Raw genomic sequence first — 56,310 nt, forward strand, 5'->3', positions numbered from 1 at the left:
GGTGCCGATGAGGATGCCCCGGTGCAGCGCTTTGCTGTCCCGGTAGCCAAAGCAGCGCAGCGCCGAGTGGGGCAAGCCCACCACCCCGATGCAGACCAGCACCCAGAAGCTCAGCATGAAGGGCTGGGTCAGCATGTCGCCGGCCCCCTGGGGGCTCACCAGCTTGGGATCTATCTCCTTGAGCTGGTGGACAAGATTCGGCAACCCGTCACCGGCGATGAGGATGCCCGCCAGCAGGGCGCCAGTGCCGATGAGCATGACGATGCCCTGCAGGGCATCCGTCATCACCACGGCGCGAAAGCCGCCGATCACCGTGTAGAGCAGCACGCAACTGGCAAACAGGAAGAGCCCCTGCTGATAGCTGAGGCCGGTCGCCGTTTCCAGCAGGCGGGCGCCGCCGATGAACTGCACCACCATGGTGGCGATGAAGGCAAGGATGATGGTGACCGAGCCCAGCACGACCACCGCCCTGCTCTGGTAGCGGGCCCACAGCATGTCGTTGATGGTCACCGCGTTGACCCGGCGGGCGATGATGGCGAACTTCTTGCCAAGCACCCCCAGGGTGAGCCAGACAGTGGGCAGCTGGATCATCGCCAGCAACACCCAGCCGAGGCCGACCTTGTAGGCGGCTCCCGGCCCGCCGATGAAGGACGATGCAGAGGTATAAGTGGCCACCAGGGTCATGGCGAGCACCAGCCCCCCCATGCTGCGGTTGCCGATGAAGTACTCCTGCATGAAGTTGCCGCCGGTCCGGTGGCGACTGGCCCAGAAACCGACCCCCAGTACCAGCACCAGGTAGATGCAGAGCGGCAGCATCAGCTCAAGATTCATGGGGTGGTACCTCGCTATCCAGGGGAATATCGACGAACAGGCGATCCACCATGAGGGCGCAGAGGCCGATGAACAGCAGCGGCATCAGGATGCAACTGAGCAGGAACCAGAGGGGCAGGTCCCACAGCTCGAGATCCTCGGGGATGAAATAAGCCGAGCCATACCAGGCGACAAAGTAGAGCAGGGTCAGCAGCAGGCAGAAGGCTGCTTCCCGACGGGCGAGTGCGAAACGGTTCACTGTGGCCTCCGACGAGTGAGCGGGGCGCAAGAATAACAAAAAAGGGCCATGTCGCCATGGCCCTTTTTTACGTTGGCGATCCGGGTGGATCGCGCAATTTCCCGATGAAAGGGGTCTTTGCAGACCCGATTTCTTGTGCAGGGAGTGGCTGCTCATGCGGCCACCGTGCTCAATGGGCCGGGCCTCAAGCCATTACAGACCCAACTTCTTGTGCAGGTAGTGGCTGTTCTGTGTTGCCACCGTGCTCAATGGGTCGGGTCTCAAGCCATTACAGACCCAACTTCTTGTGCAGGTAGTGGATGTTAGTGCCACCGTGCTGGAAGTTTTCGTCCTTCATGATCTCTTTTTGCAGGGCGATGTTGGTCTTGATCCCTTCCACCACCAGCTCGTCGAGGGAGTGACGCATGCGGGCGATGGCCACGTCGCGGTTCTCCCCGTAGCAGATCAGCTTGCCGATCATGGAGTCGTAGTAGGGGGGGACCTTGTAACCCGCATAGATGTGGGATTCCCAGCGCACGCCCAGGCCGCCCGGCGCGTGGAAGCGCTGGATGAGACCGGGAGAGGGCAGGAAGGTGGCCGGATCTTCGGCATTGATCCGGCACTCGATGGCGTGGCCACGGATGCGGATGTCCTGCTGGGTGATCGACAGGGGCTGACCGGCGGCAATGCGCAGCTGCTCCTTGATGAGGTCGACGCCGGTGACCATCTCGGTGACCGGATGTTCCACCTGGATACGGGTGTTCATCTCGATGAAATAGAACTCGCCGTTCTCGTACAGGAACTCGAAGGTACCCGCACCGCGGTAGCCGATCTCGAGACAGGCGCGCACACAGCGCTCACCGATGAACTTGCGCATCTCCTCTGTGATGCCGGGGGCCGGCGCCTCTTCCACGACCTTCTGGTGACGGCGCTGCATGGAGCAGTCCCGCTCACCCAGATAGAGGGCGGTACCCTGACCGTCAGCCAGCACCTGGATCTCGATGTGGCGCGGATTCTCCAGGTACTTCTCCATGTAGACCATGTCGTTCTTGAAGAACTGGCCCGCTTCGGATTTGGTCAGCGCGATGGCGGAGGCCAGTTCGGCCTCGTTGCGCACCACGCGCATGCCGCGACCACCACCGCCACCGGCGGCCTTGATGATCACCGGATACCCGATCCGCTTGGCGATGGCGGCGTTGCGCTTGGCATCGTTGTCCACCGGGCCGTCGGAGCCGGGTACGCAGGGCACGCCCGCCTTCTTCATCGCCTCGATGGCGGAGACCTTGTCACCCATCAGGCGAATGGTCTCGGCACGCGGGCCGATGAAGATGAAGCCGGATTTCTCGACCACTTCGGCGAAGTCGGCATTCTCGGAGAGGAAGCCGTAGCCCGGGTGGATGGCGACGGCACCGGTCACCTCGGCGGCGGCGATGATGGCCGGCACATTGAGGTAGGACTCACCGCTGGCAGGTTTGCCGATGCAGATGGTTTCGTCCGCCAGGAGCACATGCTTGAGCTCCCGATCGGCAGTGGAGTGAACGGCCACTGTCTTGATCCCGAGCTCTTTGCAGGCGCGCAGGATCCGCAGGGCAATTTCACCGCGGTTGGCGATGACTACTTTGTCCAACATGGGTGGCATTTTCCCTTATTCGATGATGAACAGCGGCTCGTCAAACTCGACGGCCTGACCATTTTCAACCAGGATCGCTTTGATCACGCCGGCCTTGTCAGACTCGATTTGGTTCATCATTTTCATGGCTTCGACGATGCACAGGGTGTCGCCGACATTGACGTGCTGACCGACTTCCACGAACGGCTTGGCTTCCGGGCTGGAGGAGCGGTAGAAGGAGCCCACCATGGGGGAGCGCATCAGATGACCACTCGGGGCGGCATCGGCAGCAGGTGCAGCGGCTGCTGCCGGAGCAGCGGCAACCGGTGCGGCAACCTGAGCTGCGGCCTGGGGCATGATCATCTGCGGGGCAACGCTAACCTGGCCGGAGAAATTACGGCTGATGCGAACGGACTCTTCCCCTTCGGAGATTTCCAGCTCGGCGATGCCGGACTCTTCAACCAGTTCAATCAGCTTCTTGATTTTGCGGATATCCATTAGCATTCTCTTTCTTCTTTATCTGATCAGTGATTATCAAGCCGCGCGCAACTGATGCACGGCCGCGGTTAAAGCGAATTGGTAACCATCGGCACCCAACCCGCAGATCACCCCCTTGGCGACATCAGACAGATAGGAGTGATGACGGAAGGGCTCCCTGGCATGAACGTTTGACAGGTGAACCTCGATAAAGGGGATGGCCACACCCAGCAGGGCATCGCGCAGGGCAACGCTGGTATGGGTGAAGGCGGCGGGGTTGATGATGATGAAATCCACCTGGCCTATGGCCTGATGGATGCGGCCGATCAGCTCGTGCTCGGCATTGGATTGCAGATGTTCCAGGGTGACACCGAGTTCGCTGGCGCTGCGCGTCAGATCGGCGACGATCTCATCGAGCGTCTTGCTGCCGTAGATTCCCGGTTCCCGCTTGCCCAGCAGATTCAGATTGGGGCCGTTAAGCAGGAGGATTCGGTGATGTTGCGACATATTGAGTACATCCTCGATGATTATGCTGCTATCTATCAGCTATCTTTGGACTACCAAAAATCTAGCCAATTTTTGCACAAATCGGTGTGCCCTGACACACAGATTTCGCAATTATATTGATTTCGTGAAAATTAGCAGCATTTTACTGGTCTAATCTCTACATCTGGCTATTTATTGGCCTGGTTTGCCCGCAAGCCCTGCCTACCACCGAACTCTGCCCTGTCCGGATCCCGAAGACAACAAAGCCGGCACGTGGCCGGCTCTGTTGACGTGGGGAAGAGACTCACGCCGCTTCCGACTTCTCGCGGATCAGCTTGTCTACGACCCCCGGATCCGCCAGGGTGGAGATATCCCCCAGGCTGTCGGTTTCGCCGGTGGCGATCTTGCGCAAGATACGCCGCATGATCTTGCCGGATCGGGTCTTGGGCAGCCCTTCGGCCCAGTGGATCACGTCCGGGGTCGCGATGGCGCCAATCTCCTTGCGCACCCACTCCTTCACTTCCTTGTGCAGCTCGCGGCTCGGCTCTTCCCCGGCGATCAGGGTGACATAGGCGTAAATGCCCTGTCCCTTGATCTCGTGGGGAACACCCACCACCGCCGCTTCGGCGATCTTCGGATGGGCCACCAGAGCGGACTCGATTTCGGCGGTGCCCATGCGGTGGCCGGAGACGTTGAGTACATCATCCACCCGGCCGGTGATCCAGTAGTAGCCGTCCTCGTCGCGACGGGCACCGTCGCCGGTGAAGTAGCGACCCGGGAAGGTGGAGAAGTAGGTCTGCTCGAAGCGCTCGTGATCGCCGAACACGGTACGCATCTGGCCGGGCCAGGAGTCGGTGATCACCAGGTTGCCCTCGGTGGCGCCCTCCAGCGGCTCACCCAGGTTGTCCACCAGAGCAGGCTGTACTCCGAAGAAGGGACGGGTGGCCGAGCCGGGCTTGAGCGCGGTGACGCCGGGCAGCGGAGTGATGAGGATGCCGCCGGTCTCGGTCTGCCACCAGGTGTCGACGATGGGGCAGCGCTCGTCGCCGATGGTGCGGTAGTACCACTCCCAGGCTTCCGGGTTGATGGGTTCACCCACCGACCCCATGATGCGCAGGCTGGTGCGGGAAGTGCCTTCGACAGCCTCCTTGCCCTTGGCCATCAGTGCACGAATGGCGGTGGGGGCGGTATAGAGGATGGTGACCTGATGCTTGTCCACCACCTGGCTCATGCGGTTGGTGGCCGGGTAGTTGGGCACCCCTTCGAACATGACGGTGGTGGCGCCGTTGGCCAGCGGCCCGTAGACCAGATAGGAGTGACCGGTGACCCAACCCACGTCGGCGGTACACCAGTAGATGTCCTCTTCGTGGTAGTCGAACACGTATTTGAAGGTGAGGGCGGCATAGACCAGATAGCCGCCCGTGGTGTGCAGCACACCCTTGGGTTTGCCGGTGGAGCCGGAGGTGTAGAGCACGAACAGGGGATCTTCGGCGCCCATGGCTTCGGGCGGACAATCCGGGCTGGCGGCGTTGACCGCATCATGCCACCAGATGTCTCTGTGCTCGTGCCAGGCCACGTTGCCACCGGTGCGCTTGAGGACGATCACCTTGCTGACCTTGGTATCCGGGTGGGTAAGGGCCTCATCCACGTTCTTCTTGAGGGGGATGGGGCGACCGCCTCGCAACCCCTCATCGGCGGTGATGACGACGGAGGCGCCGGAGTCGATGATGCGGCCCGAGAGCGCCTCCGGCGAGAAGCCGCCGAAGACGATGCTGTGCACGGCCCCGATGCGGGTACAGGCCAGCATGGCGATGGCCGCCTCCGGCACCATGGGCATATAAAGGCAGACCATGTGGCCACGCTTGACCCCCTGGGCTTTGAGCACGTTGGCAAACTTGCACACTTCGGCGTGCAGTTCGCGATAGGTGATCTTGCGATCTTCAGCCGGGTTGTCCCCTTCCCAGATGATGGCGACCTTGTCGCCGCGCTCGCTCAGATGGCGATCCAGGCAGTTGGCCGAGACGTTGAGCAGGCCATCCTCATACCACTTGATGGAGACGTGGCCCGGATCGTAGGAGGTGTTCTTGACGCGGGTGTAGGGGGTCATCCAGTCGAGGATCTTGCCCTGCTCCCCCCAGAAGGCGTCCGGATCCTGCACCGACGCCTGATACATGGCTTCATAACCTTCCTTGTCCAGCAGGGCGCCGTTGCCGATGTGGGCCTTGACCGGGTAGACCTTGCTCTCGCTCATCTCTCACTCCTGTGAATACATTTTCTTAATGATTGAGTAACAACTTATACCTTTGGTTCCCGAGGGCAATTAGACTTTTGGATAGCGACGAAGATAGCGGGCGGGAAGCCATGATGATGAAGCAGAAGGGATCCATGGGCTCCCTTCTTTGCTTGCGTGGTGGCGCGGCCAAGGTTCAATGGCGGAGGGGGAGCAGGGGAGGCAGGCTGGGTTCTGGCAGGGGATGGCTGAACAGGTAGCCCTGTCCCTCTTCGCAACGCAGGGATTGCAGGAACTGGCGCTGGGGCTGGGTTTCTATCCCTTCCGCCGTGACGGCCATGCCGAGGGAGCTGGCCAGCTGGACTATGGTACGGCACAGCTCGCGGCTGTGCTTGTCGTCGGGCAACGCCTGGACGAAGGCCCTGTCTATCTTGATGCGATCGATGGGCAGGCTCCTGAGCAGGCTCAGGGAAGAGAAACCGGTGCCGAAGTCGTCGATGGCGATCTGTACCCCCAGCGCCTTGAGGCGGGTGAAGAGCCGCAGACTGTGATCCACGCTCTGGATGATGCTCTCGGTCACCTCGATCTCCAGCCGCTCGGCAGGAAAACCGGTCGCAGCCAGAATGGCTGTCACCCGCTCCACGTAGTCGTGGGAGCGCATCTCCCTGACCGACACATTGACCGAGAGCCTGGGCACGGCGCGCCCTTCGGCCAGCCACTGCTGCCCTTGCCGGCAGGCGGTGCGCATCACCCATTCTCCCAGCGGTTCGATGAGACCGCACTCCTCTGCCACCGGAATGAAACGGTCCGGGGATATCATGCCAAGGCTGGGATGCTGCCAGCGGATCAGGGCCTCCAGGCCGCTGAGATGACCATCCGCCAGATCCGTCATGGGTTGGTAGAGCAGGCGAAACTCTTGCTGCTCAATGGCCTTGAGCAGTCCCTGCTCCAGCAGCATCCGCTCCCTGGTCTGTGCCGTCATGTCGGGGGAGTGGAACAGATAGCCGTTGCGGCCACGGCGCTTGGCTTCATGCATGGCGTTGTCCGCCGCGCTGATGAGGCTGTCCGGGGTCTGGCCATGCTCCGGATAGAGGGAGATGCCGATGCTGGCGGAGAGCCTCACCCGCTCCTGGCCGATGTCGGCGGGATCGTGCAGCCTGCGTTGAAACCCCTCGATGAGACCCAGCAGATCCTGGGTCTCCCTGATGGCGGGCAGCAACACCAGAAATTCGTCTGCCCCCAGCCGGATGGCGATGTCTCCGGGGCGCAGACAGTGGCGAATGCGGTCTGCCGACAGCTTGAGCAGCAGATCGCCGGCACTGTGCCCCAGGTTGTCGTTGATGAGCTTGAAGCCGTCGAGATCGATGAACAGCAGCGCCAGGACGTGGTGGTTCACCCTGGCCGTCTCTATCTCCAGGGTGAGGCGCTCTTGCAGCAGATGGCGATTGCCGAGATCGGTGAGAGGATCGTAATAGGAGAGGTGCTGCAAGCGGGCTTCGGCCTGATAGAGACGCAGTGCATGAAGGTGGGTCATTTCCTGCAGGCCGGGGGACGCGGGTGCGTCGAGGTGGGTGCTTGTCTGTACGGACTCCCTCATCACGAGGAAGATGCCGCTGAAGGTGCCCTCCTCATCCAGCACGGAGCTGACGCTCACTTGCCAGCGTGCGGGAGAGGCCGCGCGGGAGAGACCGACCGTCTCCACCTCAAATGCGCATCGGGGGGCCCCTTGTCGCAGTTGCTGAAACAGCGGGAGCAGCTGGGGAGTCTGGGCAGGGACAATGTCGAACAGCGTCTTGCCCGGGTGCTCTGCCCGCGCGAGGCCGGTCAGTTCGGCAAAGCGTCCGTTGACGTCGCGACACCTGAATTCGTGATCGAAGACCCCAATCCCGACGGGCGCCTGGGCGAACAGCTGTTGCAACTCGTAGGGAGAGAGCGGGCCTGACAAATGCCGTGTCGGAACCGATTCGGGCAGCACTTTTTCCATGGAGGCTCCTGAATTGATTGCTTTGTCATTTGGACGACTGTGTCAGTATGGCAGGAAGTGTCAGGAGAGAAAGAAAGTGTGAGAAGGGTGTGAAATCAACGAGATGTCAGCCTTTCTGGCGGCCAAACGCCTGGATCCCGCGAACAAATACCAGCCAGCCCACCAGATGAAACGGCAACGCCATGGCGTAGAGCACCAGCCAGTGGCTCTCGGTGCCGCTGCTGTTGATGAAATCTGCCCAGGCGGCGAGCAGGGCCAGCATGCCCGCTATCTGGAAACGGCGACGCAGCACCACTTCCACCCCGAGATTGGCGAGGTAGAGGGTCAGCAGGATGCCGGCAAAGCCGGTGAGCTGGGCGGTGCCGTAGAGCGCGCGGTCCGGGTTGAACAGCAGCGTCACGAGGGGAGTGAGACCCTGATCCAGCGGGATCAGGGCCAGCAGCCAGCATGCGATAAGAAGCAGGGCTGTCTTCATGCCGGGCTCAGTCGGCGGACGGTGCCGGTTTGACCAGGGAGAGGTAGTTGGCGTCCATCTTGAGGAACACCCCCAGCAGGCGGGCACTGGCACCGTAGAAGCCAAACTTGTCGGCGGCCCGGCAGGCCTGCTCGAAGCGCTCGAACCAGCCCAGCAGGTGACCGTGCAGCAGGGACTCCTGCTCGCCGAGCCACGCCTCGCGCTGGTCGGCGGTGGTCGACTCGGCGGCGCGGATGATGAGGCTGCCCATCAGATCCAGCTCGATGGCCAGATGATCGGCAGGCTCATTGTACTTGTCGCTGACATTGATGCCGAGGCGATCGAGGCGTGCCTGCATCTCGGTCATAGGGGCCTGCATCAGCTGCTTGCCTTCGCCCCGGTAGAGGGATTCGTAGGGCAGGGCACCCTGCCCGGGAGCGCTCAGGAACAGGCCTGCAAAGTCGGCGGCCAGCGCCGTCTGGCGCTCGGGGCGCACCAGCAGGCGGGCGATGGCGTCGTTGAGCTCGGCCACGGCTTCGCGCATGGGGTCGAGAGTAGAGAGGCTCTTCAAGAAGCTGCGCACGTCATAGGTGTCGTATTCAGCGATCTGCGCATCACTGAGTTCGGCAGCAAACAGGGTGGAAAACCACCAGTAAAGCTCGGCCCGGCGTTCGCTGGTCGCCATGAATTCCTGCATTTTTCCTCCGTGGATGACAATCGGGAGCCTTGATGGCCCCCGATTCTAACGACTTTAAAAATAAAGGAAACTCATGGGGCCTTTTGGCCGGATAGCGCCAGGAGAGGGGGTCGCTATTGCGGGATCGCCGTGGGCGACGAGGAGGCCGACCTACTCCTCGACGCGATAGAGCACCTGCTTGCAACGGGGGCAGATATGCTGGCGGCGGTAATCCATCTGGTGCACCAGGCCGACCTCCCGCTGCTGATGGTGACCGCAATGGATGCAGAAAATGAGATCCCCGTCGGCGGCGCCGGGATGGGCCGCCAGGTACTGCTCCCGGGTGGGAAGTGTCTCCCAGTTGGCGGTGCAGGCACCCTTGCGGCTGGCGGTGTAGTAGACCCAGTAGAAGAGAGCGAAGACCGCGACAATCACGAACAGCATCAGATGATCCATCATGGCGTTTCCCCTTGTGTTCCGGGATGGCAGGGAGCGACACCCGCTCGTGCAGATGTCCCATGGCCTAAAGATGTTATCTGTTAGTAAATGCTATATCCATGATCTGGCTCTGGTTTCTATCGCCTTGCCCGGGAAGCGGGGACGATGGCTGGAGCCGGATTGCGGGTGTGGGGAGGCCGGGGGGATGAGCGAAGCCAGGGGGCGGGATTCGAAATTTGCGACGTATTTTACATTTTATAAACAATTTTTTGGGTGGTTGGACTGTCTCTTTGATCCAGCTCACGTTACAATGCGCGGGCCCACTTCACCTATCGCGCAAACGATTTTCAGGAGATAAACGGATGTTGAAACGTGACATGACCATCGCCGGCTATGATCCAGAGCTGTGGCAGGCCATCACAGACGAGACCCGTCGTCAGGAAGAGCACATCGAGCTGATTGCGTCCGAGAACTACACCAGCCCCCGCGTCATGGAAGCCCAGGGCTCCCAGTTGACCAACAAGTACGCCGAAGGCTACCCGGCCAAGCGTTACTACGGCGGTTGCGAGTATGTGGATGTGGTTGAAACCCTGGCCATCGAGCGCGCCAAAGAGCTGTTCGGTGCCACCTACGCCAACGTGCAGCCGCACTCCGGCTCCCAGGCCAACAGCGCCGTCTACATGGCCCTGCTGCAACCGGGCGACACCGTGCTCGGCATGAACCTGGCCCACGGCGGTCACCTGACCCACGGCTCCCCCGTCAACTTCTCCGGCAAGCTGTACAACATCATCCCCTACGGCATCGACGAGTCCGGCAAGATCGACTACGACGAGATGGAGCGCCTGGCCGTTGAGCACAAGCCGAAGATGATGATCGGCGGCTTCTCCGCCTACTCCGGCATCGTCGACTGGGCCCGCATGCGCGAAATCGCCGACAAGATCGGTGCTTACCTGTTCGTGGACATGGCCCACGTGGCCGGTCTGATTGCCGCCGGCGTCTACCCGAACCCGGTGCCCCACGCTCACGTGGTCACCTCCACCACCCACAAGACCCTGGCCGGTCCGCGCGGTGGTCTGATCCTCTCCGCCGCCGACGACGAAGATCTGTACAAGAAGCTGAACTCCGCCGTCTTCCCGGGTGGTCAGGGCGGCCCGCTGATGCACGTCATCGCCGGCAAGGCAGTGGCCTTCAAGGAAGCGCTGGAGCCCGAGTTCAAGACCTACCAGGCCCAGGTCGTGAAGAACGCCAAGGCCATGGCGGCGACCTTTATCGAGCGCGGCTACAAGATCGTCTCCGGCGGTACCGACAACCATCTGATGCTGGTTGACCTGATCGGTCGCGAGCTGACCGGCAAAGATGCCGACGCAGCCCTCGGCAAGGCCAACATCACCGTCAACAAGAACTCCGTACCGAACGACCCGCGTTCCCCGTTCGTGACCTCCGGCGTGCGTATCGGCACCCCGGCCATCACCCGCCGCGGCTTCAAGGAAGCCGAGTCCATCCAGTTGGCCAACTGGATCTGTGACGTGCTGGACAGCCACGACAACGAAGAAGTGCTGGCGACCGTGCGCGAGAAGGTGCTGGACATCTGCCGCCGTTTCCCGGTCTACGCATAATCAGCCTGACCTTCAGGTTGAAGACCAATGCCACCCTCGGGTGGCATTGTTTTTTGCAGCGCCTGGCAAGATGAGACAGAGGTGACCATGTGCGATGACATGGAAGAGGACGCGCTGGAGGCGTCACTGCGGCAGACGGTTCGCGCCCAGTACCACTTTCGCGCCAGCGAACAGGGGCTGCTGGCCTGGGATGTGCGCCGCTTGATCCGGCTGAGCCGCAACCTGCCGGTGCAGGCGGTGGCACTCGGCGAGATTGCCGAGCTTGACCGCGACCACTGGTACGGCCATGGCGACGCCACGCCCACGGTGCGCAGCGTGGTGGCGCATTGCCAGCTCATGATGGCGGCGGATCTCGCCTATCCCATCCTGCTCGACAGCGCCGGTCGGGTGATGGATGGCATGCACCGGGTGGGCAAGGCGCTGATGCTGGGCCACAGCCATGTGGCTGCTCGCCGGTTCGCGGCGGATCCTGCCCCCGATTACCAGGATTGCGACCCCGAGGCGTTGCCCTATGACGACTGAGTCCTGCCCGAAGGCCTGGCAGGTTGTCCCTTGTTTTCATGGGCTTTTACCGGCTCTGGATGGCCGTGTTACACTGGCCGGCCTAGCGCCAGCCCCCGGGGCCCGCGCCCATTTTCATCCACGCCGGAGGTCAGATGCATTGCCCCTTCTGTAGTGCCGTTGATACCAAGGTGATCGATTCCCGTCTGGTGGCCGAGGGCCATCAGGTGCGCCGCCGTCGCGAATGCCTGCTCTGTCACGAGCGTTTTACTACCTTCGAAATGGCCGAACTGGTCATGCCCCGCGTCATCAAGTCCAACGGCTCCCGCGAGCCCTTCAACGAAGACAAACTGCGGGCCGGCATTCTGCGGGCGCTGGAGAAGCGGCCGGTGAGCATGGAGGCCATCGAGAAGGCGGTCAACCACATCAAGTCCCGCCTGCGGGCCACCGGCGAGCGTGAAGTCGCCTCCCAATTAGTGGGCAATCTGGTGATGGATGAGCTCAAGAGCCTGGACAAGGTGGCCTACATCCGCTTTGCCTCCGTCTACCGCAGCTTTGAAGACATTCGCGAATTCGGGGAAGAGATCGCCAAGCTGGAGAAGTAACGCCGGCCTGTCGCTCCCTATGTGAATCAGAGAGGGGCTGCCGTTGCGGCAGCGCCAGTTGTTACATCAGTGAGACATCTAGACAGCGCATCGTTGCACTGGTGAAAAAGTATGAGGGCGTGCGGCCGCATCCTGCGATGTGTGTGCCCGTCGCCATGGCGTCAGATGCCATGGCCGATCTGCCCGAGAAGGCGTGCGGCAAGCGCGTACACCCTATTTTCTTGTCCCATCGGATGGCCGTGCCACCGGGGACAGGTTGCTGGACACAGGAGCCCGGATGTTTAGTCAAGACGATTACCAATGGATGAGCCGGGCCCTCGAACTGGCCCGGCGCGGCCGTTACACCACGGCTCCCAACCCCTGCGTCGGCGCCGTGCTGGTGAAGGCCGGCGTGGTGGTGGGGGAGGGCTGGCACAAGCGGGCCGGTGAGCCCCATGCCGAGGTCTATGCCCTGCACGCGGCAGGGGAAGAGGCCCGCGGTGCCACCGCCTATGTGACCCTGGAGCCCTGCTCCCATCATGGTCGCACGCCCCCCTGCGCCGAGGCGCTCATCAAGGCCGGGGTGACCCGGGTGGTGGCTGCCATGGTGGATCCCAATCCCCAGGTGGGCGGGCGCGGCCTGCGGATGCTCTCCGAGGCGGGGATCAAGACCGATTTCGGCCTGCTGGCCGCGGAAGCCGAGGCCCTCAATCCCGGTTTCTTCAAGCGGATGCGCACCGCGTTTCCGCTGGTGACGGTCAAGCTGGGGGCGAGCCTGGATGGTCGCACCGCCATGGCGAGTGGCGAGAGCCAGTGGATCACCTCTCCGGAGGCGCGCCGGGACGTGCAGCGGCTGCGGGCCCGTCACGATGCGGTCCTCTCCAGCGCCGAAACCGTGCTGGCGGATGGCGCCTCCCTCACCGTGCGCTGGGACGAGCTGCCCCCCTCGGTCAAGGCGGTCTATCCCAAAGAGACCCTGCGCCAGCCACTGCGGGTCATCGTGGATTCGCAAAACCGGCTCACCCCGGATCTGCCCCTGTTCCAGAGCGAGAGCCCGGTACTGCTGGCCCGCCACAAGGCATCCGGTGAGTGGCCCGCCTGGGTGCAGCAGCTGGAGGTGCCGCTGCTGGATGGCAAGCTGGATCTGGTCAGCCTCTTCATGCTGCTGGCCAAACAGAACGTCAACTCGGTACTGGTGGAGGCGGGGCCACGGCTATGCGGCGCCCTGCTGGAGAAGGGGCTGGTGGACGAGCTGGTGCTCTATCAGGCGCCCAAACTGATGGGGGATGAGGGACGTGGCCTGTTCCATCTGCCGGGGCTGACCCGGCTGTTCCAGGCCCCCAAACTCAACCTCAAGGATGTGCGCATGCTTGGCCAGGATATTCGCATCACTGCGAAAATAGCCTGATTTTTCAATGTTCACGGGGGCATCCGTCGCCCCCGTCATCAGCAAGGTGATCTGCATGTTTACCGGAATTATCGAAGCGGTGGGAACCCTGGCCGAGCTGCGTCGCCAGGGGGAGGACATGGCCCTCACCGTGCACGCGCCTACCCTGGACTTCAGTGACGTCAAGCTGGGCGACTCCATCGCCACCAACGGCGTCTGCCTCACCGTGGTGGCGCTCGGGGATCACAGCTATACCGCCGACGTCTCCCTGGAGACCCTCTCCCGCACCGGTTTTTCTGCCGCCAAGGTGGGGGATCCGGTCAACCTCGAGAAGGCGCTGATGCCCACCTCCCGCCTCGGCGGCCACCTGGTCTCTGGCCACGTGGACGGTATCGGCGAGGTGAAGAGCAAATCGTCCAGCGGCCGCGCCATCGAATACTGGATCAAGGCGCCGGGGGAGCTCTCCCGCTACATCGCCGAGAAGGGGTCGATTGCGGTGGATGGCATCAGCCTCACCGTCAATGCGGTTCAGGGGGATCTGTTCCGGCTGACCATCGTGCCCCACACCGCCCAGGAGACCACCATCGCCCGCTGGAAACCCGGCTACCGGGTCAACCTCGAGGTGGACCAGATAGCCCGCTATCTGGAGCGGCTGATGACGGGCAAGCGCGAGGAGAGCAGTGCCTCTACCCTGACCCTGGAGAAGCTGGCCCAGTCCGGATTCTTGTGAGCCGTTTTGACGGGAAAACGCGGTTCTGTGATCCCGCGCGGATTGAAACGGGGCCGCGTGCCCCCATCTAGAGCACAATACGCAGTATCAAGTCGAGCCGACTGGCTCAATCCCCAAGCATGTTGATGGAGTAGCCCATGGCGCTGAGCACGACCCAGGAAATCATTGCCGATATCAAGGCTGGCAAGATGGTGATCCTGATGGATGACGAAGACAGGGAGAACGAAGGGGACCTGATCATGGCCGCCTCCTGTGTCCGCCCGGAAGACATCAACTTCATGGCGCGCTACGGTCGTGGCCTCATCTGCCTGACCCTGACCCGGGATCGCTGCAAGCAGCTGGCGCTGCCGCTGATGGTCGATCGCAACAATGCCCAGTTCTCCACCGCTTTCACCGTCTCCATCGAGGCGGCGGAAGGGGTGACCACCGGCATCTCCGCCGCCGACCGCGCCGTCACCGTGCAGGCCGCGGTGGCGCCCCATGCCAAGGCCGCCGATCTGGTGCAGCCCGGCCACATCTTCCCGCTGATGGCGCAGGATGGCGGTGTGCTGACCCGCGCCGGCCACACCGAAGCGGGCTGCGATCTGGCCCGGCTGGCCGGCTTCGAGCCAGCCTCCGTCATCGTCGAGATCCTCAACGAAGACGGCACCATGGCCCGGCGCCCGGATCTCGAGATCTTCGCCGAGCAGCACGGCATCAAGCTCGGCACCATTGCCGACCTTATCGAATACCGCAACCAGCACGAGACCACGGTAGAGAAGGTGGCCGAGTGCAAGTTGCCCACCGAATACGGCGAGTTCGACCTCGTCACCTTCCGCGACACCATCGACAACCAGGTGCACTTCGCCCTGAAGAAAGGGGACGTGAAGGCCGACCAGCCGACCCTGGTACGGGTGCACCTGCACGACGTGCTGAGCGATCTGCTGCTCACCGACCGCCACAGCGCCCGCAGCTGGCCGCTGCCCAAATCCATGGCCCGCATCGCCGACGAGGGCGGGGTGCTGGTGATCCTGGGGGCGGAAGCCCATGGCGCCGAGCTGCTGGCCAGGGTCAAGGGTTTTGAAGCCGCCGACAAGGGGCTGGCACCGGAAGGGGCCAAGTGGCAGGGCACCTCGCGCCGGGTCGGCGTCGGCTCCCAGATCCTCAAGGCGCTGGGGGTCGGCAAGATGCGCCTGTTGAGCTCTCCCAAGAAGTACCATGCCCTCGGTGGCTTTGGTCTGGAAGTGGTGGAGTACGTCGGCGAGTAAGCGCTGCGTATGGTTGAATTCATCACCATGGCCGCCCGTTGCGGCCATGGTTTTTTGTCGCGGCTCTGTTGTGCTAGAATGCGTGCACTTTTGAGCCCGGCCCCTAATTGATTGCACAGAGACAGGATTTCCAATGAAGATTATCGAAGGAAATATCGCCGCTCCCGAGGCGCGTGTTGCTATTGTCGTTGCCCGTTTCAACAGCTTCATCAATGACAGCCTGGTGAACGGCGCGCTGGACGTGCTGAAGCGTCAAGGTCAGGTCCAGGAGAGCAATCTGACCCTGGTGCGCGTACCGGGGGCCGTCGAAATTCCCCTGGCGGCCAAGAAGCTGGCCAAGAGCGGTCAATACGACGCCATCGTCGCACTCGGCACCGTCATCCGCGGCGGTACCTACCACTTCGAACTGGTAGCGAGCGAGAACGGCAAGGGTCTGGCCCAGGTAATGATGGAATACGACATTCCCGTTGCCTTCGGCGTGCTGACCACCGAAAACATTGAACAAGCCATCGAACGCGCCGGTACCAAGGCGGGTAACAAGGGTGCAGAGGCTGCACTGAGCGCGCTCGAAATGATCAACGTCCTGAAACAACTGGACGTGTAACGAGGAGAAATGCATTGAAACCGTCCGAGCGCCGTAAGGCCCGCCATTGCGCCACCCAGGCCATCTACCAGTGGCAGATGACCCAGGCCAACGTGGGCGACATCGAAGAGCAGTTCAAGATCGATCAGGACACCAAGGGTGTGGACCTGAACTATTTCCGCGATCTGCTGTTCGGGGTTGCGGTCCACTGCAACGAGCTGGACAAGGTGTTCGCGCCTTTCCTCTCCCGTCCGCTGGAAGAAGTGGACATGGTGGACAAGGCGATCCTGCGTCTGGCGACCTACGAGCTGACCCGTCGTGAAGATGTGCCGCCGCGCGTGGTGATCAACGAAGCGATCGAGCTGGCCAAAGCCTTCGCCGCCGATGACAGCCACAAGTTTGTCAACGGCGTCCTGGACAAGGTGATCAAGACGCTGCCCAAGCGCTGATCCTGCTGTCCGTCAGCAATTAAGAGAGGAGCCAGCTTATTGCTGGCTTTTTACTGTATGGGTGAATTTGAGCTGATTGAGAAGTACTTCAAGGTCCCCCACGCCCGCAAGGACGTGGTGATGGGCCCTGGAGATGACTGTGCCCTGCTGACCCTGCCCCCCGACGCCCAGTTGGCGGTGAGCACGGACACCCTGGTGAGCGGCGTGCACTTCTTCCCCGACATGGATCCGGTTGATCTCGGCTACAAGGCGCTGGCGGTCAATCTCTCCGATCTGGCCGCCATGGGTGCCGAGCCGCGCTGGGTCTCCCTGGCCCTGACCCTGCCCGCCATCAACGAGCGCTGGGTCGCCGGTTTCGCCGAAGGGTTCCTCGAGCTCGCCGAGTACTACAACGTGGCGCTGGTGGGGGGAGACATGACCCGCGGGCCCCTCTCCATCACCGTCTCGGTGAAAGGATCGGTCCCGGCAGGTCGCGCCCTGATGCGCAGCGGCGCCAAGGCCGGTGACGGGGTCTACGTGACCGGTACCCTGGGAGATGCCGCCCTGGCGCTCTCCCACCTGCTGGGCAAGCGCACCCTCAACGAGAACCAGCTGGCGGCCGTGTTGCCGCGCCTCGACCATCCCCATCCCCGCATCCTGGCCGGTCAGGCCCTGCGCGGGCTGGCAAGCAGCGCCCTGGATCTCTCAGACGGCCTGGCGTCCGATCTCGGCCACATCCTCAAGGCGTCCGGTGTGCGGGCCCAGATCGATCTCAATCTGCTGCCCCTCTCCCCCGTGTTGCAGGATGCGGTGCCGGCCATGGATGCCTGGCAACTGGCCCTGGCCGGGGGCGACGACTACGAGCTCTGCTTCACCGTGCCCCAGGAGCATCACGGTGCCCTGGACACGGCACTGGCCAATTGTGGCGTGAAGTTCACCCGCATCGGTCGCATCCTGGCCGGGGAGCCTGGCATCGACTACCTGCAGGACGAACAACCCGTCGAACTGCACCTCAAGGGCTGGGATCACTTCGCATGATGTCTTTCAAGATAAAGCCCGAACTGACGCGGCTGAACCTTAAAAACCCGCTCCACTTCCTGGCGGTGGGCTTTGGCTCCGGCCTCTCCCCCAAGGCGCCGGGCACCATGGGGACCCTGGCAGCCATCCCGCTCTATCTCTTGGTGAGCGGGCTGCCGACCTCCTGGTTCATCGCCCTGCTGGTGGTGGGTTTCGTGGCGGGCATCCGCATCTGCCAGAGCGCCACCGACGCCATCGGGATGCCGGATCACGGGGCTATCGTCTGGGACGAGGTCATCGGATTCGGGGTCACCATGATTGCGGCCCCGGCCGGCTGGGAGTGGGTGCTGGCGGGCTTCGTGCTGTTTCGCCTGTTCGACGTGCTCAAGCCCTGGCCCATCTCCTGGTTCGATCGCCGCATTCACGGCGGGCTTGGCATCATGCTGGACGATCTCATCGCCGGCCTGTTCGCCCTGGCCTGCATGCAACTGCTTGCCCACTGGTGAGGGGAGGCGGCTCCCGAACGCCCTCTCGCTGTTTTTTCACTCCTCTCCACTTGCAAAGAGGTCGGATATACCGCACACGCAGGCCCTGAGGGGCCTGCGTTTTTTTGTATGCAATCCCTCCCGGCTTGCCGTGCCGGCGGCCTGTGGCCCAGGTTGATCCTTCTGCATTGTCCCTATTTAGCTCTGCCTATTTTTCCTTACTCCGGATATGCTGCCGTCAAAAAATCATTTCACATAAATATTCACTACTCATTCGAAGCTGGTCAGCATAATGCTGATAGTGAATAAGATGGTTTGTTGCTATTTTGTTGAAACATAATTGGTTGATGGTCTCGCATTGCCAGCGTAATCTCTGGTAATGTGACTTTTATCGACATTTTAACCCCAGGGTGTCGGCATTCTCTGGGCAAAGTATTGCGAAATTGTATAACTGGATCATTTACACCTGCGGGCAAACCGACTAACTTACTCGCGGGTTATTCCAAAAAAATGCAAAAAACCCGCCCGGATCGCTGGTTTGGCTGCCTCATGGATTGAGCGTTAATTACACAACAACGGCTCTCGAGCAGTACCAAGGCACAACCAGCATCTGCGGCTGATTTACGGACGAATTATTTGGGACGGATGTCCCCCGCAGAGGTAACCATGTCCTTGCTTGAAGTCAAAAACTTGCGGATCGAGTACCCCTCCCGCTACGGGGTGCTTGCCGCGGTCAAGGATCTCTCTTTTTCTGTTGAAAAGGGCGAGATCGTCGGCGTCGTCGGTGAGTCCGGCGCTGGCAAATCCACCATCGGCAACGCCGTCATCGATCTGTTGAGCCCGCCCGGTCGCATCGCCCGTGGTGACATCTACCTCAATGGCGAGCTCATCTCCGGCAAGAGCCAGAACGAGATGCGGGCCATTCGCGGCTCGCGCATCGGTTTCATCTTCCAGGATCCCATGACCTCCCTCAACCCGCTGTTCACCGTGGAGCAGCAGCTGGTGGAGACCATCCTCGCCAACACCGACCTGTCCCGCGAGGCGGCCTTTGCCAAGGCCCTCGAGCTGATGGGGGCGGTGGGGATCCCGAACCCGGACGTGCGCATCAAGCAGTATCCTCACCAGTTCTCCGGTGGCATGCGCCAGCGGGTAGTGATCGCCATCGCCCTCTCCGGGGATCCCGAGCTCATCATCGCCGATGAGCCGACCACTGCGCTGGACGTCTCCATCCAGGATCAGATCCTCCAGCTCATCCGCAACCTGTGCAAAGAGCGCCAGGTCGGCTGCATGCTGGTGACTCATGACATGGGGGTGGTCTCCAACGTTACCGACAAGGTGGCGGTGATGTACCGCGGCGATCTGGTGGAGTTCGGCACCACGGAACAGGTGCTGGGCCGCCCCAATCACCCCTATACCCGCAGCCTCATCTCGGCGGTTCCCCGCTCGGATGTCAAGCTGGTACGCTTCCCCCTGGTCTCCTATATCGAGGATGCCGGTGCGGCGGATACCAGCATCGATCTCAAGACCCACTGGCTCGGCCAGAGTCAGGACGAGCGCACCTATGAAGGCGCGCTGTTGCGGGTGGAGAACGTGGATCTGAAGTTCGTCACCAAGGATTCCATCTTCCCGAGCCGCCGCCAGTACGTGCGCGCCTGCAACAACATCAGCTTCGAGATCTTCGAGGGTGAGACTTTCGGTCTGGTGGGGGAGTCGGGCTCCGGCAAGTCCACCATCGCCCGTGCCATCACCGGGCTCTATCCGCCCGACACCGGCAAGATTGTCTTCGAGGGGATCGATCTCACCGCCCTGAAAGGGGAGCACGAGCGTCGCCCCCTGCGCCGCCAGATGCAGATGGTGTTCCAGAATCCCTACTCTTCGATGAACCCGCGCATGAAGGTGCGTGACATCATCGCCGAGCCGATCCGCTTCCACCGCCTCGCCGAGAGCGAGCGGCAGATAGAGCAGATCGTCGGGGACCTGCTGGATCACGTGGGCCTGGGCCGCGGCGCCGGGGTCAAGTATCCCCACGAGTTCTCCGGTGGTCAGCGCCAGCGCATCTCCATTGCCCGCGCCCTGGCGACTCGCCCGCGCTTCCTCATCTGCGACGAGCCCACCTCGGCGCTGGATGTCTCGGTGCAGGCCCAGATCCTCAACCTGCTCAAAGACTTGCAACAGGAGCTTGGGCTCACCATGCTGTTCATCAGTCACGATCTGCCGGTCATCCGCCAGATGTGCGACCGCATCGGTGTGATGCAGCACGGTCATCTGGTGGAAGTGGCCGAGACCGAGAAACTGTTCACCAATGCCGAGCATGAGTACAGCCGCAAGCTGATCTCCCTCATGCCGGAATTCAAGGGAATGTCCCGCGAGGGGCTGGAAATCGCAAGCTAGGAAAGCACCGGTTCGCCGGTTTGTCTGTCAATAAAAAGCCAAAAGCATGGAGAAAGACATGAAGAAAGGATTATCCAAGATCGCCATGGCGCTGTTCGCCGCTGGTCTCGCGTTCAACGTTTCTGCTGCCGACATCAAGGTCGCCGTCGCGTCCGACGCCACCTCTCTGGACCCGCAGGAGCAGCTCTCCGGTCAGACCCTGGAGATGTCTCACCTGGTGTTCGACCCCCTGATGCGTTACACCCAGGATCTGCAGTTCGAGCCGCGTCTGGCCGAGAAGTATGAGCGCATCGACGACAAGACCGTCCGTTTCCACCTGCGCAAGGGTGTGAAGTTCCACTCCGGCAACGACTTCACCGCCGATGACGTGGTATGGACCGTCAACCGTCTGAAGGCCTCCCCGGACTTCAAGGCGATCTTCGACCCCATCGCCGAAGCCAAGAAGGTGGATGATTTCACCGTGGATCTCGTCACCGCCAAGCCGTTCCCGCTGGTACTGCAGACCGTCACCTACATCTTCCCGATGGACTCCAAGTTCTATAGCGGCAAGACCGAGGCGGGCAAGGACAAGGCCGAGATCGTGAAGAACGGTGACTCCTTCGCCTCCACCAATGTCTCCGGTACCGGTCCGTTCAGCGTCAAGTTCCGCGAGCAGGGCGTGAAGCTGGAATACGTGCGCAACGCCAACTACTGGGACAAGGCCTCCAAGGGCAACGTCGAAAACCTGACCGTGGTACCGATCAAGGAAGACGCCACCCGTGTTGCAGCCCTGCTGGGCGGCGACGTGGACATGATCTACCCGGTTGCCCCGAACGATCTGGAGCGCGTGAAGAACGGCAAGGATTCCCAGCTGGTCACCCTGTCCGGTACCCGTGCCATCATCATCGAGCTGAACCAGAACACCAACCCGGCGCTGAAAGACAAGCGCGTGCGTCAGGCGATCAACTACGCCATCAACCAGGTGGGCATCGTCGACAAGATCAACAAGGGCTTCGGTACCCCGGCCGGCCAGCTGAGCCCGAAAGGCTACGCAGGCTACAACGAGGCCCTCAAGCCCCAGTATGATCTGGCCAAGGCCAAGGAGCTGATGAAGGAAGCCGGTTACGAGAAGGGCTTCAAGATGAGCTTCATCTCCCCGGCTGCCCGCTACGTCAACGACGTCAAGATTGCCCAGGCCGTCTCCGCCATGCTGTCCAAGATCAACATCAAGGTGGATCTGAAGACCATGCCGGTGGCCCAGTACTGGCCGGAGTTTGACAAGTGCGCCGCGGACATGCAGCTGATCGGCTGGCACTCCGACACCGAAGACAGTGCGAACTTCTTCGAGTTCCTGACCTTCACCAAGGATGCCAAGACTGGCATGGGTCAGTACAACTGCGGCGGTTATGCCAACGCGGAAGCTGACAAGATGGTGATGGAAGCCAACACCGAGACTGATCCGGCCAAGCGTGCCGCCATCCTGCAGAAGGTGGAAGCCATGCTGATCGACGACGCTGCCTATGTGCCGCTGCACTGGGAAGACCTGGCCTACGGTGCCAAGAAGAACGTCGACATCAAGCCGGTGGTCAATGTGATGAACTTCCCTTATCTGGGTGACCTGGTGGTCAACAAGTAAGCGAAGCGTTTAAGGAAGGACCCGGCGGGGCACCCATGGTTGCCCCGCCATTAACAGAAGCCTGTGCCAAGACACAGGCCACGTAGAAGGACAAGCATGTTTACATTCCTGCTGAAACGGTTCTATCAGGCCGTGATAGTGATGTTCGTCATCAGCCTGGTCGCCTTCTCCATCCAGGACAACCTGGGGGATCCGCTGCGCGAGCTGGTGGGACAATCCGTCTCCGAGTCCGTGCGCCAGGAACTGCGCGACAAGATGGGACTCAATGATCCCTTCCTCGTGAAATACAGCCGCTTCTTGAAAAATGCGGTACACGGGGATCTGGGCACTTCCTATTTCTTCAAGCGACCAGCCCTCGAGGTTATCCTCGACAAGCTGGTGGCTACCCTTGAGCTGGTGTTTGCCGCCGCGCTCATCATCGTCGTGGTCTCCATTCCGCTGGGTGTTTATTCGGCGATAAGACCGCGCAGCATCCTCACCAAGGTCATCATGGCGGTGAGCAGCATCGGCATCTCGATCCCGGTCTTCCTGACCGCCATCATGCTGATGTACCTCTTCTCCATCCAGTTGGGCTGGCTGCCGGCCTATGGCCGTGGCGAGACCTACAACCTGCTGGGCTGGGAGTCGGGCTTCTTCACCTGGGACGGTATCCTGCACCTGGTGCTGCCTGCGGTCTCCCTCTCCTCCATCATGCTGCCGCTGTTCATCCGGCTGGTGCGCTCGGAGATGCTGGAGCAGCTCTCCTCCGAGTACGTCAAGTTTGCCCGTGCCAAGGGGCTGGACAACAACAAGGTCTACTACCAGCACGCCCTGAAGAACACCATGCTGCCGGTCATCACGGTGGGCGGTGTGCAGATCGGGACCATGGTGGCCTACACCATCCTGACCGAAAGCGTGTTCCAGTGGCCGGGGACCGGCTTCCTCTTCCTTGAGGCGATCCACCGGGTCGATACGCCGCTGATCACTGCCTACGTCATCTTCGTCGGCCTCATTTTCGTGGTGACCAATACCCTGGTCGACCTGCTCTACGGGTTGATCAACCCGACCGTCAACCTGACCGCCAAGGGGTAACAGATGACTAATGCTGTAACTGCAAGCCCAAGCCGTTGGGCACGCTTCAAAAATTCCGACATCGTCTACTACTTCCTGCGGGACAAGGTAGCCATGTTCAGCTTTGCGGTGTTTGTGGTCTTCGTGCTGGCGGCTCTGCTGGCACCCTGGATCGCACCGCACAACGTCTATGACCAGACCAGCTTCGATCTGATGGATGCTGAGCTGCCCCCCTCCTGGCTGGAAGGGGGCGAGGCCCGCTTCTGGCTCGGGACCGACAACCAGGGACGCGACATCTGGAGCACCATCCTCTATGGCGCCCGCATCTCGCTGACCATTGGTCTGTTCGCGGTGGGGCTGCAGCTGGTGCTCGGTATCGTCATCGGTCTGATGGCCGGTTACTTTGGTGGTCGCATCGACAACTTGCTGATGCGCTTTGCCGATGTGCAGCTGTCGTTCTCCACCATGATGGTGGCGATCATCATCTCCGCCATCTTCCAGGCGACCTTTGGCTCCGAGTTCTACTCGAAGTTCGCCATCCTGATGCTGGTGGTGATCATCGGTATCGCCGAGTGGCCCCAGTATGCCCGGACGGTGCGCGCCTCCGTGCTGGCGGAGAAGAAGAAGGAGTATGTGGAAGCGGCTCAGGTGATGGGGTTCCGCGCCCCGCGCATCATGTTCCGCCACATTCTGCCGAACTGCCTGTCCCCCATCTTGGTCATCTCCACCGTGCAGGTGGCGAACGCCATCATGAGCGAGGCGGCCCTCTCCTTCCTGGGTCTGGGGATGCCGGTTGATCAACCGTCCCTGGGGTCGCTCATCAGCGTGGGCTTCAACTACATCTTCTCCGGGTCCTGGTGGATCACCGCCTTCCCGGGCCTCTGCCTGGTGGTGCTGGTGCTGGTGATCAACCTGCTGGGTGACTGGCTGCGGGATGTATTCAACCCGAAGATCTACAAGGGCTGATAAACCTCTCCACGAACTGGCTGCGAGGCCGTGATCAAGGTTCATGTGCTGCTCGCTTATGTGGAATCAAGGAGTGCTCACGTATGTCTCGGTTCCTGAGCGGCTTGTAACCTTGTTGACGGCCTTCTCGCGACAGGGCGTGAGCAGGGTTGGTCTGGCACAGTGAATAACAAAAAAGGCGCCATAAGGCGCCCTTTTTATTGCTTGCGATAACCCTTGTCAGGCCTGCAGCCAGCTCTCGATGCGGGTCTGAATGCCCACGCTGTCCAGCCCCAGCAGGGCGTAGATCTCATCCTGGGTGCCCTGCTCGATGAAGCGATCCGGCAGGCCGAGGTTGAGCACGGGTTTGCACTGCTTGCTGCCCATCAGCAGTTCGTTCACCGCAGAGCCTGCACCGCCCATGATGGCGTTGTCCTCGAGGGTGACGAAGTGATCGTGGGAGGCGGCCAGGGAGAGCACCAGCGCCTCGTCCATGGGTTTGACGAAGCGCATGTCCACCAGGGTGGCATCCAGCGCCTCGGCGGCCGTTCTGGCCTGTTGCAGCAGGGTGCCGAACGCCAGGATGGCGGTCCCCTTGCCCTCGCGAACGACACGTCCTTTGCCGAGGGGCAGGGCCTGCATCTCGCTCTCGGCCTGGATACCGGTGCCGCTGCCACGGGGGTAGCGCACCGCCGCTGGCCCGTTGCACAGATAGCCGGTGTAGAGCATCTGGCGGCACTCGTTCTCGTCGGATGGGGTCATCACCACCATGTTGGGCACGGTGCGCAGGAAGCTGATGTCGAACGCCCCCTGATGGGTCGGGCCGTCGGCCCCCACCAGACCGGCCCGGTCGATGGCGAAGAGCACCGGCAGGTTCTGCAGCGCCACGTCGTGGATAAGCTGGTCATAGGCCCGCTGCAGGAAGCTCGAATAGATGGCGACCACGGGTTTCTGGTCGGCGATGGCGAGACCGGCGGCGAAGGTGACCGCATGTTGCTCGGCGATGGCCACGTCGAAGTAGCGATCCGGATATTGCTGGCTGAATTTCACCAGACCGGAACCTTCGCGCATGGCGGGGGTGATGCCGACCACGCGCTCGTCCTTGGCGGCGATATCGCACAGCCACTGACCGAAGATGGCAGAGAAGGTGGGTTTGCCACCGGCGCTCTTGGGCAGGGCACAGTCATCCGGGTTGAATTTGGGGACGGCGTGATAGCCAATGGGATCTTTTTCCGCCGGCTCGTAGCCCTTGCCCTTCTTGGTCTTGACGTGCAGCAGCTGGGGACCCTTGAGATTGCGCATGTTGCGCAGGGTTTCGACCAGGGCATGGATGTCGTGACCGTCGATGGGGCCGATGTAGTTGAAGCCGAACTCCTCGAACAGGGTGCCCGGTACCACCATGCCCTTGAGGTGCTCCTCGGCCCGCTTGGCGAGCTCCTTGACCGGCGGCAGCCCCGCCAGCACCTTCTTGCCCCCCTCGCGAATGGTGGTGTAGAGCTTGCCGGACATCAGCCTAGCGAGGTGATTGTTCAGGGCCCCCACGTTCTCGGAGATGGACATCTCGTTGTCGTTGAGCACCACCAGCATGTCCTTGTGGACGTCGCCGGCGTGATTGAGGGCCTCGAAGGCCATGCCGGCGGTGATGGCGCCATCACCGATGACCGCGACCACCTTGCGGCCAAGCCCTTCGCTCTCGGCCGCCACCGCCATGCCGAGCGCCGCCCCGATGGAGGTGCTGGAGTGGCCCACGCTGAGCACGTCGTACTCGCTCTCTTCCCGCCAGGGGAAGGGGTGCAGGCCATCTTTCTGGCGAATGGTGTGAATGCGCTCCCGTCGTCCGGTCAGGATCTTGTGGGGATAGGCCTGGTGGCCCACGTCCCACACCAGCCGATCGAAGGGGGTGTTGTAGACATAGTGCAGGGCAACCGTCAGCTCGACAGTGCCAAGGCCGGAGGCGAAGTGGCCGCTGGAGCGGCTCACCGAGCGCAGCAGATACTCGCGCAGCTCGTTGCACACCACGGGCAGCCGCTCGAAGGGGAGGGATCGCAAATCGACCGGCGTGTCCGCGAGGGCCAGGTTGGGGAAATCGCTAATATCAACGCTCATATTGTTACTGTTATCCAGCGTTTAGTGGGTTCGCTCGATGATGTAATCGGCAAACGCTTCCAGAATGTCGGTATTGTAGGGCAAGGATTGCAGGGCTGTTAAGGCCTTGTCATGCAGTTCGCGAGCCAGCTCACGGGCATTGTCGAGTCCGAGCAGGGCCGGATAGGTACTCTTTTCCAGCGCCAGATCCGAGCCTTGCGGCTTGCCCAGGGTGGCAGTATCGCCCGTGATGTCGAGGATGTCGTCCTGCACCTGGAAGGCGAGTCCGATGGCGGCGGCATAGGTTTGCAGGGCGGTGAGGGTGGCGGGTTCCACGTCAGCCTTGCACAGGGCGCCGAGGGTCACGGCGCACTCGATGAGGGCCCCGGTCTTGTGGCGGTGCACCTGCTCCAGCTCGGCGAGGCTGATCCGGCGCCCTTCGGCGTCCAGATCCAGTGCCTGACCGCCGCACATGCCGAGATAGCCGGACGCGCGGGCCAGGGCACTCAGCATCCGCACCCGGTTGGCCATCAATGTATCGGGCATGGGGTGGTCGGCCAGAATGGAAAACGCCAGGGTCTGCAGGGCATCGCCTGCCAGGATGGCTGTGCCTTCATCGAAGGCCTTGTGTACGGTGGGCTGACCACGACGCAGGTCGTCGTCGTCCATGGCGGGCAGGTCGTCGTGCAGGAGGGAGTATGCGTGAATGCACTCCACTGCGGCGGCGGGGCCATCCAGCAGTTCGCTCTTGACGCCCAGCATCTCGCCGACGGCATAGACCAGGAAGGGGCGCACCCGTTTTCCACCGAGCAGCAGGCCGTATTTCATCGCGTCCCGCAAACGTGGCGCCATGGCGGGCAGGGCGTCAAGCTGTGCCGAGAGGCAGTCGTCGATGCGGCGCCGATGCAGGCGGGAGAAATCGTCCAGGGTCACTCACTCCTCTCCTTGTTCTGCTCGAAAGGGGACCGCTTGCTCGCTGCCATCGGCCTGGGTCAGGAGGATCTGGATCTTCTGTTCGGCCTGTTCCAGCTTCTGCTGGCCGGCACGCACCAGATGGATGCCCTGTTCGAATTGTTTGAGTGCCTCCTCGAGGGGGAGCGAGCCCTGTTCGAGTTGATGCACTATGGTTTCCAGCTCTTCCAGGGTGGCATCAAAACTCAGACGGTCGATTTTTTTACTGGCCATGTCCATCCTCGGGGATTGAAAAAAACGGCTCATCTTAACATCGACCGGCCACAGGGGGGAGGCAGAAAAACGCGGCGTCCTCAAACTATCCTGACCATGGCCGATAAGAACGGGCATGCAACCACGCAGTGCCGATCGGCGATTGCTGTGTACCGGGCTTGCTGCCGGGGGCGCAATAGCAGAAAATTCAACGCAATATAATGAGACGGCACGTTCGGCGACAGGAGTAGGGATGTGGATTTAGGGAGTCTGATAGGCTTAGTGCTGGGGTTCGGGGTCGTGGTGTACGGCATGTTGCTGGGCGGCCCCATGAGCATGTATGTGGACATGCCATCGGTCTACATCACCATACTGGGGTCCGTGTTCATCTGCATGATGAAGTTCAACCTCGGCCAGTTTCTAATGGCCTTCAAGGTCGCGGGCAAGGCCTTCATGTACAAGGGGGACAAGCTCGACGATCTCATCACCAAGGCGGTGGAACTGGCGGATGCGGCCCGCAAGGGGGGCTTTCTGGCCCTGGAGGCGGCGGAGATCCCCAATACCTTCATGAAGAAGGGCATCGACATGCTGGTGGACGGTCATGATGCCGACGTAGTGCGTGCGGTGATGGAGAAGGACATCGAACTGACGTCCGAGCGTCACGCCACAGCCATCAAGGTGTTCCGCTCCCTGGGGGATCTCGGCCCGGCCATGGGCATGATCGGTACCCTGGTGGGGTTGGTGGCCATGCTGGCCAACATGAGCGACCCCAAATCCATCGGGCCGGCCATGGCGGTGGCCTTGCTGACGACCCTGTATGGCGCCATCGAGGCCAACATGATTGCCATCCCCATCGCTGACAAGCTGGAACTGCGCAGTGGCGAGGAACAGTTGAGCCGCACCCTGATCCTCGACGCCATCATGGGGATCCAGGATGGACAGAACCCGAGGGTGATCCAGGCCATGTTGCAGAACTACCTGAATCAGTCCAAACGCAACAACGGGACCGAATAGGAGCGCACAGATGGCAAAGTGCAAGTGCCCGCCTCCCGGATTGCCCGGTTACATGGGAACCTTCGCGGATCTCATGTCTCTGCTGATGTGCTTCTTCGTGCTTTTGCTCTCCTTTGCCGAGATGGATGTGCAGAAGTTCAAGCAGATCGCCGGCTCCATGGAGAAGGCGTTCGGGGTACAGAACATCCTGGAGGTCAAGGATATCCCCAAGGGAACCTCGGTCATCGCCCAGGAGTTTCGTCCTGGTCGCCCCGAGCCGACGCCTATTGACACCATCATGCAGCAGACCATCGACATGACCCAGACCGAGCTGGATTTCCAGCCTGGGGATGCGGACAAGGCGGGTGGACATGACAAGACCGAAGGCCAGCAGAGCGGTGGCGATACCGCCCAGGAAGCCCAGAAGGCGCAGGAACAGTCCAACACTCTAGCCAAGGCTCTGGCGGAGCAGATGCAGGCCCAAATCCAGGATGGGGCCATCGAGATAGAGGCGCTGGGTCAGCAGATCATCATTCGCATTCGCGAGAAAGCGGCGTTCCCGGCGGGATCCGCCTTCCTGCAACCCCAGTTCTGGCCGGTGATCCGCAAGGTGGCTGCGCTGCTCAAGGATGTGCCGGGGGAGATCACCGTCTCCGGCCACACCGACAATGTGGCCACCGAGGACGAGTTGTTCCAGTCCAACTGGGAGCTTTCGTCCCAGAGGGCGGTGGCGGTTGCCCACCAGATGATCAAGGTGCCCGGTTTTGACGGCAATCGTCTGGTGGTGCAAGGGATGGCGGATTCCCAGCCGCTGGTGCCCAACAACAGCCCGGAGAATCGGCGCATGAACCGACGTGTCGAGATCGCCATCATGCAGGGCAAACCGACGGTGTCGGCTCCGCTTGGCGTCTCGGAATCCAAGTAACGCTGGCCCAAAGCGGGATCCCGCTCGCAGGGGCTGACATGGATTTTGTGGCGGCTTCATATTAAGATGCCCCATCCGAACCGATAGCTGCGGCTCTCTTTTGATTGCCGCAGCTTCTCTTTATAAAGCAACCCAGGTTTCGACTATGAATCATACTCCGATGACTGTTCGCGGCGCTGAAAAGCTGCGTCAAGAGCTCGATTATCTCAAGACCGAGCTGCGTCCCCAGATTATCGAAGCGATTGCTGATGCCCGTGAACATGGCGATCTGAAAGAAAATGCCGAATACCATGCCGCCCGCGAGCAGCAGGGTTTCTGTGAAGGCCGCATTCAGGAAATCGAAGGCAAGCTCTCCAATGCCCAGATTATCGATGTCACCAAGATTGCCAACAATGGCCGCGTCATCTTCGGCGCAACCGTGACCCTGCTCAAAAGTGAAACGGAAGAGGAAGTGGTCTACCGCATCGTGGGAGACGACGAGGCGGACATCAAGCAGAACATGATCTCCGTGAACTCCCCCATTGCCCGCGCCCTGATCGGCAAGGAAGTGGATGACGTTGCCATCGTCAAGACGCCGGGTGGCGATGTGGAGTACGAGATCCTGGAAGTTGCCTATCTCTGATTGAACGTCGGGGAAAGAGACAGGGGAGCCGGGCTCCCCTGTTGTCTTTAGTCACCCTGATAGGCCTGGACGAAGGCGTCCTGGTGGCGCTGGAAGAGTCAGTCCCGCAATTGTTCCTGATCCTCCTTGCCCAGCCGGAACTGGACGGCCCAGTCATGGTGATGTTGATTGGCATCCACGTGCCTGACGAGGGTTCCTGTCATGGCCAAGGGAGGGAGATCCTCGATGCGAAGGTATCCGCCAAGTGGATCTCCCTTGGCAAAGGCGTCCGGTAAGCCGGCCACGATGAGACCGCCAAGGGAGAGGCTGTATACCTCGTACTCCGCGTCTTCGGTGCAGAGCACGGCCTTTTCGTCGAGTCGCCAGGCGCGCAGATGGGGCGAACCCAGCTCGGTAATGGTCGGTGCGGCGATGCGCAGCTCGGCGTGGCCCTCCTCTGCCTGGGTGCAGTGGAGCGGGAAACGCAATTGGTAGCCGGCGATGCGGGCTTCGAGTGTCAGAGGCTTGGCTCGCTGCAACAGGCTTTGGAGAGGAAGGGGCAGGGTGCCGCGCAGGTATTGGCTGGTGGCAATGTCTTCATCGTTTCCCAGGTCCCGCAGCATGGCCAGTTCTTCATCGGTGAGAAGCTGATGCTTGTCCATAGTGGGTGTCCACGGCTATTCATCGCAGGTTAAGGGCCTGGCAACTATTTTGGCAAGCGACTTGGGAAGAAGGGAAATGAAGGAAAGAGCGAATGCTCTTTCCTGTTACTTGCGCGGCAACTGGATCTTGGGCTCTTTGGCCTGACGGTAGATGGTCAGTACATGGCCCATGCTCTGTACCTTGATTGCGCCGGTCTCGCGAACGATGGCATCCATCACCAGCTGTTTCATCTCACGATCTTCAGACGCAACCTTAACCTTGATCAGCTCGTGGTGGTTCAGGGCCAGATCGATCTCGGCCAGCACCCCTTCGGTCAGACCGTGTTGTCCCAGCAGGACGACCGGCTTCAGACTGTGGGCCAGGCCCTTGAGGTACTGTTTCTGTTTATTGTTGAGAATCATGGCAATTTCTTCATAAGTCAGGGTTGAAAGGGGCGTATTCTACCCCCACTTAGCCCTTAATACTAATAACCCTTGTGGTTTTTTAAAGTCGACAATCATGACCCAGAAAAAACGTTCCCCCAGTTCAACCCGCTGGTTAAAAGAACATTTCGACGACCAATACGTCAAGAAAGCCCAGAAGTTGGGACTGCGCTCTCGCGCCGTTTTCAAGATCGACGAGATCCAGGGCAAAGACCGGCTGCTCAAGCCGGGGATGACGGTAGTGGACCTGGGGGCTGCTCCCGGTGGCTGGTCCCAATTTGCTATCGACCAGGTCGGTGACAAGGGGCGCGTCATTGCGTGTGATATTTTGCCGATGGATTCCATTGCCGGTGTCGATTTCCTGCAAGGGGACTTTCGGGAGGAAACTGTACTCGGCGCCTTGCTGGAGCGAGTCGGCCCCGACAAGGTGGATGTCGTCATGTCCGACATGGCGCCCAACATGAGCGGTACCCAGCAGGTGGATCAAGCCCGTGCCATGTACCTGGTGGAACTGGCGCTGGACATGTGCAATCAGGTCCTGAGCAGTAATGGCAGTTTTGTAGTCAAGGTGTTCCAGGGGGAAGGGTTTGATGCCTATCTCAATGAAATACGTAGACTTTTCTCTGTCGTCAAGATTCGAAAACCAGACTCGTCCCGTGCTCGTTCACGAGAAGTCTACATTGTGGCTACCGGTTTTAAACTGTAGTACCCTAACCCTCATCGTTAACTGTCAGTCTGCGAGGTCATTGATTTGAGTGACATGGCGAAAAACCTAATCCTGTGGCTGGTCATCGCCGTCGTGCTGATGTCGGTGTTCAATAGCTTCAGCCCCAGCGATACCACCAGTCGCCAGCTGGACTATTCCAGCTTCGTGAAAGAAGTGACCCAGGAGCAGATCCGTGAAGTGCGGATGGATGGCAAGGTCATCAATGGCGTCAAGCGCACCGGTGAACGTTTCACCACCATCATTCCTGCGCCGGATCCCCAACTGCTCAACGACATGCTCAACCATAACGTCAAAGTGATGGGTGAGAAGCCGGAAGAACCATCTCTGATCACGTCCATCTTCATCTCCTGGTTCCCGATGCTGTTGCTGATCGGTGTCTGGGTCTTCTTCATGCGTCAGATGCAGGGCGGCGGCGGCAAGGGTGCCATGTCGTTCGGCAAGAGCAAGGCTCGCCTGATGAGCGAAGATCAGATCAAGACTACCTTTGCCGACGTAGCCGGTTGTGACGAGGCAAAGGAAGAGGTCAAGGAGCTGGTCGACTATCTGCGTGACCCGACCAAATTCCAGAAGCTGGGTGGCAAGATCCCGACCGGCGTCCTGTTGGTAGGTCCTCCCGGTACCGGTAAGACCCTGCTGGCCAAAGCCATTGCAGGCGAGGCCAAGGTGCCGTTCTTCACCATTTCAGGTTCGGACTTCGTGGAAATGTTCGTGGGTGTCGGTGCCTCCCGGGTGCGTGACATGTTCGAACAGGCCAAGAAATCCTCCCCCTGCATCATCTTCATTGATGAGATCGATGCGGTCGGTCGCCAGCGTGGCGCCGGTCTGGGTGGTGGTCACGACGAACGTGAGCAGACCCTGAACCAGATGCTGGTTGAAATGGATGGTTTTGAAGGCAATGAAGGCATCATCGTCATCGCCGCCACCAACCGTCCCGACGTACTGGATCCTGCTCTGCTGCGTCCAGGTCGTTTCGACCGCCAGGTCGTGGTCGGCTTGCCGGATGTTCGCGGTCGTGAGCAGATCCTGAAAGTGCACATGCGCAAGGTACCGCTGGCGGATGACGTCAATCCGGCGCTGATTGCCCGTGGTACCCCTGGTTTCTCCGGTGCCGATCTGGCCAACCTGGTGAACGAGGCTGCCCTCTTCTCTGCTCGCGAGAGCCGCCGAGTGGTCTCCATGCTGGAGTTCGAAAAGGCGAAGGACAAGATCATGATGGGGGCGGAACGTCGCTCCATGGTGATGAAAGAGTCCGAGAAGGAGATGACGGCCTATCATGAAGCGGGTCACGCCATCATTGGTCGCGTGGTGCCGGATCATGACCCTGTCTACAAGGTCTCCATCATTCCGCGCGGCCGTGCGCTGGGTGTGACCATGTACCTGCCGGAACAGGACCGCTGGAGCCACTCCAAGCAGCATCTGGAGTCCATGATCTCCAGCCTGTATGGCGGTCGTCTGGCGGAAGAGCTGATCTACGGTGCCGAGAAGGTATCGACCGGTGCATCCAACGACATCGAACGTGCCACCGACATCGCTCGCAAGATGGTCACCCAGTGGGGCATGTCCGAGCGTCTCGGCCCCATGCTTTACGCAGAAGAGGACGGTGAAGTCTTCCTCGGCCGCAGCATGGCCAAGGCCAAGCACATGTCTGACGATACCGCCCGCATCATCGATGCAGAGGTCAAGCAGGTCATCGATCGCAACTACGATCGTGCCAAGCAGATCCTGCTGGACAACATGGATGTGCTGCACACCATGAAAGATGCATTGATGAAGTACGAGACCATCGATGCCAAGCAGATCGATGATCTGATGGCGCGTCGCGAGGTCCGTGCTCCCAGCAACTGGCATGATGAGCATGGTGACACCCCGCAAGGCGGTGCCAGCGTGAACAACGGGCCGGAGGCCAAGGCGCCGACTGAAGAGGGCAGTGCACCTCTGAGTGACATCGACAAGGCGAACGATGTCCCGGCCAAATAAGTTGTCATGATACAAACCCCGGGCTTGCCCGGGGTTTTTCTTTGCACGAAGAGTTTGCCGCTCTTGTTGGAGGTAGTTGAAGCAATGCAGTTAATCAGCAAGGGACGTCCCCTTTCTCTCGACCGTCCCCATGTCATGGGCATTCTCAATGTGACGCCGGACTCCTTTTCAGATGGTGGCCGCTTCAAGCAGATCGATCTGGCGTTGGGTCATGCCCGCGACATGGTGGCCGATGGGGCCACCCTTATCGATATAGGTGGCGAGTCGACCCGCCCGGGCGCCCCCGACGTGAGCGAGCAGGAGGAGCTGGACAGGGTCATCCCCGTGGTGGAGCGCATGGTCGCCGAGCTGGATGTGATGATCTCCCTCGATACCTCCAAGGCGATTGTCATGCGGGAGGGTTGTGCTGCAGGTGGTCACCTCATCAATGATGTCCGCGCCCTGCAAGAGCCGGGAGCGCTGGGCGCGGTGGCCGAGGCTGGCGTACCGGTATGCCTCATGCACATGCAGGGGCAGCCCCGTACCATGCAGGTGGAGCCGCACTATGACGATTTGCTGGGGGAGGTGAGAGCCTTCTTTGACGAGCGGATTGCCGCTTGTCTGGGGGCCGGTATCCCGCGTGAGCATCTGGTACTGGATCCAGGCTATGGCTTTGGCAAGACGCTGGCGCACAACTATCAGCTGCTGGCACAGCAGGCGTCACTGCTCGATTACCAACTTCCGCTCTTGGTGGGCATGTCACGAAAGTCTATGATAGGCAACCTGCTTGACCGCCCGGTAGCCGAGCGGTTGGCTGGTAGTCTGGCCTGTGCCCTGATTGGGTTGCAACATGGCGCCAGGATCATCCGGGTGCACGACGTGCGGGCCACCATGGATGTCTTGCGTACAGGCTGGATGACCATGACGGGACAAGATTTCATATCCAAATAGAAAAACGAGAAACAGACAATGACCAGAAAGTACTTCGGCACCGACGGCGTGCGCGGCAAGGTGGGTGAATACCCGATTACCCCGGATTTCGTCATGAAACTGGGCTGGGCCGCCGGCAAGGTGCTCTCCAAGAAAGGGACCAAGAAGGTGCTGATCGGCAAGGATACCCGTATCTCCGGTTACATGCTGGAGTCGGCACTAGAGGCGGGGCTCTCCGCCGCCGGTCTCAAAGCCATATTGATGGGACCCATGCCCACCCCGGCGGTTGCCTACCTGACTCGCACCTTCCGTGCCGAAGCCGGCATCGTCATCAGTGCATCCCACAACCCCTATTACGACAACGGCATCAAGTTCTTCTCCGCCGACGGCACCAAGCTGCCCGATGATGTCGAGCTGGCCATCGAAGCCGAGCTCGACAACGAACTCAAGTGCGTGGAGTCCGCGGAGCTTGGCAAGGCGCAGCGCATCGATGATGCGGCTGGTCGCTACATAGAATTCTGCAAGAGCACCTTCCCCTCCAATCTGAGCCTGGAAGGGCTGAAAATGGTGGTGGATTGCGGTCATGGTGCCACCTACCACATCGCCCCTTCCGTCTTCCGCGAGCTGGGTGCCGAAGTCATCGCCATCGGCTGCAGCCCGGATGGGCTCAACATCAATGACGGCGTCGGTTCCACCGCACCGGAGGCGCTGGCCGCCAAGGTCCAGGAATGCAAGGCAGATCTCGGCGTCGCCTTCGACGGTGATGGCGACCGTCTGGTGATGGTGGACAGCACTGGTTACATCATCGACGGGGATGAGATCCTCTACATCATCGCCCGGGATGCCCTGCGCCATGGCCGCCTCAAGGGTGGTGTGGTGGGCACCCTGATGGCCAACATGGGGTTGGAGCTGGCACTTCAGACCCTGGGCATCCCCTTTGCCCGTGCCAAGGTGGGTGACCGCTACGTGCTTGAGATGATGAACGAGAAGGGCTGGCGCATCGGGGGCGAAAACTCCGGTCACATCATCTGCCTGGATCAGACCACCACGGGGGATGGTATCGTCGCCGCCCTGCAGGTGCTGACGGCCATGCGCAGTGCCGAGATGCCGCTGGCCAAATTGCGTTCGGGCATGAGCAAGTTCCCGCAAGTGCTGGTCAATGTGCGCTTCGCCGAAGGCAAGGATCCGCTGACCTCCAGTGCCGTTCAGCAGGAAGTGGCGGCAGTGGAGCAGGAACTGGCCGGCCGTGGCCGGGTGCTGCTGCGCAAATCCGGCACCGAACCCCTGATTCGGGTCATGGTCGAAGGTGAACACGAACAGCAGGTGCGCGATATGGCAGAGCGCATCGCCAAACAGGTCGAATCGGCGTTTTAATGAACAATCAAGGCGGCTTTTTAGTCGCCTTGGTTGTATCTTGTTCAAACGATTCGAAAATTTGAAAATAGCACTTGTCAGCTGAGCATCCTCTGGATATTATCAGCCCCGCTTTCGCAAGGGAGTTGCCGATGGGACATCGCAAGCCGTTTGTAGCAGCCAACTGGAAGTTACACGGTAGTAGGTCGCAGTTAGAGCAGTTTACGAGTCAGTGCACAGAGCGCATTGATGAAGACGTAGATGTGGTCTTGTGTCCATCCCATGTGCATCTCGGTTTCACGGCCGAACTGCTCGGTGAGCAGGGAAGAGTGAAGCTGGGGGCTCAGAACGTGAGCCAGCACAGACAAGGCGCTTATACGGGTGAAATCTCGTGTGAGATGCTGGTCGAGGCAGGTTGCCGATATGTACTTGTTGGCCACTCCGAGCGCAGGCGTCTCTTTGGTGAGACCAGTTTTATTGTCGCAGAGAAGTTTGCGGCAGTCAGAGCAGCAGGTCTGATACCCATACTTTGTCTGGGTGAGTCAGGTGCGGCGAGGCAGGCAAGAAGAACCTTTGAGGTGATTGCCGAGGAACTGGACATCGTCATAGAGAAAAATGGCGCGATGGCTTTCGATAATGCTATCATCGCCTACGAGCCAATCTGGGCTGTAGGTACAGGTAAATGCGCCACACCCGAGCAGGCACAAGAGGTTCATTCCTTTATTCGCAGTCGCTTGGCGGAGGATACTCCGGTAATAGGTGAGAAAGTCAGAATCATCTATGGTGGGAGCGTGACACCGGCCAATGCACAAGATTTGTTTGCGCAGCCCGATATTGATGGCGGTCTGATAGGCAGGGCAAGTCTTGATGGCGAGGCGTTTTTAGGAATAGTTGAAGCGGCAAAGGGTGCAAGTTAAATGTACGAGATTCTTTTGGTCGTTTATCTGCTGGTATCGCTGGCTCTGATTGGTCTGGTGATGATTCAGCAAGGTAAAGGGGCTGATATGGGCGCCTCCTTCGGCGCAGGGGCATCGAATACAGTGTTCGGCTCCGGTGGTTCAGGAAGTTTCCTGACCCGCACAACAGCGATTTTGGCTACTCTGTTTTTCTTGATTAGTCTGGTTCTGGGTTCCATGTCCAGCAACAAGGTCAAACAGGGTAGTGAATGGGAAAATCTGCAACAGACTCAACAAGTTGAGCAGAGCAAAGCGCCAGTGAAGAAAGATACTGACGTTCCCGAGTAAGAGTTTTGCCGTGGTGGTGGAATTGGTAGACACGCTATCTTGAGGGGGTAGTGCTCTAGGGTGTGCGGGTTCGAGTCCCGCCCACGGCACCAATTAAGCAGTGAACCCGGGTAACCGGGATGTTATAGCCGCTGAGTCTTGTCTAACGAGAGTGAAGTGGCTATAATCTCGCACGATTTCGGACGCGGGGTGGAGCAGCATGGTAGCTCGTCGGGCTCATAACCCGAAGGTCGTCGGTTCAAATCCGGCCCCCGCAACCAAATTTCACGCATTTCCTACGCTCAGGAAGGCGGTCGCTGCGAGGCGACAATCAGGGTAAAGCGCCAAGCCCCGATTTGACATCGGGGCTTTTTGTTATGTGCAATTTACTCTGAATCTATTTCTATCTGGGCTATATGCCCTTTTTTCGTTTTTCGGAGGGTGACTTTGGCTACGTTGGAACAACGTTTGACCGATCTGCTCGAGGCTCCGGTCGTTGCCTTGGGTTTTGAACTGTGGGGTATCGAGTTTATCCGTGCGGGTAAGCACTCGACCCTGCGCGTTTTCATCGACTCGGAGCAAGGCGTGACGGTGGAAGACTGTGCCGAGGTGAGCCGCCAGGTCGGCGCCATCATGGATGTCGAAGATCCCATCACCGAGGAGTACTACCTTGAGGTGTCTTCCCCGGGTCTGGATCGTCCACTGTTCAAGGTCGCCCAGTTCGAAAAATACGTTGGCCAGGAGGCGGCGGTAACGCTTCGGATGGCAACAAACAACCGCCGCAAGTTCAAAGGCGTAATCAAAGCCGTGCAGGGGGACATGATCACTCTGACGGTAGATGGTAAGGACGAGGTGTTGGCTTTCACCAATATCCAAAAAGCGAACATAGTGCCGAACTTTGGTTAACGAGGCTATCGGATATGAATAAAGAGATTTTGCTGGTCGTTGACGCTGTGTCCAACGAGAAGGCTGTCCCCCGCGAGAAGATTTTCCAGGCTCTGGAGACTGCGCTGGCGACTGCGACCAAGAAAAAATACGAAGGCGAGATTGAAGTGCGTGTCGAGATCGATCGCAAGACCGGTGACTACGACACCTATCGCCGTTGGGTCGTGGTGGCCGATCAGGCTTCCATGGAGAACCCGTACGGGGAAATCACCCTCGAAGCCGCTCAGATCGAGCAGCCGGATATCCAGATCGGCGACTATGTTGAAGACCAGATTGACTCTGTGACCTTCGACCGTATCACCACCCAGACCGCCAAGCAGGTCATCGTGCAGAAAGTGCGCGAGGCCGAGCGTTCCCAAGTCGTTGACCAGTTCAAGGACAAGGAAGGCACCATCATCAGCGGCGTGGTCAAGAAGAGCAACCGCGACAATGTGATCCTGGATCTGGGCAGCAATGCCGAAGCCGTGATCTTCCGTGACGACATGCTGCCCCGTGAGACCTTCCGTCCCGGCGACCGCATCCGTGGCCTGCTCTACGCCGTGCGTCCGGAAGCCCGTGGTTCCCAGCTGTTCGTCAGCCGCTCCAGCCCGGACTTCCTGAAAGAGCTGTTCCGCATCGAAGTGCCGGAAATCGGCGAAGAGATGATTGAAATCATGGGCGCCGCCCGTGATCCGGGTTCCCGCGCCAAGATCGCGGTGAAGACCAACGATCGTCGTATCGACCCGATCGGTGCCTGTATCGGCATGCGTGGTGCCCGCGTTCAGGCCGTCTCCGCTGAGCTGAGCGGTGAGCGTGCCGACATCGTGCTGTACGATGACAACCCGGCCCAATACGTGATCAACGCCATGGCGCCAGCCGATGTGGCCTCCATCATCGTCGATGAAGACAACCACACCATGGACATCGCCGTGGAAGCCGCCAACCTGGCCCAGGCCATCGGCCGCAACGGTCAGAACGTGCGTCTTGCCTCCCAGCTGACTGGTTGGGAACTGAACGTGATGACCGTCGAGGACATGCGTGCCAAGCACCAGGCCGAGAACGACCGCATCATGAACCTGTTCACCAGCACCCTCGACATCGACGACGATTTCGCCGGCCTGCTGATGGAAGAGGGCTTCTCCACCCTGGAAGAGATCGCCTTCGTCCCGGTCAACGAGCTGCTGGCCATCGACGGTCTGGATGAAGACATGGTCGAAGAGCTGCGCAAGCGTGCCAAGGATGCCCTGACCACCAAGGCCCTGGCCAAAGAAGAATCCTTTGAAGGCGTCGAGCCTTCCGAAGAACTGCTCAATCTCTCCGGCCTCGGCCGTGAAATGGCCTATGCCCTGGCCGCTCGCGGCGTCGGCACCCTGGAAGATTTGGCAGAGCAAGGTATCGATGACCTTGCCGACATCGAAGAGTTGACCGCCGAGAAGGCAGGTGAGCTCATTATGGCTGCTCGCAATATCTGTTGGTTCGGAGAAGAGCAGTCTGAATAAGGTCAAACGGAGGAAAATGAATGGCAGAAGTATCAGTTAAGCAACTTGCCACTGACATCGACACGCCGGTTGATCGTCTTCTCCAGCAGTTTGTCGATGCCGGCATCGTGAAGAGCAAGGCCGACGACATGGTCAGCGAGTCTGAGAAACAGACTCTACTGGCACATCTGAAGAAACAGCATGGAGGTGACGAGGTCACCGCACCTGCTCGCATGACCTTGCAGCGCAAGACCAAGAGCACTCTGAGTGTTCAGGGGACTGGCGGCAAGAACAAGGAAGTGCAGGTAGAAGTGCGCAAGTCTCGCACCTATGTAAGACGCTCGGCGCTGGAAGATGAACAGCGCCAGGCGGAAGCCGAGGAAACAGCGCGTTTGGAAGCAGAAGAAAAAGCTCGTCGCGAGGCCGAAGAGAAGGCCCGCCTCGACGCTGAAGAGAAGGCTCGCCGTGAGGCTGAGCAGGCTCGTCGTGAAGCTGAGGAAAAGGCGCGGATCGAGGCACAACAGAAGGCTCGACAGGCTCAACAGCCCGCCAAAGCAGCCGGTAGCACAGCTCAGCAAGAGGCAGAAAAGATGGCCAAGCGCGAAGCAGAAGAACTGAAGCGCCAACAGGAACAGACAGCTTTGCAAAAAGCTGAAGAACTCGCCGCGAAGAAAGCCGAAGAGGCTCGCATCATGGCGGAACAGAATGCGGCCCGCTGGGCTGAAGAAGAAGCGGCTCGCGCCAAAGAGAGCAGCGATTACCATCTGACCACCAACAAGCACGCGCAAGCGGCCGAAGATGAGTTGGATCGTAAGGAAGAGACCAGCCGTCGCACGGCTGCCGCTGCCAAGGCGCCGAAGAAAGTCGGCCGTCGCGAAGACGACCGCAATGACCGCAACTCCCGCGATCCCCGTGCCCGCAAAGGCAAGCGTGGCAAGATGGCCATGCCGAACGCCATGAAACACGGCTTCAACAAGCCGGCTGCCGTGGTCAACCGTGACGTCGTCATCGGCGAGACCATCACAGTGGCGGAGCTCGCCAACAAGATGGCCGTCAAAGGCGTTGAAGTCATCAAGGTGATGATGAAGATGGGTGCCATGGCCACCATCAACCAGGTGATCGACCAGGAGACCGCTCAGCTGGTCGCCGAGGAGATGGGTCACAAGGTAGTGCTGCGCCGTGAGAACGAGCTGGAAGAGGCGGTACTTAGCGATCGTGACGAGACCTCCGAAGCCAAGCCGCGTGCGCCGGTCGTGACCATCATGGGTCACGTCGACCACGGCAAGACCTCGCTGCTGGACTATATCCGTAAAGCCAAGGTCGCCGCGGGCGAAGCCGGTGGCATTACCCAGCACATCGGTGCGTACCACGTACAGACCGACAGCGGGATGATCACCTTCCTGGATACCCCGGGTCACGCAGCGTTTACCTCCATGCGTGCTCGTGGTGCCAAGGCGACCGACATCGTTGTGCTGGTTGTTGCAGCTGACGACGGCGTGATGCCGCAGACCATCGAAGCTATCCAGCACGCCAAGGCGGCCGGTGTGCCGCTGGTTGTTGCGGTGAACAAGATCGACAAGCCTGAAGCGGATCCGGATCGCGTCAAGACCGAGCTGGCCCGTTACAACGTCATGTCCGAAGACTGGGGTGGTGATTGCCAGTTCGTGCACGTCTCCGCCAAGTCTGGCGAAGGCATCGACGACCTGCTGGAAGCCATCCTGATCCAGGCCGAAGTCCTGGAGCTGAAAGCCGTGGTTGACGGCATGGCCAACGGCGTCGTGATCGAATCCTTCCTGGATAAAGGTCGTGGTCCGGTTGCCACCGTGCTGGTACAAGAAGGTACTCTGCGTCAGGGCGACATCGTGCTGTGCGGTCTCGAATACGGCCGGGTTCGCGCCATGCGTGACGAACTGGGTCGCGAGATCAAGGAAGCAGGTCCCTCTCTGCCAGTGGAAATCCTCGGCCTGTCCGGTGTTCCCTCTGCCGGTGACGAAGCCACGGTCGTGCGTGACGAGAAGAAAGCCCGTGAAGTGGCGCTCTACCGTCAGGGCAAGTTCCGCGAAGTCAAGCTGGCTCGCCAGCAGAAGGCCAAGCTGGAAAACATGTTTGCCAACATGACCGAGGGCGAAGTGTCCGAAGTGAACGTGGTGATCAAGGCCGATGTACAAGGCTCTGTGGAAGCGATCTGCGATGCGCTGGTCAAACTCTCCACCGACGAAGTGAAGGTGAAGATCGTGGGTTCCGGCGTAGGTGGCATCACCGAAACCGACGCGACCCTGGCCGCGGCTTCCAGCGCCATCCTGGTGGGCTTCAACGTCCGTGCCGACGCTTCTGCGCGCAAGGTCATCGAATCCGAGAGCCTGGATCTGCGTTACTACTCCGTCATCTATGACCTGATCGACGAAGTGAAGCAGGCCATGAGCGGCAAGCTGGCTCCTGAGTATCGTCAGGAGATCATCGGTCTGGCTGAAGTGCGCAGCGTCTTCAAGTCGCCGAAGTTCGGCGCCGTTGCCGGCTGTATGGTTACCGAAGGTGTGGTCAAGCGTTCCAACCGCATTCGCGTTCTGCGTGACAACGTGGTTATCTATGAAGGCGAGCTGGAATCCCTGCGCCGCTTCAAGGATGACGTCAACGAAGTTCGCAACGGCTACGAGTGTGGTATCGCGGTCAAGAACTACAACGACGTGCGTGAAGGCGACCAGATCGAGGTGTACGAGACCGTTGAAATCCAGCGGACTCTGTAAGCCGAGCGTTAGACAAAATAGGGGGCCGCGGCCCCCTTTTATCGCAGGATAGAATATGGCCAGAGAATTCAGCCGGACCCGTCGGGTCGGGCAGCAGATCCAGCGTGAAATCGCGCTGATCCTGCAGCGCGAGGTGAAAGACCCGCGCATCGGCATGGTGACCGTCTCCGACGTGGAGGTCTCCAAGGACCTCAACTATGCCAAGGTTTATGTCACCTTCTTGCAACTGGAGAATGACGCCGAGCGCATCAAGGAAGGGCTCAAGGGCCTGACCGAGGCTGCCGGTTACATCCGCAGCCTGCTGGGCAGCGCCATGCGTCTGCGGGTGGTGCCCGAGCTGCGTTTCTACTACGACCAGACCCTGGTCGAGGGGATGCGCCTCTCCAACCTGGTGACCAACACTGTGCGTGAAGACAAGCGTCGCATGACTGAAGCCGGTCGTGACGAAGAGCAATCCGCACCGGATGACACGACTGAGGATAACGCCTGAGATGTCTCGTAGACGTCGTTTCAAAGGCCGTGACGTACACGGCATCCTGCTGCTGGACAAACCGACCGGCCTGACTTCCAACGATGTGTTGCAGAAGGTCAAGCGGATCTACAACGCCGCCAAGGCTGGCCATACCGGCGCCCTGGACCCCCTGGCCACCGGCATGTTGCCGATCTGCCTCGGGGAGGCCACCAAGTTCTCCCAGTATCTGCTGGAAGCGGACAAGCGCTATGAGGTGACCGCCAAGCTGGGCGAGCGCACCAATACCAGCGACTCCGACGGCGAGGTGGTCTCCACCCGTCCGGTGAACGTGGCCGTGGGTACCCTGATCGAGGCGCTGGACCAGTTCCGCGGCCCCATCATGCAGGTGCCGTCCATGTACTCCGCCCTCAAGCACAACGGCCGCCCGCTCTACGAATATGCCCGTGAAGGGATCGAGATCGAGCGGGAAGCCCGTCCCATCACCATCTTCGAACTCAAGCTGCTCGGCTTCGAGGGGAACGAGGTGAAGCTGGAAGTGCATTGCAGCAAGGGTACCTATATCCGCTCCCTGGTGGACGATCTGGGAGAGGTGCTGGGCTGTGGCGCTCACGTCACCCAGCTGCGTCGCACTCAGGTGGCCAGCTACCCCTACGAGCGGATGCTGACCCTGGAGCAGCTCGAGTGCATCTTCGAGCAGGCCAAGGCCGAAAGCATTCCGCCACGGGAGCAGCTGGATCCCCTGCTGCTGCCGATGGACACCGCCGTGGCCTCCCTGCCCGAGGTGAACATGCTGGTCGCCGTGGCCGCCTATGTGAACCAGGGTCAGGCCGTGCAGGTGGCAGGTAGCCCCCAAAGTGGCCAGGTCCGCATGACGGTTGGCCCGGAGCGCGAATTCATCGGGGTTGGCGAGATCGATGACGAGGGGCGCGTGGCGCCCAAGCGTCTGGTTCGCTACCACGACGAGGAGTGATCCTCAGGCGGTATCGGTCTGTCACGCGTCTTTCCCGTTGCGAAAAGGGGCGGGGACGATTATGATACCGCCCTCATTTCACGGCTGAATTAGAGATTGGCTGTGAACCTTTAAACACTCTACTGGAGTAATACCATGTCTCTAAATGCTGAGATCAAAGCTCAAATCGTTGCCGACAACGCTCGTGGCGCCAACGACACCGGTTCCCCCGAAGTGCAAGTTGCCCTGCTGACTGCCCAGATCAACCATCTGCAAGGTCACTTCAAGGAGCACGCCAAGGATCACCACGGTCGTCGCGGTCTGCTGCGCATGGTTTCCCAGCGTCGTAAGCTGCTGGACTACCTGAAGCGTAAAGACGTTCAGCGTTACGCTGCTCTGATCGCCAAGCTGGGTCTGCGTCGTTAATCGACCATCAGATTTCGCAAAAAAGGGGAACCGCGAGGTTCCCCTTTTTTATTGCCAGTTTCAAACAGGATGCAGGCCGTTGCCTGCCTCACAGAATTGACGTCCGCGCTTACCTTTTGATGCGAATCAAGTATACTTGCACGCGAATTTAAAGCGCCAAATTGTTAAAAGGAAATTCACGTGAATCCTATTGTAAAGTCATTCCAGTACGGTCAACACACCGTCACACTGGAAACCGGTGTGATGGCCCGTCAAGCCACTGCGGCCGTCATGGTCAGCATGGACGATACCTGTGTCTTCGTGACCGTCGTTGGCAAGAAAGAGGCCGATCACGGCCGTGATTTCTTCCCGCTGACCGTCAACTATCAGGAGCGTACCTATGCTGCTGGTCGTATCCCGGGTGGTTTCTTCCGTCGTGAAGGCCGTCCGAGCGAGGGTGAGACCCTCATCTCCCGTCTGATCGACCGTCCCATCCGTCCGCTGTTCCCGGAAGGCTTCCTCAATGAGGTTCAGGTGGTTGCCACCGTCATGTCCGTGAACCCGGCCGTTTCTCCCGACATCGTTGCCATGATCGGTGCCTCCGCGGCCCTGGCCATCTCCGGCATCCCGTTCGGCGGCCCGATCGGTGCAGCCCGCGTGGGTTACATGAACGGCCAGTACGTGCTGAACCCGACCACCACCGAACTGCCCCAGAGCGATCTGGATCTGGTGGTTGCCGGTACTGCCAATGCGGTGCTGATGGTGGAATCCGAAGCGGCCATCCTCTCCGAAGAGGTGATGCTGGGCGCCGTGGTCTACGGTCACGAGCAGATGCAGACCGTGATCAACGCCATCAATGAATTCGCTGCCGGCGTCGGTACCAAGCCCTGGGACTGGACCCCGCCTGCCGTCAACGAAGCGCTGAAAGCCAAAGTTGCCGAACTGGCGACAGCTGAGCTGGGTGAAGCCTACCGTATCACCGAGAAGGCTGTTCGTTACGAAACCATCGCTGCCATCAAGGGCCGCGTGGTCGAGCAAGTCATCGCATCCGGCGTGGAAGAAGATGCCAAGAAGATCGGCGAAGAGTTCCACAGCCTGGAGAGCCGCATCGTCCGTGGTCGCGTCGTACGTGGTGAGCCGCGTATCGACGGTCGCGATCCGGAAATGATCCGCGCCCTCTCCGTCGGTACCGGCATCCTGCCCCGTGCCCACGGTTCTGCCCTGTTCACCCGTGGTGAAACCCAGGCCATCGTGGTCGCCACGCTGGGTACCGAGCGTGACGCCCAGAACATCGACGAGCTGACCGGCAACCGCGCCGATCGCTTCATGCTGCACTACAACTTCCCGCCCTACTGCGTCGGCGAGACCGGCATGATGGGCAGCCCGAAGCGTCGTGAAATCGGTCACGGTCGTCTGGCCAAGCGCGGCGTTGCTGCCGTGATGCCGAGCGCCGCCGAGTTCCCGTACGTGGTGCGCGTAGTCTCTGAAATCACCGAATCCAACGGTTCCTCCTCCATGGCGTCTGTCTGTGGTTCCTCCCTGGCGCTGATGGATGCCGGTGTGCCGATCAAGGCCTCCGTTGCCGGTATCGCCATGGGTCTGGTGAAGGAAGAGGAAGGTTTCGTCGTGCTGTCCGACATCCTGGGTGACGAAGATCACCTGGGCGACATGGACTTCAAGGTAGCCGGTACCAGCGAAGGTGTGACCGCGCTGCAGATGGACATCAAGATCGAAGGCATCACCAAAGAGATCATGGAGATTGCGCTGAAGCAAGCTCGTGGCGCTCGTCTGCACATCCTGAAAGTGATGGACGAAGCTATCCAGGCTCCCCGTGCTCAGATCTCCGATTTCGCACCGCGCATCCACACCATCAAGATCAATCCTGAGAAGATCAAGGATGTGATCGGCAAGGGTGGTTCCGTGATCCGTGCACTGACCGAAGAGACCGGCACCAACATCGAGCTGGATGATGACGGTACCGTTCGCATCTCCGCCGTGGCCAACGAAGCCGCCATGGAAGCGATCCGCCGCATCGAGGCCATCACCGCCGAGATCGAAGTGAACCGCATCTACGAAGGCAAGGTCGTGCGCCTGGCTGACTTCGGCGCCTTCGTCAACATCCTGCCGGGTAAAGACGGTCTGGTGCACATCTCCCAGATCACCGATGCCCGCGTGCAGAACGTGGCAGACTTCCTGAAAATCGGTGACGTGGTGAAGGTGAAGGTACTGGAAGTGGACCGTCAGGGCCGTGTGCGTCTCTCCATCAAGGAAGCGAACGCACCGACCGAAGCGGCTGCTGCTGCTCCTGCTGCCGTTGCCGTCGAAGAGCCGGCTGCCGAATAAGGCTGCCGTATGTGAAAGAGCCGACCCTTGGGTCGGCTTTTTTGTGCCTGTCGCCCGGCATGGCGCAGATTGTCTCCTTGTTCCTTTTGGCGCCCCTTGATATAAGGGACGACCCCGCTTCGTTGGCAAAAGGAATTGCAGCATGTCATGGGCCTACCTCAGGCAGTTTCCTTCCCTGGTCTGGATCGTCATCCTGGGCACTTTCATGGTGCGTACCACCTTCTTCATGGTCTGGCCCTTTCTCTCCATCCTGCTCTACCGTGACTACGGACTTTCGGCGACCCTGATAGGCCTGATCCTGGGGGCCACGGCGGCGCTTTCCACGCTTGTCAGCTTCTATGGCGGCTGGTTCTCGGACAAATGGGGGCGGCGCAACATCCTGCTGTTCGGCTGCCTGGTTTCCGCCGCCAGCGTGGCCCTGCTCGGCCTCTCCCACCAGGTGGGCTGGCTGGCACTCGGAGTGATCGGCAGCGGACTCTCCTACGGGCTCATCGACTCACCGGGCAAGGCACTGATGGCCGACAATCTGGCCGAGCCCAAAGCCCGTGAGCTGGCGCTGCACCTGCGTTATTTCCTGCTCAACCTGGGGGCGGCCATCGGTCCTCTGCTCGGCGTCACCTATGGCCTGAGCGCGCGTCAGGAGACCTTCCTGTTGCTCAGTGCCAGCTATCTGCTGCTTGGCATCGTCTTTGTCATCGGGTTCAGGCTGGCAGGTTGCCACACCAGCCAGGCGGCCGGGCCCGGCATGCGTGCCGTGCTGCGGGTGCTCTGGCAGGACAGGGGGTTTCTGCTGCTGATCATGGCCAATCTGCTGCTGATGCTGGTCTATGCCCAGTTCGAGTCGCCCCTCATCCAGTATCTGACCCGCGCGGGGACGCCGGAGGTGGAGCGGCTCATCGGCTGGCTGGTGACGACCAACGCGCTGACCATAGTGATGCTGCAGTTCCCCCTGCTGCACCTGACTGCCCGCTGGTCCACGCGGCACAAGCTGCAACTCGGGGTGGCGCTCTTTCTCGGCGCCCAGTTGCAGTTTGCGCTGGGGGATACCGCCATCTGGTGGCACTGGATAGTGGCGGTGATCCTCTTGAGCGTCGGGGAGTGCATCCTCTTCCCCTTGCTCAATGTGCTGATCGATCAGATGGCGCCTGGTCATTTGAAGGGGAGCTATTTCGGGGCGGCCTCCATCTCCGGACTCGGGGTGGCCATGGGGGCCTTGCTGGGAGGCTGGGTGCTGGCCCACTGGGGCGGGAGCTGGCTTTATGCCCTGATGGCGCTGCTCTGCCTGGTGATCCTGATGCTCTATGGTCTGAGTACCCGGACCTCGCGCCCAGCGCTGGTCCGGGCCGGGCCCTGACGGCTAGAAGGTCAGCACCTTGTCGGCGGCCAGAGTCCATTGGGCCAGCAGGGGGAGGGTGCCTATCTCTATGCCCTCGACAAGGGGTAGCGGGGTGATGCCGCGCGCATCGGTGCAACTCTTGCAAAGCCGGATCCGGGTGCCCTGAGCCAGCAGTATCTCCAGCATCTGGCGCAGGTTGTAGCCCTCGGCCGGAGCCTGCCCGGCCAGAGCAGCAGTGACGGCATCTGACATCAGGAAGAGGTTGAGGTCTACCTTTCCCTCCTCTTTGAGGGCGATGCCGAGGCGCAGGGCATTGAACAGGGACTCGCTGCCATAGGGGGCGCCGTTGGCAATGATGAGAATGTGTTGGGTCATGTGGCTCTCCTGATTGAAAGGGCCATTGTAGCCTCGGCGAAAGCGGCCCGGCATGATGCAGAGCACACTCTGTCGTAGCCCGGCCCCGTGTGTCTTGACCTCACACAGGGAGTCAGGTCTCATGGACGGCCATCCAGTATGACAGAACAAAGAGGTTGTTATGTGGAAGATCGCCGGAATAGGCTTATTGTTGTTGGCCGGACAAGCCTATGGTAGTGAAAACATCGGCTGCAAGGCCAGACAGCAGGCCGTGACGGATCAGCTTGCGTTCGCCAGGGCGCACAACAACCAGGAGCAGGTAGCCGGCCTTGAGCGGGCACTGCGCAACCTGGAGGCCCATTGTACCGATGCCGGGCTCCTTGAGGAGCAGCAACGCAAGGTGGTCAAGCAGAGGGAAGAAGTGGAAGAGCGGCTGGCCGAGTTGCAGAGCGCACGGGTATCGGGCAAGCCGGACAAGATTGCCAAGAAGCAGTCCAAGCTGGAGGAGTCCCAGGCCGAGTTGCTGGAAGCCCAGCGCGAACTCGAGGCGCTGCAAAAACTGGTCAAACCCTGAGGGAAGGGCAGCGCAATAGAAAAAGCCGGGCATGCCCGGCTTTTTCTATTTCTGGATAATGCGCCCGCGAGTGTCAGACGCTGACTGCCTGTGCATCCGCACGAACTTCTCCATCCGCTGATCTTCGGTTTCCAACCTATGGACGGGATCCCGGAGGATGCCGTCCATGGGGCGCAGATGCTGATGCAGGTGCTACAGCTACTGCCTGTGCATCCGCACGAACTTTTCCATCAACTGATCTTCGGTTTCCACCCTATGGACGGGATCCCGGAGGATGCCGTCCATGGGTGCAGACGCTGATGCAGGCGTTACTGCCTGTGCATCCGCACGAGCTTTTCCATCAACTGATCTTCGGTCTCCACATGGGCGGGATCCCAGATGATGCAGTCGATGGGGCAGACGCTGATGCAGGTGGGCTTCTCATAGTGGCCGACGCATTCGGTGCAGCGATCCGGGTCTATCTCGTAGATCTTGCTCCCCAGGGTGATGGCCTGGTTCGGACACTCCGGATCGCACATGTCACAGTTGATGCACTTGTCGGTGATGAGCAGTGCCATCTCAGGCCGCCGAGTGAGGTTGACGGGTATCCTCGCGCTCGCCGAGGTTGCGCAGCAGGATGCCGTAATTCACGTCGATCTCCTTGGGAACCGGGACGTAGACCACGTGGCCGTTGCCCGGCGCGGTGTCGATGAGCTCGCCCTTGCGGTTCTGCATCTGCTCCAGGTTGAAGCTGAGGTTGCCCTGGGGGGTCATCAGCTCCAGGCTGTTGCCCAGCAGGAACTTGTTCTTCACCTCGACTTCGACCATGTCACCGTTGCGACCGGTGATCTCGCCGACGAACTGCTGGGTGTCGGAGACGGAGTAACCGTAATCGTAGTTCTGGTATTCGCTGTGGTTGTGACGGCGCAGGAAGCCCTCGGTGTAGCCGCGGTGGGCCAGGTTCTCGAGGGTGCCCATCAGGGTCGGATCGAACGGACGGCCAGCCACCGCATCGTCGATGGCCTTGCGATAGACCTGGGCGGTACGGGCGCAGTAGTAGAAGGACTTGGTACGGCCTTCGATTTTCAGCGAATGAACGCCCATTTTGGTCAGGCGCTCGACGTGCTCGACGGCGCGCAGATCCTTGGAGTTCATGATGTAGGTGCCGTGCTCGTCTTCAAACGCAGTCATGAACTCGCCCGGGCGGTTGGACTCTTCCAGCAGCACCAGGGCATCGGTCGGCTTGCCTGCGCCCAGGGTCGGATCCACCTTTTGCACGGCGATGGGCTCCTGGCGGTGGACGATCTGGCCCACGTCATCTTCCTTGCCCTCGTGCACCTTGTACTCCCAGCGGCAGGAGTTGGTGCAGGTGCCCTGATTGGGGTCACGCTTGTTGATGTAGCCGGAGAGCAGGCAGCGGCCGGAGTAGGCCATGCACAGCGCCCCGTGGACGAAGACTTCCAGTTCCATCTCCGGCACCTGCATGCGGATCTCCTCGATCTCGTCGAGAGACAGCTCGCGGGATAGGATGGCACGGGTCAGGCCCATCTGATGCCAGAACTTCACCGTGGCCCAGTTGACCGCGTTGGCCTGCACCGAGAGGTGGATAGGCATGTCGGGGAAGGCTTCGCGCATCATCATGATGAGACCGGGATCGGACATGATGAGTGCATCCGGCTTCATATCCACTACAGGGCGCATGTCGCGGATGAAGGTCTTGAGCTTGGAGTTGTGGGGCTGAATGTTGGCCACCACATAGAACTGCTTGCCGAGGGCATGGGCCTCGTTGATGCCGAGCTGCAGATTCTCGTGATCGAATTCGTTGTTGCGTACCCGCAGGCTGTAGCGCGGCTGGCCCGCATAGACGGCGTCTGCGCCATAGGCATAGGCGTAGCGCATGTTCTTGAGGGTCCCGGCAGGGGAGAGCAATTCTGGTCTGAACATGTTGGACTCTTTTATCTGATTGCAAATCAGGACGGCGCCACCTGATGGCGTCGTGTGGGTTCATCGGTGGCGCGACCGTCTTCGACGCACGGCCATCCGATGGGGGTACATCGGAGCAGGAGGTGACTCGATACTCCGGATATACGGGGTGCGAGATTGTACTCGTGACCGCCTCGTCATGCAATTTGGGACGACCCTGGCATACCTGCGCCATGTTCATTTTACGCTCAGACTGGGGTTGCTAGAGTGCAAGGGGTGAAAGAGGCCCCCGAGTTGGCGGTGAAATGGATCTTTTCGGCGAAAAAGACCATCTCCAAGTTGAAATTTTGCCCTGCTCGGGAAAGAATGCGCGCTCGGTTGTTGGTCCCCGGTGACGGGTCCACAAGAGACCGATGATGAGCAGGGCAAAGGCCCACAGGAACAGGAAACCATACAGGAATTTTATGAATCCCCTTCGCATTGCCGCTTCGGCTCTTTTATGTACGCTGGCGCTGGTCAGCCAGCAGGCCGCCGCCGTTGAATACCAGCTGCCTGCAGCCAACAGCCGCCTGATCGGTGAGAACCAGGAATACGTGGTGCCCGCAGACAACCGTCCGCTGGAGCAGATCGCCTCCGACTTCCAGCTGGGTCTGACCAACATCATGGAAGCCAACCCGGGCGTCGACCCCTACCTGCCCAAGGCGGGCAGCACGCTGATCATTCCCCATCAGCTGATCCTGCCCAACGCTCCCCGCGAAGGGATCGTCATCAACGTGGCGGAGATGCGTCTCTACTACTACCCGAAGGGCAAGAACGTGGTGCATGTGCTGCCCATCGGCATCGGCCAGCTCGGGGTCAACACCCCGGAGAACTGGATCACCAAGGTTGAGCGCAAGCGTGCCAACCCGACCTGGACCCCGACCGAGAACATCCGTCGCCGCTACGCCGCCCAGGGCAAGACCCTGCCCGCGGTCTGGCCGGCCGGCCCGGACAACCCCATGGGCCTGCATGCGCTCTACATCGGCAACCTGTACGCCATCCACGGCACCAACGCCACCTTCGGCATCGGTCTGCGGGTGAGCAGCGGCTGCGTGCGCCTGCGCGCCGACGACATCAAGTACCTGTTCGATCACGTGCCGGTCGGCACCCGCGTCCAGTTCGTCAACCAGCCGGTCAAGACCACGGTCGAGCCGGATGGCGGTCGCTACATGGAAGTGCACGAGCCGCTGTCGCGCACCGAGGAAGAGTTCAACTCCACCGCCTCCGTGCCGCTGCCCATGACCCCGGCTACCACCCGCTTCATCGCCCACGCTGACAGCGATTCCAACGTGGTCAAGCAGGTGCTGGAACAGCGTACCGGCATCCCGACCCGCCTCAATCCAGAGGCGTAATGGCCGGCAAGTGCAGTTAAACAACAACGGCGACCATCAGGTCGCCGTTGTTGTTTCTGCGTATCCGGACGTCAGCTGGCTGGTGGGGCATAGAGGGCAAGCCAGTTGCCTTCGGTATCCTCGATGATGACCCTGGACCCATGACCGCTGCCGATGCTGTGCAGAGGCTCCAGCACCCGCCCGCCGAGCCGTGGGACCAGCAGCTCCGCCTCCTGCAGCCTGTCACCGAGGGAGAGATAGATGAGGGGACCGGCACCGCCGGGCTGGTGATATTTGTCCATGGGGCCGAGACAGGCCGCCGCGTTGCTGCCGTCGTGGCGCAGCATGGCAAAGCGCATGGTCTCTTCCTGGATGGGGGTGACCTGCACATCAAGCAGGGCCGAGTAGAAGTCCATGGCACGATCCAGATCCCGTGTCGGAATGTCGGCCCAGACCAGGGTGTTGTCCATCGTCGTATTCTCCAGAGTTCCCGGCCAACGCGGTCGGTGGCTCTTTGAGGTTAGAAGTGGCCGTCGGGAGGCGCCATGGATAAAAAAGCGGCGCCTGATGGCGCCGCTTGAAGGGGGAAGAGCCGAGTAAGGCTCCCCCTCTTATTTGCCGGCAATGCTGAGCCCGCCAAAGCGGATCAGCGGGGCATAGAAGTCCTTGCCATCGTCGTGGTGCAGCTGGTTGCCGACCGCTTCCAACTCCCCGAGCAGGCGATAGAAGTTGCCTGCCACCGTGATGCCGCGTACCGGCGCCACGCGCTCGCCATTTCGGCAGAGGAAGCCGGAGGCGCCGAACGAGAAGTCGCCGCTCACCGCATCGGCCCCGGAGTGCAGGCCGTCCAGCTTGACCAGCTCCAGGTACTCACCGCTTTGTACCTCGGCCTCGCCGTGGGGGCCGAGCCCGAATACCAGGTGACGAGGGGCCACGTCCAAGGCACTGCGGGCACTGCGGGCGGCTGCACCGTTGCTCGTCACGCCGAAGTGGCGGGCGGTGGCGCTGTTGTGCAGCAGGGTCTTGAGCTCCCCCTCGCCGATGAGCAGGAGATCCGAAGTGGCGGCCCCTTCGCCGTCAAACGCCTTGATCTTCATGCCCCCCGGCATATAGGCACGGCTCTCCAGGGTGAGCCAGCGAGAAGCCACGCTTTGGCCCAGCTTGTCGCGCCAGGGGTTGATCCCCTGCTGGGCCCACTTGCCAGACAGGGCGGACTGGAAGCAGCCAAACAGGCTGGCAAAGCAGTGGGTGCTGAAGATGACGCTGTAGCGACCGCTCGGCACCGCCTCACCCATCAGCAGGCCATCGGCCACGGCGTGGATCTGGCGGATGAGAGGCTGGCTCTCCAACTCGTCGAAGCGCCGTGCGTACTGTCCCTGGTAGTGCATGGACTGGCGGCCCTCCCGCTCGATGAGAGCGGAGCTGTGGCAGCCGACGCTGAATTCCTGATGTTCACAGATGCTGCCCTGGCTGTTGGCAAGCCAGAGGCGGCTCTCCCCCTCGAAGAAGCCGTTGTAGGGGGCGCCGGTCACGTCCGGCAGGGCCAGCATGCCGGACTCGAGGCACAGGGTCAGGGCGATCTTCTCTTCCACCGCCGTGGTGTCGGCCTGATGTATCTCGGCGCAGTCGGTGATGAGCCTGCTCTGCTGCACTGTGATGCGCTGATCCGGGTCCACCTTGGCGAAGCGGCTCGCATCGAGCGCATCCTGCACCATGGCGTCCAGGGCCGACGCGTCGAGGGACTCGGAATAGGCGATGCCGACCCGGCCTTCCTTGATGAGGCGAATGCCGATCTGCTGGCTGCTGGTGACCTTGTATTCACTGAGCTCGCCCTTGTCGGCCTTGAGGGAGAAGGCCTTCTCCTGATTGGCGATGACGTCTGCCTCGGCACCCAGATCGGCGACCTGGTCCAATAGACGGGCAAGCAGTTGGTTCATGTCGAGTTGGCTCATCAGGCGTTCCCTCCGACCAGGATATTGTCAACCTTGAGCGGCGGCTGGCCGACTGAAACGTGAATGAGGCGGAAGATGGGACCGCATAGAGTGTCATGGATGTTCATCAGGCGTTCCCTCCGACCAGAATGCTGTCAACCTTGAGCGGCGGCTGGCCGACCGAGGCGGGAATGGATCCGGAGACCGAGCCGCACATACCGGCGGAGAGGGCCAGATCGCGCCCTACCATGGAGATCTCCTTCAATACCTGCGGGCCGGTACCGATCAGGGTGGCCGACTTGAGGGGCCGGGTGATCCTGCCCCCCTCGATGAGGTAGGCCTCCTGCACGTTGAAGTTGAACTCGCCGGTACCTGGCTGCACAGAGCCACCCCCCATCCGCTTGGCATAGATGCCGTGTTCCACGGTTGCCAGCATGTCGTCGAGGCTGTAGTTGCCCGGTTCGATATAGGTGTTGCGCATGCGGGAGGCGGGGGCGAACTTGTAGGATTCCCGGCGCCCGGAACCGGTGCGGGCGTAGCCGGTGCGAAGGGCCCCCATTCTGTCCACCAGGAAGCCGGTGAGCACGCCGTCCTTGATGAGCTGGGTGTGCTGGGTCGCCATCCCCTCGTCATCGACGTTGATGGAGCCCCAGGCGTTGCCCTGCAAGCCCTCGTCCACCGCGTTGACCGCGGGGTTGGCGATGAGCTGGCCCATCTTGTCGTGGAACACGGATGCCTTCTTGGCCACCGAGGTGGTCTCCAGCAGGTGACCGCACGCCTCGTGGAAGATGACGCCGCCAAAGCCGCTCTCCATGATGACCGGCAGCTTGCCGCTCGGGCAGGGGGCGGCTCCCAGCTTCACCAGTGCCTGGCGGGTGGCGGTGAGAGCCAGCTCGCGGGGATCGATGCTCTCGGCATGCTCCCATCCCTTCATGGCACCGGGGGCTTCATAACCTACGCTCTGCTCGCTCCCGTCCAGGGCGATGGTCTGGGCCATGATGCGGTTGTAGTGGCGGCGATCGCTCACCTGCACCCCTTCGCTGTTGAAGATCTCCACCTCCTGCTCCCAGCCGAGCACGTTGCCAGAGAACTGGCTCACCTTGTCGCTCTCGGCGCGGGCCGCAGCGTCCATGGCATGCAGGTAGGCGATCTTCTGCTCCAGCAGCTTGTCGGCCGACAGCGGCAGAGCGATGGGGTTGCGGTCGGTCAGGCGGGTGAAGTCAAAGGCAGTGGCGGTGACCACGGGGTCACGCCTGTCCTTGGCCGCCAGCAGGGTAACGATGCGCAAGAGCTCGTTGCGATCGGCCAGATTGGTGTAGCCGTAGAGCACCTTGTGGCCGTAGCACAGGCGAACGCCGATACCGAAGTCGAGACCACCGCTGATGTTCTCTATCTGGCTGGAGAGCAGGCTGAGCTGGCTGCGGCGCTTGCGCTCCACAAACAGCTCGGCGAAGTCGGCACCCAGCGCCAGCGCGTGATCGAGCACGTCGCGGGCGATGGCGGGGGCCAACAGGGAGAATGAAGTCATAGAATATCCTTTTCTGGTCTGTCCGTTTGCTTCCGACACCCGGCGTTGTGTTGTTATGGGGTGTCGACCTCATTGTTGCAGACCAGAAGCAAAAAGTCGCTATAGCGTCAGCCGATGATACCAAACGAGAAAATCGGTGCGATTTATGCGCCCGGCAGCCCGAGCGCAGGCTACCGGCAGGGGAGGTTTGCGCCGTTCATGGCGCTCGCTTGATATGAGGTCGACCCACTGCTCGATACGGGGTCGATCTGATCGTCCATTGGCTGGCGTCGTCGAACATCCAGGCGGTCAGGGTCAGAGCAGTTCGTGGATCTCGCTCAGGATCTGGTTGACCCACTGCTCGATACGGGGTCGGTCTGGTCGCCCATTGGCCGGTGTCGTTGAACATCCAGGCGATCAGGGTCAGAGCAGTTCGTGGATCTCGCTCAGGATCTGGTCGACCCACTGCTCGATACGGGGTCGGTCTGGTCGTCCATTGGCTGGCGTCGTCGAACATCCAGACGGCCAGGGTCAGAGCAGTTCGTGGATCTCGCTCAGGATCTGGTCGACCCACTGCTCGATGCGGGGTCGGTCTGGTCGTCCATTGGCTGGCGTCGTCGAACATCCAGACGGCCAGGGTCAGAGCAGTTCGTGGATCTCGCTCAGGATCTGGTCGACCCACTGCTCGATGCGGGACTCGGTCTGGTCGTACTGGTTGGCGTCATCGAGGGCCAGCCCGACGAAGTGACGGCCATCGTCGATGAGCGCCTTGGAGGCGTCAAACTCGTACCCCTCGTTGGGCCAGTAGCCCACCAGCTTGACTCCCTTGGGGACCAGCTGATCGTGCAGCAGGCCGAGGGCATCCTGATACCACTCCCCATAGCCCAGCTGATCGCCCATGCCAAACAGGGCGATGATGCGTCCCTCCAGATGCAGGTCGGCGATGTCTTCCCAGCGGGATTCCCAGTCCTCCTGCAGCTCGCCGAAGTCCCAGGTGG

At 60.7% G+C, this 56,310-nt stretch carries 55 protein-coding genes, 2 tRNA genes and 1 pseudogene (2 of these 58 only partly in view); 35 read left to right on the plus strand and 23 right to left on the minus strand.

Annotation, left to right across the window (positions count from 1 at the left end; translation table 11 throughout):
- From panF to C2U37_RS12625, 10 genes are all read right to left on the minus strand, one after another.
- Positions 1-831, minus strand: partial view of a sodium/pantothenate symporter gene (gene panF / locus C2U37_RS12580; protein WP_042014456.1) — the 5' portion only. It extends 627 nt beyond the left edge of the window; only the first 831 of its 1,458 coding nucleotides appear in the window; it begins with the start codon at positions 829-831; its stop codon lies beyond the left edge, outside the window.
- Complete coding sequence (locus C2U37_RS12585; protein ID WP_039040309.1) at positions 821-1,069, minus strand: YhdT family protein; 249 nt, start codon at positions 1,067-1,069, stop codon at positions 821-823. The genes panF and C2U37_RS12585 overlap by 11 nt, the downstream gene beginning before the upstream one ends.
- A 268-nt stretch (positions 1,070-1,337) precedes the next feature.
- The gene (gene accC, locus C2U37_RS12590) at positions 1,338-2,678 is read right to left on the minus strand and encodes an acetyl-CoA carboxylase biotin carboxylase subunit (RefSeq protein WP_039040308.1); all 1,341 of its coding nucleotides are present in this window, start codon (positions 2,676-2,678) and stop codon (positions 1,338-1,340) included.
- A 15-nt stretch (positions 2,679-2,693) separates the two neighbouring features.
- Complete coding sequence (gene accB, locus C2U37_RS12595) at positions 2,694-3,155, minus strand: acetyl-CoA carboxylase biotin carboxyl carrier protein (protein ID WP_010675405.1); 462 nt, start codon at positions 3,153-3,155, stop codon at positions 2,694-2,696.
- A gap of 36 nt (positions 3,156-3,191) precedes the next feature.
- Complete coding sequence (aroQ, locus tag C2U37_RS12600) at positions 3,192-3,641, minus strand: type II 3-dehydroquinate dehydratase (protein WP_104452428.1); 450 nt, start codon at positions 3,639-3,641, stop codon at positions 3,192-3,194.
- 283 nt (positions 3,642-3,924) lie between these two features.
- A complete protein-coding gene (acs, locus tag C2U37_RS12605; protein WP_039040306.1) occupies positions 3,925-5,871 on the minus strand; it encodes an acetate--CoA ligase in 1,947 nt (648 codons plus the stop codon).
- 175 nt (positions 5,872-6,046) lie between these two features.
- Positions 6,047-7,834: an EAL domain-containing protein gene (locus tag C2U37_RS12610; protein WP_199770442.1), complete on the minus strand. Its 1,788-nt coding sequence runs from the start codon at positions 7,832-7,834 to the stop codon at positions 6,047-6,049.
- Positions 7,835-7,940: 106 nt separating this feature from the next.
- Positions 7,941-8,309, minus strand: a complete 369-nt coding sequence (locus tag C2U37_RS12615) for a hypothetical protein (RefSeq protein ID WP_042014461.1) — start codon at positions 8,307-8,309, stop codon at positions 7,941-7,943.
- Positions 8,310-8,316: 7 nt separating this feature from the next.
- Complete coding sequence (gene torD / locus C2U37_RS12620) at positions 8,317-8,985, minus strand: molecular chaperone TorD (protein ID WP_104452429.1); 669 nt, start codon at positions 8,983-8,985, stop codon at positions 8,317-8,319.
- A gap of 150 nt (positions 8,986-9,135) precedes the next feature.
- On the minus strand, positions 9,136-9,423 hold the full coding sequence (locus C2U37_RS12625; protein WP_010675399.1) for a hypothetical protein: 288 nt from the start codon (positions 9,421-9,423) through the stop codon (positions 9,136-9,138).
- Positions 9,424-9,764: 341 nt separating this feature from the next.
- Here C2U37_RS12625 and glyA point away from each other — a divergent pair, with 341 nt between their 5' ends.
- The 14 genes from glyA to C2U37_RS12700 all read left to right on the plus strand — a co-directional run bounded on the left by glyA (position 9,765) and on the right by C2U37_RS12700 (position 24,002).
- Positions 9,765-11,018: a serine hydroxymethyltransferase gene (gene glyA, locus C2U37_RS12635; protein ID WP_010675397.1), complete on the plus strand. Its 1,254-nt coding sequence runs from the start codon at positions 9,765-9,767 to the stop codon at positions 11,016-11,018.
- 87 nt (positions 11,019-11,105) lie between these two features.
- The gene (locus C2U37_RS12640) at positions 11,106-11,540 is read left to right on the plus strand and encodes a hypothetical protein (RefSeq protein ID WP_180344902.1); all 435 of its coding nucleotides are present in this window, start codon (positions 11,106-11,108) and stop codon (positions 11,538-11,540) included.
- A 134-nt stretch (positions 11,541-11,674) separates the two neighbouring features.
- Positions 11,675-12,124 (plus strand): transcriptional regulator NrdR, encoded by a 450-nt coding sequence (gene nrdR / locus C2U37_RS12645; RefSeq protein ID WP_010675395.1) that lies wholly within the window; start codon positions 11,675-11,677, stop codon positions 12,122-12,124.
- 277 nt (positions 12,125-12,401) lie between these two features.
- Complete coding sequence (gene ribD, locus C2U37_RS12650) at positions 12,402-13,511, plus strand: bifunctional diaminohydroxyphosphoribosylaminopyrimidine deaminase/5-amino-6-(5-phosphoribosylamino)uracil reductase RibD (RefSeq protein WP_039040300.1); 1,110 nt, start codon at positions 12,402-12,404, stop codon at positions 13,509-13,511.
- Between the two features lie 55 nt (positions 13,512-13,566).
- Entirely contained in the window at positions 13,567-14,220 is a 654-nt protein-coding gene (locus C2U37_RS12655) for a riboflavin synthase (RefSeq protein ID WP_039040359.1), read from the plus strand.
- Between the two features lie 137 nt (positions 14,221-14,357).
- Positions 14,358-15,467 carry a bifunctional 3,4-dihydroxy-2-butanone-4-phosphate synthase/GTP cyclohydrolase II gene (ribBA, locus tag C2U37_RS12660; protein WP_039040299.1) on the plus strand — a complete coding sequence of 370 codons (1,110 nt, stop codon included), beginning with the start codon at positions 14,358-14,360 and terminating at the stop codon, positions 15,465-15,467.
- A 133-nt stretch (positions 15,468-15,600) separates the two neighbouring features.
- Complete coding sequence (gene ribH / locus C2U37_RS12665) at positions 15,601-16,071, plus strand: 6,7-dimethyl-8-ribityllumazine synthase (RefSeq protein ID WP_010675391.1); 471 nt, start codon at positions 15,601-15,603, stop codon at positions 16,069-16,071.
- Positions 16,072-16,085: 14 nt separating this feature from the next.
- Complete coding sequence (gene nusB / locus C2U37_RS12670) at positions 16,086-16,499, plus strand: transcription antitermination factor NusB (RefSeq protein ID WP_010675390.1); 414 nt, start codon at positions 16,086-16,088, stop codon at positions 16,497-16,499.
- Positions 16,500-16,556: 57 nt separating this feature from the next.
- On the plus strand, positions 16,557-17,516 hold the full coding sequence (gene thiL / locus C2U37_RS12675; protein WP_039040298.1) for a thiamine-phosphate kinase: 960 nt from the start codon (positions 16,557-16,559) through the stop codon (positions 17,514-17,516).
- Positions 17,513-18,001 (plus strand): phosphatidylglycerophosphatase A family protein, encoded by a 489-nt coding sequence (locus C2U37_RS12680; RefSeq protein ID WP_010675388.1) that lies wholly within the window; start codon positions 17,513-17,515, stop codon positions 17,999-18,001. The genes thiL and C2U37_RS12680 overlap by 4 nt, the downstream gene beginning before the upstream one ends.
- 645 nt (positions 18,002-18,646) lie before the next feature.
- Positions 18,647-20,371, plus strand: coding sequence for a dipeptide ABC transporter ATP-binding protein (locus C2U37_RS12685; RefSeq protein WP_010675387.1), 1,725 nt, complete (start codon positions 18,647-18,649; stop codon positions 20,369-20,371).
- Between the two features lie 58 nt (positions 20,372-20,429).
- Complete coding sequence (locus C2U37_RS12690; protein WP_010675386.1) at positions 20,430-21,986, plus strand: ABC transporter substrate-binding protein; 1,557 nt, start codon at positions 20,430-20,432, stop codon at positions 21,984-21,986.
- 96 nt (positions 21,987-22,082) lie between these two features.
- Positions 22,083-23,057, plus strand: coding sequence for an ABC transporter permease (locus C2U37_RS12695; protein ID WP_039040297.1), 975 nt, complete (start codon positions 22,083-22,085; stop codon positions 23,055-23,057).
- A 3-nt stretch (positions 23,058-23,060) separates the two neighbouring features.
- Positions 23,061-24,002: an ABC transporter permease gene (locus C2U37_RS12700; RefSeq protein ID WP_029314771.1), complete on the plus strand. Its 942-nt coding sequence runs from the start codon at positions 23,061-23,063 to the stop codon at positions 24,000-24,002.
- Between the two features lie 219 nt (positions 24,003-24,221).
- Here C2U37_RS12700 and dxs read toward each other — a convergent pair whose 3' ends face one another.
- Genes dxs through xseB form a run of 3 tightly spaced genes read right to left on the minus strand, consistent with a single transcriptional unit; the run spans position 24,222 to position 27,251 of the window.
- Positions 24,222-26,087, minus strand: a complete 1,866-nt coding sequence (gene dxs, locus C2U37_RS12705) for a 1-deoxy-D-xylulose-5-phosphate synthase (protein WP_104452432.1) — start codon at positions 26,085-26,087, stop codon at positions 24,222-24,224.
- Positions 26,088-26,108: 21 nt separating this feature from the next.
- Positions 26,109-26,999 carry a (2E,6E)-farnesyl diphosphate synthase gene (ispA, locus tag C2U37_RS12710; RefSeq protein WP_041215676.1) on the minus strand — a complete coding sequence of 297 codons (891 nt, stop codon included), beginning with the start codon at positions 26,997-26,999 and terminating at the stop codon, positions 26,109-26,111.
- Entirely contained in the window at positions 27,000-27,251 is a 252-nt protein-coding gene (xseB, locus tag C2U37_RS12715) for an exodeoxyribonuclease VII small subunit (RefSeq protein WP_010675381.1), read from the minus strand.
- A gap of 234 nt (positions 27,252-27,485) precedes the next feature.
- Between xseB and pomA the strand changes: the two genes are divergently transcribed.
- From pomA to greA, 3 genes are all read left to right on the plus strand, one after another.
- The gene (gene pomA / locus C2U37_RS12720; RefSeq protein ID WP_029314770.1) at positions 27,486-28,244 is read left to right on the plus strand and encodes a flagellar motor protein PomA; all 759 of its coding nucleotides are present in this window, start codon (positions 27,486-27,488) and stop codon (positions 28,242-28,244) included.
- A gap of 10 nt (positions 28,245-28,254) precedes the next feature.
- Positions 28,255-29,148, plus strand: a complete 894-nt coding sequence (locus tag C2U37_RS12725; RefSeq protein ID WP_042878323.1) for a flagellar motor protein MotB — start codon at positions 28,255-28,257, stop codon at positions 29,146-29,148.
- 145 nt (positions 29,149-29,293) lie between these two features.
- Complete coding sequence (gene greA / locus C2U37_RS12730; protein ID WP_010675378.1) at positions 29,294-29,770, plus strand: transcription elongation factor GreA; 477 nt, start codon at positions 29,294-29,296, stop codon at positions 29,768-29,770.
- A gap of 98 nt (positions 29,771-29,868) precedes the next feature.
- Here the strand turns inward: greA and C2U37_RS12735 are convergent, their stop codons facing one another.
- Both C2U37_RS12735 and yhbY read right to left on the minus strand, forming a co-directional pair.
- Entirely contained in the window at positions 29,869-30,411 is a 543-nt protein-coding gene (locus C2U37_RS12735) for a PilZ domain-containing protein (RefSeq protein ID WP_104452433.1), read from the minus strand.
- Positions 30,412-30,516: 105 nt separating this feature from the next.
- Positions 30,517-30,813: a ribosome assembly RNA-binding protein YhbY gene (yhbY, locus tag C2U37_RS12740; RefSeq protein WP_010675376.1), complete on the minus strand. Its 297-nt coding sequence runs from the start codon at positions 30,811-30,813 to the stop codon at positions 30,517-30,519.
- A gap of 97 nt (positions 30,814-30,910) precedes the next feature.
- Between yhbY and rlmE the strand changes: the two genes are divergently transcribed.
- From rlmE to C2U37_RS12820, 16 genes are all read left to right on the plus strand, one after another.
- Positions 30,911-31,540, plus strand: coding sequence for a 23S rRNA (uridine(2552)-2'-O)-methyltransferase RlmE (gene rlmE / locus C2U37_RS12745; RefSeq protein ID WP_010675375.1), 630 nt, complete (start codon positions 30,911-30,913; stop codon positions 31,538-31,540).
- A 45-nt stretch (positions 31,541-31,585) separates the two neighbouring features.
- The gene (gene ftsH / locus C2U37_RS12750) at positions 31,586-33,538 is read left to right on the plus strand and encodes an ATP-dependent zinc metalloprotease FtsH (protein ID WP_039040290.1); all 1,953 of its coding nucleotides are present in this window, start codon (positions 31,586-31,588) and stop codon (positions 33,536-33,538) included.
- A gap of 84 nt (positions 33,539-33,622) precedes the next feature.
- The gene (gene folP, locus C2U37_RS12755) at positions 33,623-34,468 is read left to right on the plus strand and encodes a dihydropteroate synthase (RefSeq protein WP_104452434.1); all 846 of its coding nucleotides are present in this window, start codon (positions 33,623-33,625) and stop codon (positions 34,466-34,468) included.
- An 18-nt stretch (positions 34,469-34,486) separates the two neighbouring features.
- On the plus strand, positions 34,487-35,821 hold the full coding sequence (glmM, locus tag C2U37_RS12760) for a phosphoglucosamine mutase (RefSeq protein WP_039040289.1): 1,335 nt from the start codon (positions 34,487-34,489) through the stop codon (positions 35,819-35,821).
- A 131-nt stretch (positions 35,822-35,952) separates the two neighbouring features.
- Positions 35,953-36,717 carry a triose-phosphate isomerase gene (tpiA, locus tag C2U37_RS12765; RefSeq protein ID WP_104452435.1) on the plus strand — a complete coding sequence of 255 codons (765 nt, stop codon included), beginning with the start codon at positions 35,953-35,955 and terminating at the stop codon, positions 36,715-36,717.
- Complete coding sequence (gene secG / locus C2U37_RS12770; protein WP_010633113.1) at positions 36,718-37,044, plus strand: preprotein translocase subunit SecG; 327 nt, start codon at positions 36,718-36,720, stop codon at positions 37,042-37,044.
- Positions 37,045-37,051: 7 nt separating this feature from the next.
- Positions 37,052-37,136, plus strand: a tRNA-Leu gene (locus C2U37_RS12775).
- Between the two features lie 91 nt (positions 37,137-37,227).
- Positions 37,228-37,304, plus strand: a tRNA-Met gene (locus C2U37_RS12780).
- Between the two features lie 166 nt (positions 37,305-37,470).
- Entirely contained in the window at positions 37,471-37,929 is a 459-nt protein-coding gene (gene rimP, locus C2U37_RS12785; RefSeq protein ID WP_010675370.1) for a ribosome maturation factor RimP, read from the plus strand.
- 14 nt (positions 37,930-37,943) lie between these two features.
- Positions 37,944-39,446, plus strand: coding sequence for a transcription termination factor NusA (gene nusA / locus C2U37_RS12790; RefSeq protein ID WP_010675369.1), 1,503 nt, complete (start codon positions 37,944-37,946; stop codon positions 39,444-39,446).
- 20 nt (positions 39,447-39,466) lie between these two features.
- Positions 39,467-42,169 (plus strand): translation initiation factor IF-2, encoded by a 2,703-nt coding sequence (gene infB, locus C2U37_RS12795; RefSeq protein ID WP_043153231.1) that lies wholly within the window; start codon positions 39,467-39,469, stop codon positions 42,167-42,169.
- A 55-nt stretch (positions 42,170-42,224) separates the two neighbouring features.
- Entirely contained in the window at positions 42,225-42,659 is a 435-nt protein-coding gene (gene rbfA, locus C2U37_RS12800) for a 30S ribosome-binding factor RbfA (RefSeq protein ID WP_010675366.1), read from the plus strand.
- 1 nt (position 42,660) lies between these two features.
- Entirely contained in the window at positions 42,661-43,611 is a 951-nt protein-coding gene (gene truB / locus C2U37_RS12805; protein ID WP_041215670.1) for a tRNA pseudouridine(55) synthase TruB, read from the plus strand.
- 135 nt (positions 43,612-43,746) lie between these two features.
- Positions 43,747-44,016, plus strand: coding sequence for a 30S ribosomal protein S15 (gene rpsO / locus C2U37_RS12810; RefSeq protein WP_010675364.1), 270 nt, complete (start codon positions 43,747-43,749; stop codon positions 44,014-44,016).
- 180 nt (positions 44,017-44,196) lie between these two features.
- Entirely contained in the window at positions 44,197-46,338 is a 2,142-nt protein-coding gene (pnp, locus tag C2U37_RS12815) for a polyribonucleotide nucleotidyltransferase (RefSeq protein ID WP_104452436.1), read from the plus strand.
- Positions 46,339-46,480: 142 nt separating this feature from the next.
- The gene (locus C2U37_RS12820; protein WP_052815990.1) at positions 46,481-47,692 is read left to right on the plus strand and encodes an MDR family MFS transporter; all 1,212 of its coding nucleotides are present in this window, start codon (positions 46,481-46,483) and stop codon (positions 47,690-47,692) included.
- 3 nt (positions 47,693-47,695) lie between these two features.
- Here C2U37_RS12820 and C2U37_RS12825 read toward each other — a convergent pair whose 3' ends face one another.
- On the minus strand, positions 47,696-48,049 hold the full coding sequence (locus C2U37_RS12825) for a DsrE/DsrF/TusD sulfur relay family protein (RefSeq protein ID WP_010675361.1): 354 nt from the start codon (positions 48,047-48,049) through the stop codon (positions 47,696-47,698).
- A 160-nt stretch (positions 48,050-48,209) separates the two neighbouring features.
- Between C2U37_RS12825 and C2U37_RS12830 the strand changes: the two genes are divergently transcribed.
- Positions 48,210-48,602, plus strand: coding sequence for a DUF1090 domain-containing protein (locus C2U37_RS12830; protein WP_039041125.1), 393 nt, complete (start codon positions 48,210-48,212; stop codon positions 48,600-48,602).
- A 198-nt stretch (positions 48,603-48,800) separates the two neighbouring features.
- Here C2U37_RS12830 and C2U37_RS25070 read toward each other — a convergent pair.
- The 3 genes and pseudogenes from C2U37_RS25070 to trhP all read right to left on the minus strand — a co-directional run.
- Positions 48,801-48,906, minus strand: a pseudogene (locus tag C2U37_RS25070) (YfhL family 4Fe-4S dicluster ferredoxin); the annotation flags it as partial.
- 4 nt (positions 48,907-48,910) lie between these two features.
- The gene (locus tag C2U37_RS12840) at positions 48,911-49,159 is read right to left on the minus strand and encodes a YfhL family 4Fe-4S dicluster ferredoxin (RefSeq protein ID WP_052815997.1); all 249 of its coding nucleotides are present in this window, start codon (positions 49,157-49,159) and stop codon (positions 48,911-48,913) included.
- Between the two features lies 1 nt (position 49,160).
- Positions 49,161-50,525 (minus strand): prephenate-dependent tRNA uridine(34) hydroxylase TrhP, encoded by a 1,365-nt coding sequence (gene trhP, locus C2U37_RS12845; protein ID WP_010675357.1) that lies wholly within the window; start codon positions 50,523-50,525, stop codon positions 49,161-49,163.
- Positions 50,526-50,968: 443 nt separating this feature from the next.
- Between trhP and C2U37_RS12850 the strand changes: the two genes are divergently transcribed.
- Positions 50,969-51,895 carry a L,D-transpeptidase family protein gene (locus tag C2U37_RS12850; RefSeq protein WP_041212511.1) on the plus strand — a complete coding sequence of 309 codons (927 nt, stop codon included), beginning with the start codon at positions 50,969-50,971 and terminating at the stop codon, positions 51,893-51,895.
- Positions 51,896-51,966: 71 nt separating this feature from the next.
- On the opposite strand, the gene C2U37_RS12855 is transcribed toward C2U37_RS12850, so the two are convergent.
- The 4 genes from C2U37_RS12855 to fldB form a co-directional block, all read right to left on the minus strand.
- Positions 51,967-52,344, minus strand: a complete 378-nt coding sequence (locus C2U37_RS12855; protein WP_010673739.1) for a VOC family protein — start codon at positions 52,342-52,344, stop codon at positions 51,967-51,969.
- A 141-nt stretch (positions 52,345-52,485) separates the two neighbouring features.
- Positions 52,486-53,826 carry a TldD/PmbA family protein gene (locus C2U37_RS12860; protein WP_052815999.1) on the minus strand — a complete coding sequence of 447 codons (1,341 nt, stop codon included), beginning with the start codon at positions 53,824-53,826 and terminating at the stop codon, positions 52,486-52,488.
- A gap of 106 nt (positions 53,827-53,932) precedes the next feature.
- Complete coding sequence (locus C2U37_RS12870) at positions 53,933-55,333, minus strand: TldD/PmbA family protein (RefSeq protein ID WP_104452438.1); 1,401 nt, start codon at positions 55,331-55,333, stop codon at positions 53,933-53,935.
- 618 nt (positions 55,334-55,951) lie between these two features.
- A protein-coding gene (fldB, locus tag C2U37_RS12875) for a flavodoxin FldB (RefSeq protein ID WP_041212516.1) crosses the window boundary here: on the minus strand, positions 55,952-56,310 show its 3' portion. 160 nt of this gene lie beyond the right edge of the window; the window shows 359 of its 519 coding nt (coding positions 161-519); its start codon lies off the right edge, out of view; its stop codon occupies positions 55,952-55,954.

The organism is Aeromonas sp. ASNIH1, from assembly GCF_002934285.1.
Taxonomy (GTDB): domain Bacteria; phylum Pseudomonadota; class Gammaproteobacteria; order Enterobacterales; family Aeromonadaceae; genus Aeromonas; species Aeromonas caviae.

What these genes read in the sequence shown, in the direction of transcription:
- C2U37_RS12655 (WP_039040359.1), top strand. Translation starts at nt 13,567, where the DNA reads ATGTTTACCGGAATTATCGAAGCGGTGGGAACCCTGGCCGAGCTGCGT.
- ribH (WP_010675391.1), top strand. Translation starts at nt 15,601, where the DNA reads ATGAAGATTATCGAAGGAAATATCGCCGCTCCCGAGGCGCGTGTTGCT.
- secG (WP_010633113.1), top strand. Translation starts at nt 36,718, where the DNA reads ATGTACGAGATTCTTTTGGTCGTTTATCTGCTGGTATCGCTGGCTCTG.
- C2U37_RS12625 (WP_010675399.1), bottom strand. Translation starts at nt 9,423, where the DNA reads ATGATGGATCATCTGATGCTGTTCGTGATTGTCGCGGTCTTCGCTCTC.
- C2U37_RS12840 (WP_052815997.1), bottom strand. Translation starts at nt 49,159, where the DNA reads ATGGCACTGCTCATCACCGACAAGTGCATCAACTGTGACATGTGCGAT.
- C2U37_RS12680 (WP_010675388.1), top strand. Translation starts at nt 17,513, where the DNA reads ATGATGTCTTTCAAGATAAAGCCCGAACTGACGCGGCTGAACCTTAAA.
- C2U37_RS12825 (WP_010675361.1), bottom strand. Translation starts at nt 48,049, where the DNA reads ATGACCCAACACATTCTCATCATTGCCAACGGCGCCCCCTATGGCAGC.
- C2U37_RS12685 (WP_010675387.1), top strand. Translation starts at nt 18,647, where the DNA reads ATGTCCTTGCTTGAAGTCAAAAACTTGCGGATCGAGTACCCCTCCCGC.
- folP (WP_104452434.1), top strand. Translation starts at nt 33,623, where the DNA reads ATGCAGTTAATCAGCAAGGGACGTCCCCTTTCTCTCGACCGTCCCCAT.
- accB (WP_010675405.1), bottom strand. Translation starts at nt 3,155, where the DNA reads ATGGATATCCGCAAAATCAAGAAGCTGATTGAACTGGTTGAAGAGTCC.
- rbfA (WP_010675366.1), top strand. Translation starts at nt 42,225, where the DNA reads ATGGCCAGAGAATTCAGCCGGACCCGTCGGGTCGGGCAGCAGATCCAG.
- nusA (WP_010675369.1), top strand. Translation starts at nt 37,944, where the DNA reads ATGAATAAAGAGATTTTGCTGGTCGTTGACGCTGTGTCCAACGAGAAG.
- rlmE (WP_010675375.1), top strand. Translation starts at nt 30,911, where the DNA reads ATGACCCAGAAAAAACGTTCCCCCAGTTCAACCCGCTGGTTAAAAGAA.
- ribD (WP_039040300.1), top strand. Translation starts at nt 12,402, where the DNA reads ATGTTTAGTCAAGACGATTACCAATGGATGAGCCGGGCCCTCGAACTG.
- accC (WP_039040308.1), bottom strand. Translation starts at nt 2,678, where the DNA reads ATGTTGGACAAAGTAGTCATCGCCAACCGCGGTGAAATTGCCCTGCGG.
- C2U37_RS12615 (WP_042014461.1), bottom strand. Translation starts at nt 8,309, where the DNA reads ATGAAGACAGCCCTGCTTCTTATCGCATGCTGGCTGCTGGCCCTGATC.
- C2U37_RS12690 (WP_010675386.1), top strand. Translation starts at nt 20,430, where the DNA reads ATGAAGAAAGGATTATCCAAGATCGCCATGGCGCTGTTCGCCGCTGGT.
- truB (WP_041215670.1), top strand. Translation starts at nt 42,661, where the DNA reads ATGTCTCGTAGACGTCGTTTCAAAGGCCGTGACGTACACGGCATCCTG.
- C2U37_RS12860 (WP_052815999.1), bottom strand. Translation starts at nt 53,826, where the DNA reads ATGAGCCAACTCGACATGAACCAACTGCTTGCCCGTCTATTGGACCAG.
- acs (WP_039040306.1), bottom strand. Translation starts at nt 5,871, where the DNA reads ATGAGCGAGAGCAAGGTCTACCCGGTCAAGGCCCACATCGGCAACGGC.
- nrdR (WP_010675395.1), top strand. Translation starts at nt 11,675, where the DNA reads ATGCATTGCCCCTTCTGTAGTGCCGTTGATACCAAGGTGATCGATTCC.
- yhbY (WP_010675376.1), bottom strand. Translation starts at nt 30,813, where the DNA reads ATGATTCTCAACAATAAACAGAAACAGTACCTCAAGGGCCTGGCCCAC.
- C2U37_RS12830 (WP_039041125.1), top strand. Translation starts at nt 48,210, where the DNA reads ATGTGGAAGATCGCCGGAATAGGCTTATTGTTGTTGGCCGGACAAGCC.
- C2U37_RS12855 (WP_010673739.1), bottom strand. Translation starts at nt 52,344, where the DNA reads ATGGACAACACCCTGGTCTGGGCCGACATTCCGACACGGGATCTGGAT.
- xseB (WP_010675381.1), bottom strand. Translation starts at nt 27,251, where the DNA reads ATGGCCAGTAAAAAAATCGACCGTCTGAGTTTTGATGCCACCCTGGAA.
- aroQ (WP_104452428.1), bottom strand. Translation starts at nt 3,641, where the DNA reads ATGTCGCAACATCACCGAATCCTCCTGCTTAACGGCCCCAATCTGAAT.
- glmM (WP_039040289.1), top strand. Translation starts at nt 34,487, where the DNA reads ATGACCAGAAAGTACTTCGGCACCGACGGCGTGCGCGGCAAGGTGGGT.
- glyA (WP_010675397.1), top strand. Translation starts at nt 9,765, where the DNA reads ATGTTGAAACGTGACATGACCATCGCCGGCTATGATCCAGAGCTGTGG.
- C2U37_RS12735 (WP_104452433.1), bottom strand. Translation starts at nt 30,411, where the DNA reads ATGGACAAGCATCAGCTTCTCACCGATGAAGAACTGGCCATGCTGCGG.
- infB (WP_043153231.1), top strand. Translation starts at nt 39,467, where the DNA reads ATGGCAGAAGTATCAGTTAAGCAACTTGCCACTGACATCGACACGCCG.
- C2U37_RS12640 (WP_180344902.1), top strand. Translation starts at nt 11,106, where the DNA reads ATGTGCGATGACATGGAAGAGGACGCGCTGGAGGCGTCACTGCGGCAG.
- C2U37_RS12700 (WP_029314771.1), top strand. Translation starts at nt 23,061, where the DNA reads ATGACTAATGCTGTAACTGCAAGCCCAAGCCGTTGGGCACGCTTCAAA.
- C2U37_RS12695 (WP_039040297.1), top strand. Translation starts at nt 22,083, where the DNA reads ATGTTTACATTCCTGCTGAAACGGTTCTATCAGGCCGTGATAGTGATG.
- C2U37_RS12870 (WP_104452438.1), bottom strand. Translation starts at nt 55,333, where the DNA reads ATGACTTCATTCTCCCTGTTGGCCCCCGCCATCGCCCGCGACGTGCTC.
- C2U37_RS12725 (WP_042878323.1), top strand. Translation starts at nt 28,255, where the DNA reads ATGGCAAAGTGCAAGTGCCCGCCTCCCGGATTGCCCGGTTACATGGGA.
- C2U37_RS12850 (WP_041212511.1), top strand. Translation starts at nt 50,969, where the DNA reads ATGAATCCCCTTCGCATTGCCGCTTCGGCTCTTTTATGTACGCTGGCG.
- torD (WP_104452429.1), bottom strand. Translation starts at nt 8,985, where the DNA reads ATGCAGGAATTCATGGCGACCAGCGAACGCCGGGCCGAGCTTTACTGG.
- greA (WP_010675378.1), top strand. Translation starts at nt 29,294, where the DNA reads ATGAATCATACTCCGATGACTGTTCGCGGCGCTGAAAAGCTGCGTCAA.
- thiL (WP_039040298.1), top strand. Translation starts at nt 16,557, where the DNA reads ATGGGTGAATTTGAGCTGATTGAGAAGTACTTCAAGGTCCCCCACGCC.
- trhP (WP_010675357.1), bottom strand. Translation starts at nt 50,525, where the DNA reads ATGTTCAGACCAGAATTGCTCTCCCCTGCCGGGACCCTCAAGAACATG.
- C2U37_RS12610 (WP_199770442.1), bottom strand. Translation starts at nt 7,834, where the DNA reads ATGGAAAAAGTGCTGCCCGAATCGGTTCCGACACGGCATTTGTCAGGC.
- rpsO (WP_010675364.1), top strand. Translation starts at nt 43,747, where the DNA reads ATGTCTCTAAATGCTGAGATCAAAGCTCAAATCGTTGCCGACAACGCT.
- tpiA (WP_104452435.1), top strand. Translation starts at nt 35,953, where the DNA reads ATGGGACATCGCAAGCCGTTTGTAGCAGCCAACTGGAAGTTACACGGT.
- C2U37_RS12820 (WP_052815990.1), top strand. Translation starts at nt 46,481, where the DNA reads ATGTCATGGGCCTACCTCAGGCAGTTTCCTTCCCTGGTCTGGATCGTC.
- dxs (WP_104452432.1), bottom strand. Translation starts at nt 26,087, where the DNA reads ATGAGCGTTGATATTAGCGATTTCCCCAACCTGGCCCTCGCGGACACG.
- ribBA (WP_039040299.1), top strand. Translation starts at nt 14,358, where the DNA reads ATGGCGCTGAGCACGACCCAGGAAATCATTGCCGATATCAAGGCTGGC.